The organism is Streptosporangium sp. 'caverna' (assembly GCF_003203775.1).
GTDB classification, from domain to species: domain Bacteria; phylum Actinomycetota; class Actinomycetes; order Streptosporangiales; family Streptosporangiaceae; genus Streptosporangium; species Streptosporangium subroseum.
On sequence record NZ_CP029711.1, the window covers coordinates 972,166 to 1,029,437 of the forward strand.

The window sequence follows — 57,272 nt, forward strand, 5'->3', positions numbered from 1 at the left end:
GGAGCGGCTCCGTCTGCTCGCCGACGGCGGCTACAACCCGATCATCGCCATCGGCTTCGCCTACTCCGGCTCCTTGAAGAAGGTCGCCGCCGAGTTCCCGGACATCAAGTTCGCGATCGTCGACGACGCGGACGCCACGGGTGCCAACATCTCCAACCTGCTCTTCGCCGAGCATGAGGGTTCCTTCCTCGTCGGCGCCGCAGCGGCGCTGAAGAGCAAGAAGGGCCACGTGGGCTTCATCGGCGGCGTTCAGGTGCCGCTGATCAACAAGTTCGAGGCCGGGTTCGCCGCAGGCGCCAAGGCCGTCAAGGCGGACATCAAGATCGATAGCAAGTATCTGAGCCAGCCGCCGGACTTCACCGGCTTCGCTGACCCGGCCAAGGGCAAGACCGCGGCCGAGGGCATGTTCGACGCGGGCGCCGACGTGGTCTACCAGGCCGCGGGCGGCTCCGGCAGCGGCGTGTTCGAGGCCGCCAAGGCCGCGGGCGGCCTGGCCATCGGCGTCGACTCCGACCAGGCCAAGACCGCCGCCGCCGACCTGCAGGGCGTCATCATGACCTCCATGCTGAAGAAGGTCGACGTCGCCGTCTTCGATTTCCTGAAGAGCTTCGCCGACAACACGGTGAAGTCCGGCACCACGTCGTACGACCTCAAGGCCGGCGGCGTCGACTACTCCACCACCGGTGGACAGGTCGACGACATCAAGGCCAAGCTCGACGAGTTCAAGCAGAAGATCATTTCCGGCGAGATCACCGTGCCGGACAAGACCTCCTGAACTGGTACAAATAGGGGGCTCGGCGGACAAATCTCCCCGGGCCCCCTGTCCTGCTCTCACCATCACGTTCCGCAATCAAGGCCATCCGTGCGGAGGAGGCCGTCATCAACACCTCGACTCCGGCCGTCGAACTCGAGGGGATCACAAAACGATTCCCCGGCGTCGTGGCCAATCGCGACGTCTCCCTTTCCGTGTGGCAGGGCCACGTGCACGCCATCGTCGGCGAGAACGGCGCGGGCAAGTCCACGCTCATGAAGATCCTGTACGGCATGCAGCGTCCCGACGAGGGTGAGATCCGCGTCAACGGGACAGCCGTGACCTTCCGTACCCCCGGGGACGCGATCGCGGCGGGCATCGGGATGGTCCACCAGCACTTCATGCTGGCCGACAACCTGACCGTGCTGGAGAACGTGGTCCTGGGCAGCGAGCCTCGCAAGGCCGGGATCGCCCTCGACTTCGGCGCCGCCCGGAAGAAGATCATAAAGATCTCCGACTCCTACGGCCTCGGGCTCGACCCCGATGTCACGGTCGAGGACCTGGGAGTCGGCGCCCGGCAGCGGGTGGAGATCCTGAAGGTCCTCTACCGCGGCGCCCGGATCCTCATCCTGGACGAGCCGACCGCCGTGCTGGTGCCGCACGAGGTGGAGGAGCTCTTCGCCAACCTGCGCGAGCTGGTCCGCGAGGGCCTCACGATCATCTTCATCTCCCACAAGCTGGACGAGGTGCTCTCGGTCGCCGACGCGATCACCGTCATCCGGCGCGGCACGACCGTGGCCAGCGTGGTTCCCAAGGACGTGACGGCCAGACAGCTCGCCGAGCTCATGGTGGGCAGCGAGCTGCCCAGCCCGGAGACCCGCGAGTCCACCGTCACCGACGTGGTGGCGGTGTCGGTGCGCGGCCTGACCGTCCAGTCGCCGGAGGGCCGCCGCATCGTCGACGGCGTCGACTTCGACATCCGCAAGGGTGAGGTGCTCGGCATCGCCGGCGTCGAGGGCAACGGCCAGGCCGAGCTCGTCGAGGCCGTCATGGGCATGCGCGTCGCCGACGGCGAGATCCGGCTCGGTGAGCACGACATCTCCGCCTGGCCGACGTTGCGCCGCCGCGAGGCCGGCATCGGCTACATCCCCGAGGACCGGCACCGGCAGGGACTGCTGCTGGAGGCGCCGCTCTGGGAGAACCGGATCCTCGGTCACCAGACGCGGCGGCCCAACGTCAGGGGTTTCTGGATCGACCGCGCGGGAGCGCGCAAGGACACCCAGCGCATCGTCGATGAGTACGACGTGCGGACGCCGGGCATCGACGTGGACGCCTCGGCCCTGTCCGGCGGCAACCAGCAGAAACTGATCATCGGCCGGGAGATGAGCGGCGATCCGGTGTTCCTGATCGCCTCCCACCCGACGCGCGGCGTGGACGTCGGCGCCCAGGCCGCGATCTGGGACCACCTCCGTGCCGCCCGCGCCGCGGGCCTGGCCGTACTTCTGATCTCGGCCGACCTCGACGAGCTCATCGGCCTGTCGGACACGCTGAAGGTCCTCCTGCGAGGTCGCATCGTGGCGGACGTGGATCCGCGGAACGTGACGCCCGAGCAGCTCGGATCAGCCATGACGGGTGCTGGAGAGGCGGCATGAACATCCACACAGCGCGCGTGGCAGCCGGGGTGCTCGTATGAGCGGCCCCGCGAAGTCGACCTTCGCCGACAGGCTCCTCGGCCGGGTCCGGCTCAGAGGCCCGGTCGTCCTGGTCGCGCCGATCCTGGCCATCGTGTTCGCCGGACTGATCACCTCGATCGTCCTGCTGATCACGGGCGACCCCCCGCTGGACACGCTGCTCATCATGGTCGAGTACGGCACGCGGCCGCGGTCGATCGTGCTGACCCTGAACTCCGCGACGTACTACTACCTGTCCGCGCTGGCGGTGGCGATCGGGTTCAGGATGAACCTGTTCAACATCGGCGTGGACGGCCAGTACCGCCTCGCGGCGCTCGTCGCCGCGGCCGTCGGCGGCGCGGTCACCCTGCCCGCTCCGCTGCACGTCGCCCTCATCATCTTCGTCGCCATGGTGGTCGGCGCCGGATGGGCGTCGATCGCCGGCCTGCTCAAGGTCAGGCGAGGGGTCAGCGAGGTCATCTCGACGATCATGTTGAACGCCATCGCCACCGCGCTCGGCGCCTGGCTGCTCAACAAGGATCGCTTCGCGGTCGAGGTCTCGGGCAGCAACAACATCGGTACCAAACCGATCGGCGCGTCCGGTCAGGTGCCCGGCCTGGAGATCATCCCCGGCACCACGAGCAAGGTGTTCGGCCTCATCATCCTGGCGGTCGCCATGGGCATCCTCTATCACGTGTTGATCAACAAGACCCGCTTCGGCTTCGACCTGCGGGCCACCGGACGCTCCGAGTCGGCCGCGGTGGCCAGCGGGGTCAACGTGAAGAGGATGGTCCTGATCGCGATGATGCTGTCCGGCGCGATGGCGGGCCTGGTCGGCATGCCGCAGTTGCTTGGCGCGTCCTACAGCTACAGCCTGGACTTCCCCACGGGGCTCGGTTTCATCGGGATCGCGATCGCGCTGCTCGGCCGCAACAACCCCGTGGGCATCGCGTTCGGCGCCCTGCTCTGGGCCTTCCTCGACACCTCGTCGAACATTCTGCAGCTGCACGAGATCTCCCCGGACATCGTCCAGATCATGCAGGGCACAATCGTGCTCTCGGTCATCGTCGCGTACGAGCTCGTCCACCGTTACCAGATCTCGGCCGGGCAACGCCGGGTGAGCAGGCAATTGGCGAGCGCGACTCCCACCCAGGCTGAAGGAGCGTCGGCATGAGCGAAGGCGGTCTGGCCGTGGTGGAGGCCCCTCCGGTGGAGGAGCCGAAAAAGGCCAGGAAGTTCAAGTTCACCTGGCAGGTCATGCTCTACGCCCTCGGCGGGCTGATCCTCCTGCTGTCGTTGACCCGGGTCGTCACCGGCGCCGTCGACCTCACCTCGGCGGGGGCGATCAACGCCGCCGTCGCGCTGGCCGTGCCGATCGGCCTGGCCGGTCTCGGCGGCCTGTGGTCCGAGCGGGCCGGTGTGGTCAACATCGGCCTCGAGGGCATGATGATCCTGGGCACCTGGGCGGGGGCCTGGGGTGCGATCCACTTCGGCAACCCCTGGGCGGGCGTCCTGGCCGGCGCGATCGGCGGCGCCCTCGGCGGCCTGCTGCACGCGCTCGCCACCGTGACGTTCGGGGTCGACCACATCATCTCCGGTGTCGCGATCAACATCCTGGGCCTGGGCGTCACCCAGTATCTCTCCAAGGTCACCTTCGCCACCATGCCGGGCGGCGGCGACGCCCAGTCGCCGCCGGTGCCCAAACCGGGCGTTGTGAGCCTGCCGTGGATCGGGGACCAGCTGAAGGGACTGGAGGCCAAGCAGTGGTTCCTTCTGTCCGACCTGTCGGGCATCCTGCGCGGCCTGACCACAAACGTCTCGCTCCTCACCATCCTGGCGATCCTGCTGATCCCGCTGACGTACTACGTGCTCTGGCGCACGGCGTTCGGCCTGCGGCTGCGCTCCTGCGGAGAGAGCCCGACGGCGGCGGAGTCGCTGGGCGTCAACGTCTACTCCTACAAGTACGTCGCGGTGGTCATCTCCGGCGCCCTCGCCGGCCTCGGCGGCGCGTTCCTGTCGCTGGTGGCGGCCAGCGCCTACCGCGAGGGACAGACGGGCGGCCGGGGCTTCATCGGCCTCGCCGCCATGATCTTCGGTAACTGGCGGCCGGGAGGTCTGGCGGGCGGCGCGGTGCTGTTCGGCTACACCGACGGACTCCAGCTCCGCCGGGGCGGCGAGTCGGTGCACGCGCTGCTGCTGGTCGTGGCGATCCTGATCGCCGCCATGGCGGTCTACCAGCTCGTCAGGCAGAACCGCACGAGGGCGGCGCTGATCACCGGGATCGCGGCGATCGCGGTGTTCGTCCTGTTCTCGCTGACCGACACCATCCCGTCGGAGTTCACCTCGGTCACCCCGCACATCACCACGCTGCTGGTGCTGTCACTGGCCGCCCAGCGGCTTCGGATGCCCGCCGCCGACGGCGTGCCGTACCGCAGGGGACAGGCGAAGTGACCGTGCCGGCCGGCATGCCGTACCGCGGGGGGCGGACGAAGTGACCGTAGTGTGCGAGAAGTCCTGCAAGAAGCGGCGTAAGTGGCACGAGTCGTTCGCGACGTGCCCATGAGCGGATCGAGTCCGATGACCATCGACTGGGCAGCACTCAAGGCGGAAGCCGCACGGGTGATGACGCACGCCTACGCCCCCTACTCCAAATTCCCGGTCGGCGCCGCCGCCCTGGTGGACGACGGGCGGATCGTGTCCGGCTGCAACGTCGAGAACGCCTCCTACGGCCTCGGACTGTGCGCGGAGTGCGGGCTGGTGTCCGCGCTCCAGTCCTCCGGCGGCGGGCGGCTGGTCGCGTTCACCTGCGTGGACGGGCACGAGGAGCTGCTCATGCCGTGCGGCAGGTGCCGTCAGCTCCTGTTCGAGTTCGGCGGCCCCGAGCTGCTGGTGGAGACCGTCGACGGCCCCAAGCCGATGGCGGAGATCCTGCCGTACGCCTTCGGACCGGACAACCTGAGCCGGGGAGCCTGACCATGATCATCGCCACCACGCTGAGTCGAAGGACCTGAACGTGATCGACGTCGTCGTCGCCAAACCGAGCCGGGGGGCCTGACCATGGACGTGATCGACGTCATCGTCACCAAGCGGGACGGCCGCGAGCTGTCCACGGAGCAGATCGACTGGGTGCTCGACGCCTACACGAGGGGCGTCGTGGCCGACGAGCAGATGTCCTCGCTCGCGATGGCGATCCTGCTCAACGGCATGACCCGCCGGGAGATCGCCGAGTGGACCCAGGCCATGATCCGGTCCGGGTCCCGGATGGACTGGTCGGCGCTGCCCGGCCCCACCACCGACAAGCACTCCACCGGCGGTGTCGGCGACAAGATCACGCTGCCGCTGGCCCCCCTGGTCGCCGCGTGCGGCGGCTACGTGCCGCAGCTGTCCGGCCGGGGGCTCGGTCACACCGGCGGCACCCTGGACAAGCTGGAGTCCATCCCCGGCTGGCAGGCGTCCCTGTCCAACGACGGGATGCTCGACGTGCTCAGGAAGGCCGGCGCGGTCATCTGCGCGGCCGGAGACGGGCTGGCCCCGGCGGACAAGAAGCTCTACGCGCTGCGCGACGTCACCGGCACCGTCGAGTCGATCCCGCTGATCGCCTCCTCGATCATGTCGAAGAAGATCGCTGAGGGCACCGGGGCACTCGTGCTGGACGTCAAGGTCGGCTCCGGCGCGTTCATGAAGACCGTGGACCGGGCCCGCGAGCTGGCCATGACCATGGTCGAGCTGGGCACCGACGCCGGGGTCAACACGGTCGCCCTGCTCACCGCCATGGACCGGCCACTCGGCCGGGCCGTGGGCAACGCGCTGGAGGTCACCGAGTCCGTCGAGGTGCTCGCCGGCGGCGGGCCCGCCGATGTGGTCGAGCTGACCGTACGGCTGGCGCGCGAGATGCTGGAGGCCGGGGGCCTGACCGGGGGCAAGGACCCGGAGCAGGCGCTGAAGGACGGCTCGGCGATGGACGTCTGGCGCCGGATGATCAGCGCTCAGGGCGGCGACCCCGACGCCCTGCTGCCCAGGGCCGCCGAGACCATGGAGATCACCGCGCCCTCGTCCGGCGTGCTGTCCAGGCTCGACGCGTACGGCGTGGGCCTGGCCGCCTGGCGGCTCGGCGCGGGCCGGGAGCGCAAGGAGGACCCGGTGTCCTTCGGCGCGGGCATCATGCTGCACGCCAGGCCGGGAGACCTGGTCCGTGAGGGGCAGCCGCTGATGACCCTGCACGCGGATGAGACCGTCCGCTTCGAGCGGGCGCTCGCCGCGCTGGAGGGCGCCTACGTCATCGGCGAGACCGCCGACCCGGACCTGCTGCCCCTGGTGATCGACCGCATCACGGCCTGATCGCGTCTCGCAGCGCGCGCCGGCGGATCCGGGTGCGCTGGATGTGCCCGCCTCGGCTCCTGCCCGCCGGGTGAACCTGCCTGGCAGGGTGCCGTGGGCGAGCGGTCCCCGGGTGGCGACCGTTATCCCGAATGCCTCGGCTATCGGCATCGACTCACGTTCGATGTCGCGCCTCAAGGGCTATTTCGTAATTTAGTGCCGCGGTTCGGCAGGTGCCGTGTGACCTTTCGGTGATGGGGCTCGTCCCTGGAAGTATGAGCATCGACCACCGGCGGAGGCTGCCATCAGCGCGAGCATCGAGGAGCTCTATCGCGAGCACTGGCGCTTGGTTTACGGCTACCTGCTTCGTCGCACCCGCGATACCCACCTGGCCGAAGACCTGGCCCAGGCAACGTTCGTCAAGGCCACCCAGGCACTGCTGGGATGGCGTGGAGAGTCGGCCGCGGGCTGGCTGCTCAGCGTCGCGCGCAGTGTGCTCGTCGATCACGCCAGGCGTCGTCGAACGACCCTGCCGCTGCCCGCAGCCGAGGAGTTGGGCGTGGACGACTCCCTGCCCGACAGCGTCGCGGTCCGTGACGTGCTGTCTCGTCTGCCTGAGCCGTACCGGCAGGTGCTCACCTGGGTCTACCTCGACGGGTTCAGCCTTGTGGAGGTGGCCGCGATGACCGGCCGCACATCCGGGTCGATCAAAACAGCCCTGTGGCGCGCACGCGCCGCGTTCGCCGAGACCTATGGAGCTGACGGATGACCGCCGACGAGGATCTGCCTCCGATTCCCGCCTTCGACCCTCGCATGACGCGCCGTGCCGTGCGGCGAGGCCTGCTGCGCACCGCGTCGCGGACGATCGCACTGCTTCTGGCAGGGTTTCTCATACTCAATGGCGTTTCGGCGCTGATCCAGTTTCGCGGTGACAGGGACGACCGCATGCAGCGGGTGCTCGGGACGGCCTTCCTGGTCGCCCACCCCGACTACTCCTCGGGTCTGAGCTCGCTGGACTCGGATCTCACCTCGATGACGCTGACCATCGAGGCCGAGCCGCGCGAACCCCGGCAGTTGCCGTCCGAAGTCACCCGCAGACCCGGTGCGGTCAGCTTCGAGATCACCCAGAACCTGCTGGGCCACGTGACGGAAGGTGTGTATGGGCTCCAGTCGAAGCTGACCGAGGCGCTGGGGCAGACCGGTGAGCATGCCGGCTCCCAGCAGGAGGCGCACGGGCGGGCCGAAGGTGTGTTCGGTCGCCTGCCCAAGTCCCTGCTCGGCACCGCGGTGGTCGAATTCGAGAGGCCGCTGACCGGCGAGGAGTTCGAGAAGTTCTATCAGGAGCACTACGGAGACGAGGGCCCTGGGCCCGACCTCACTTTCCTGCTCTCACCGGCGGGCAGCGGTTCCACCTTTCGCATGCCCCTGGGGTGGAGTTCCTCCTTCTCGGTTTTCTTCCACGAGCCGGCGCCGGACCGGGAAACCGGACTGTCCACCTCCGGCGCGGAGGCGGTCAAGTCCTTCCAGAACTGGGTGGGGCAGCTGCGCGACCACGATGCCGCCAACCTCAAGGAGCTGGGCTTGAGCCTGGATAATCTCCGCAAAGCTTCCTCTGACGGACGTATCTACGGATATGTCACCGCCGGGGAATCCGTCGACGCCTTGCGGAAGACCCTCGACGATCCGAAGGTCCGCACGGTCCGCCTCGGCGACGTCGCCTTCGACCTCACCTAGAGCACCCGAACCGCCCAGGCCCTGCCCCGCGTCCGGATTGACCTCCGCCGCCGGACTCATGCTGCGCCGCCGTCTCACGGCTCGTGGGTTGCCTGCGTGAGCAGGTTCACTGCGTGCCCGGCGCAAGCTGCCATGCGCCGACCGGCGGGCGCACGTAGCGGCCGGGCTCGAACCGCCCCGTCTGCAGGACGATCTCCAGCGTCAGGGTCAGCTCGACGAACAACCGGTCGTAGCGGTGCTCCTCGGCCGGGTCGTGGGCGCCGTCGGTCCGGCCGTCCACGATGGCGGCGATGTCGCCGTACACGTCCAGGCTGCCGAACGGCGCCCAGCGGTCCAGGCCGGGGGCGCCACTCCCCACTCCCTCCGAGCCGTCCCACGTGGTGCGGGCACGGCGCAGCAACGCGAGGTGCTCCGGCAGGACATCGAACGGGAACTCCTCCGCCGGCATCTCCAGCGGGCTGCGGTATGTCATCCCGTCATCCTTCCACCCGGCCGCTCCGCCCTGGTCACGGCCTTGGGAAGGCGGTGCGCAGTCCGGGTCCGTTGATGACGAAAGCGGTCGCGGCGATGGCGAGGGCGCAGGTGGCCTGCATCATGACGAACCACGGAGGGAGGGCTCCGGGAATCAGGTCGATGGCGATGATCGCGATCGGCATGACGATCGAGATGATGCGCACGCGGAGATAGGCCCATCGTGCGCCCCGTGAGGCGAGGACGGTCAGCCAGTAGGTCACCGCGGCGCTCGCGAGCACTCCGGCCGACCGGCCCCACATGAACGAGGTCACCGTCTGTTCGCTGATCGCGAGGATGACGACCGTGATGAGCACCGCGGCGCTGAGCGCGCCGTAGGCCGCGACGAGGATCTTCGCCTTGCCGAAGGCTCGCCGGGTGCGTGGGTGGTTGAGGTGGACGGTCTCGGCCGTGGTGTGGCTGGTGGTTTCCATGTCTCTTCCCTCGTGTTGTCTGGCGTGGTGCCGACGTTAGGGAGCGCATGGGGTCGTGCGGTATGGGCCTGGACGTACGGGTGAGTGGGTCTGGCCCCACTTCAGAGCCGAGCCGGGAGGTGGCAGGCTCTGTGCGGTGCACAGTGGAAACACCAGGTCATACCGGCCGGGTCGGCGCGGTGCGGGAATAGCGGGTGCCACGGCCGGGGTTGCGAAGGAGAAGGAAAGATCATGAGACAGGTGGGGGCGTGGGCGGCAGGTGCCTGCGTGGGGTTCGGGCGAGCGTGCGTTGCGGTGGTCGTCAGCATGATGGTCCCGGCCGTGTGGGCCGCTGCCGTGGCGCTGTGGATCTGGTGGGGTGGAGGCGCGTGGACATGGATAGCGCCCTTCGTGTGGGCATGCATCGGCACGTTCGCCCTGTCGCGCCCGGTCTGCCGGATGTTCCGCTCCCTCGTCGCGAGATGGACGGCCACCGTCATTCCCGCCGGATACCGGCAGGCCGGGCCGGTGACGCGGATGTCCACCGGATACTGGTGGAACGGCTTCAGCTACGAGCGCACCAGGCGCGACGCCCTCATGGATCAGAGAATGCGGCTCTGGTGGAGAGACCCCGCCGTCTGGCGTGACCTGCGCTTCATGGGGATCGCACCGATCACCGTGGGCGTGATCGGTGCCATTCCGCCGGCCGGAGTCGCGGCGGCGGTCCTCGGGTTCTCCCGGCCGGAGCTCTCCGCGCGCCTCATCGGGGTGCTCGGCCTGGTCGTGGCGATCGCCGGCGCCCCGTACGCCTGGCGGGCCGTCGAGCCGGTGGCCGTCCGCTTCCTGCGCCCCTCGCCCGCGATGGCGCTGGTCGATCGGGTGGATGAGCTGACGGCCCAGCGCGCGGACACCACGGTCGCGCAGGCCGCCGAGATCCGCCGGATCGAGCGGGACCTGCACGACGGGGCGCAGGCCCGCCTGGTCGCGCTCGGGCTCTCTCTGGCGACCGCGGAGAAGCTGATGGAAACCGACCCCGACCGGGGTAAGGCGCTGCTGCGGGAAGCGCGGGTCGGAGCCGCCACGTCACTGACCGAGCTCCGCGAACTGGTCCGGGGAATCAGCCCGCCGGTGCTGAACGAGCGAGGGCTCGTCGACGCCGTTCGCGCTTTCGCCCTGGACAGCCCGCTCGAAGTGGCTGTCAGCGCCGACGTTCGGCTACGCCTGGACCCGCCGATCGAGTCCGCCGTGTACTTCGGAATCGCCGAACTGGTGACCAACGCGGTCAAGCACGCCCGGGCGACCCGGGCGCGGATCTCCATCGCCCGGGACGACACCGACCTCGTCGTCGAGGTCGAGGACAACGGCCGGGGCGGAGCCGACGTGCGAGCCGGCGGTGGACTCGCGGGACTGCGCCGTCGCCTCGCGGTCTTCGACGGCGCCTTGGAGATCACCAGTCCGGCAGGCGGTCCGACTCGCGCGAGGATGACGGTGCCATGCGAATCGTTGTAGCCGAAGACCTCTACCTCCTGCGCGACGGGATGGTCCGCCTCGTCGAGGCGTACGGACACCAGGTGGTGGCGACGGCGACCACCGGGCCCGAGACGCTCGACGCGCTGCTGACGTGGCGGCCGGATGTCTCCATCGTCGACGTCCGCATGCCGCCGACCCAGTCGGATGAGGGCCTGCGTGCGGCTCTCGCCGCCCGCGGCGAACTGCCCGGACTGCCGGTCCTGATCCTTTCTCAGCACGTCGAACAGCTGTACGCCCGCGAACTTCTGGCCGACGGCGCCGGTGGCATCGGCTATTTCCTCAAGGAGAGCGTCTTCGACGCCGACCAGTTCATCGATGCTCTGGAGCGCGTCGCCGGCGGCGGGACCGCCATGGACCCGGCCGTCATCGCCAAACTGCTGTCCAGCGGGTCCTCGAACCGGCGACTCGGAGGGCTCACCGAACGCGAACACTCCGTGCTCGGCCTCATGGCCGAGGGACTGTCCAATCAGGCCATCGGACAGCGGCTCTTCCTCAGCGAGAGCGCCATCGGCAAGTACACCACCTCCATGTTCGGCAAGCTCGGCATCACCGACGACGACAACAACAACCGTCGTGTCCTCGCCGTCCTCGCCTACCTGAACAAGCCCTGACGCGCCTTCAGGGCCCCGTGGAGATGCGGGTCCCAACCATGGCCGGGATTTCCCGCACTTCGACGACTCACACCCGGCTCGGCTCCGAGGGGGCGAAGATCTCACCGATCACGGCGCGATGGGTGGGCTGGGCCGCGGCATGGCGCGCATGGCCCTCCGCGGTGATGCAAACGAAGATCCCGCGGCGGTCGACGTCGCAGATGTCGCGGCTCACCAGGCCGGCCTTCTCCAGGCGGGCGATCAGCCGGGAGCATGCGCTCTGGCTCAGGTGGACCGCGTCGGCCAGCTCCTGAACCCGGTATTTCCTCGCGCCGCCCTCGACCATCCGCTCCAGGACCTCGAACTCGCTCATCCCGAGGTGGTGGCGTTCGGCGAGCTCGCGCTCCAGTGCACAGGCGGCCGTGGCGTGCTTGGCCAGCACCTCGCGCCATGCGCGGACCGCGTACTCCTCGCTCATGCTGCGGAGCATACCATGCATGAACATTAAATGCACAGGCATTAAATGCTTTTGCATTAGATGCACTTGCATGTAGTGTCGTCCACCATGACCTCTTCATCCCACGATGGGCGCTGGGACGCGCGCCTCTGGGCCGCGCTCATAGTGCTCTGCGCCGTTGTCTTCCTCGACGCTCTCGACGTTTCGATGGTGGGAGTCGCCCTGCCGTCCATCCAGGACGACCTCGGGTTGTCCACGTCCTCCCTCCAATGGGTGGTCAGCGGCTATGTGCTCGGATACGGTGGCCTGCTCCTCCTCGGCGGCCGGACCGCCGACCTGCTCGGGCGGCGCAGGGTCTTCCTGATCGCCCTCGCGGTCTTCGCCGTGGCCTCACTGCTCGGGGGCGTGGTCAACGACGGGACCCTGCTGATCGCGGCCCGGTTCGTCAAGGGCGTGAGCGCCGCCTTCACCGCGCCCGCCGCGCTGTCCATCATCACCACGACCTTCGCCGAGGGCCCGGCCCGCAACAGGGCTCTCAGCATCTTCACCGCCTCCGGTGCCAGCGGCTTCTCCCTGGGCCTGGTCATCTCCGGATTCCTGACCGAGCTCGGCTGGCGCTGGACGTTCCTCATGCCGGTCCCCGTCGCGATCATCGCTCTGGTCGCGGCCCTGAAGTTCCTGCCCAAGCACCGCGAGGAGAAGGCCGAAGGCGGCCACGACCTCATCGGCGCCGTGACCATCACCGCCTCGATGCTGCTGCTGGTCTACACCGTGGTCGAGGCTCCGCAGTCGGGCTGGGGCTCGGCGCGCACCATCGCCTCGCTGGCCGGCGCCGCGGTCCTGCTGGCCGCGTTCGTGGTGACCGAGCTGAGGGTCAAGCACCCGCTGGTACGGCTCGGCATCCTGCGCTCCGGCCCGATCGTCCGGGCCAACCTCGGCCTGGTGATCCTCTTCGGCTCCTATGTCGGCTTCCAGTTCGTGGCCATGCAGTACTTCCAGAACTTCCTGCACTGGTCCGCCCTGGAGACCGCGCTGGCCTTCCTGCCCGCCGGGCTGCTGGTGGCCGTGAGCTCCACCAGGATGGGCAAGCTGGCCGACCGGTTCGGAACCGCCCGGCTGATCGTGATCGGTGCGGCCGCACTGGCCGTCGGATACGCGTTCTTCCTCCGGCTGGACGGCAACCCCAGCCTGGCCACACTGATCATTCCCGGAATGGTCCTGCTGGGCATCGCCTTCGGACTGTCCTTCCCCTCACTGAACATCCAGGCGACCAACGGTGTCGCGGACGACGAGCAGGGCCTGGCCTCCGGGCTGCTCAACACCTCGGGACAGGTCGGCGGGGCACTCGTACTGGCCGTCGTGACGGCGGTCCTCACCTCCAACCCGGGCGCCGACCCGCTGGAGAGCTTCCACGCCGCGATCGCGGTCTCCGCGATCCTCGGCGTGGTCGGCCTGGCGATCGCCCTCACCGGCCTCCGCCGTTCCCGTACGGCCGTCGTGGCGGGGGAGGAGACCGGAGGGGAGAAGGTGCTGGAGACCGTCTGACGGGCCGGGACGGTTCGAAGACGGAAGACGCTCACCCGCCGCACGGGGACACGGGGACGCGGGGACGCGGGGACACAGCCTCCGTGGAGGCGGGTGAGAACGGGGAGACGGGACGCGGTCTCCCCCTGGGACGCGAAGTCCACCGCCGCCGGAATTCGGGGGCCGGCGGCGGTGGGATTCCGAGTCGGCGACGGCCTCGCCGTCCGCCGACATTCCGGCTCCCACTCCGATGCTTGACTCCTGTCTCGGCTGGCTGTCAAGATCTGGCCACAACAGATGCGGCGGCGAGGTGAACCTCTCCAGGCTACTGAGCATCTAACGGGGCAGGAGGCTCACCATGAACCGCACCCTTGTTCCCCGCACCCTCGTTGCGCTCGCGTTCGTTCCCCTCGCCCTGCTGATCGGCTGCAGTCCCACCTCGCAGCCCGTGACGTCGTCCTCCACCACCCCGGAGACCGCGGTCACGGCGACCTCGCCGATCCCCTCGCCTTCCGGCTCTCCCCCCGTCTCATCCTCCGCCGACCCGCCGATGACCCTGAAACCTCCGACGAGCACCGAGGAGATCAAGGTCCAGCACCCCGCCGCCGTGCCGCCGATCGTCACCGGGGCACGGTTCGCCGAGCACGGCGGATTCGACCGCGTGGTGATCGATCTGAAGGGTGACTTTCCCGAATACACCGTGAAATGGGTGTCCGAGCTCGTCCAGGACGGATCGGGTGACCCGATCGACGCCAAGGGCGGGGCATACCTTCACCTGTCGATGACCCCGGCCGTCGCGCACAGCGAGGCGGGCGAGCCGAGCTGGCCGGGTGGGCCGATCTTCCAGGCCGACCTCGGCAACGTCCAGCACGTGGTCAAGACGGGAGACTTCGAGGGCGTGGTGGGCGTGGGCATCGTCCTCGACCGCAAGGCGGCATTCCGGGTGCTGGAGCAGAAGGCCCCGAACCGTCTGGTCATCGACGTCGCACACTGAGACCCGGGTGGGCGTGGCACACCAAAACCGGTGACAGACTGGCCTGATGGTACGCAAAATTGACAGCGCGACGCGGATTCCGGTTCCGGGCGGCAAGGTGATCGACGAATACGTCGGCCGCGTCAACAGCGGCGACGACCGCGTCTCGATCGCGCACATGACGGCCCCGCCCGGATGGGACGAGCCGGCCCAGACGCCGGAGTTCGCCGAATACACGCTGGTGCTCAGAGGCACGGTCATCGTGGAGCACGATGAGGGCACGACCGAGGTCGGTGCCGGGCAGGCGTTCACGTGCGAGCCGGGGGAGAAGATCCGCTACAGCTGCGGCCCCGAGGGCGCCGAGTACGTCGCGGTCTGCCTGCCCGCTTTCTCCCCTGAGACCGTCAACCGCGCCGAATAGCCGCGAGGCGATCCCGGCGCCTGCTCGCCGGGATTTCGCGACCTGTCCCATCTCCCGACTTCCGCGACACGAATGTCCGAAGGCCGTGGCGTGGCCGCAACCCTCGCAAGATCGCTGATTAGGCCCCGACGGTAAGGTGATGAAATGAGTCAGCCACCCACTCTTGAGGAGATCCGCCGCGCTCCCAAGGTGTTGCTCCACGATCACCTTGACGGCGGTCTGCGGCCGGAGACCATCATCGACCTTGCCCGCGAAACGGGCTATGACGGGCTTCCCACGACCGATGTGGAGGGCCTGCGCGCCTGGTTCTCGGAGGCCTCGAACTCCGGCTCGCTGGAGCTGTACCTGGAGACCTTCGACCACACGGTCGGCGTCATGCAGACGCGCGAGTCGCTGGTCAGGGTCGCCGCCGAATGCGCCCAGGACCTGGCGGACGATGGCGTGGTCTACGCCGAGGTGCGTTACGCGCCCGAGCAGCACACCTCCACCGGCCTGAGCCTCGAAGAGGTCATCGAGGCGGTGCAGGAGGGCTTCAGGATCGGCTCCGAGGGACGCGGCATCCGGGTGGGCACGCTGCTCACCGCGATGCGCCACCAGGCCAGGTCCATGGAGATCGCCGAGCTCGCGGTCCGCTACCGCGACGTCGGCGTGGTCGGATTCGACATCGCCGGAGCCGAGGCGGGCTATCCTCCCACCCGCCACCTCGACGCCTTCGAGTATCTCCAGCGTGAGAACGCCCACTTCACCATCCACGCCGGTGAGGCGTTCGGCCTGCCGTCGATCTGGCAGGCGATCCAGTGGTGCGGCGCGGACCGCCTCGGCCACGGAGTCCGGATCATCGACGACATCACGGTGCAGGGCGACGGCACGGCCAAGCTCGGCCGCCTCGCCGCCTACGTCCGTGACAAGCGCATCCCGCTGGAGATGTGCCCGACCTCCAACCTGCAGACCGGTGCCGCGACCTCCATCGCCGAGCACCCGATCGGTCTGCTGCGCAGCCTGAACTTCCGGGTGACGGTCAACACCGACAACCGGCTCATGAGCGCGACCTCCCTCTCCGGGGAGTTCTCCAAGCTGACGGAGGCGTTCGGCTACGGCTGGGACGACATGCAGTGGTTCACGATCAACGCCATGAAGTCGGCGTTCCTGCCGTTCGACGAGCGCCTGGCGATCATCAACGGTGTCATCAAGCCTGGTTTCGCGCGGCTCAAGTGGCAGGCGTGAACGGGTTCGCACGAGTGGAGTAATTGGATGAATCAGGTGTTCCGGTCGAAGACCGCGCTGGTCGTCGGCTGGATCTGGATGGTGTTCGCCGCGTACAACGCGGTCGATCTGACCGTCCGCTACAGCGGGCCGGCCTCGATGGTCGCCGCCGTGGTGCTGGGAGTGCTGACCGTGCTGGTCTTCATCTCCTGCCTGCGCCCGGCGATCATCATGACCGAGGAGGGCGTGCTGGTCCGCAATCCACTCAGGAACGTCTTCGTGCCCTGGACGGGTGTGGACGAGATCACGGTCTCCCACGTGATCACGATCACCTCGGGGGATGACCGGGTCCGCTGCTGGACGCCGCAGACCACGGCCCGGGAGCGGGCGATGGCCGTGCGGAGGGGGAAGTCCGCGACCACCGGCGGTACCGGTGGCATCGGTGGCCGCTTCAGGACCGAGCCCGTGCGCTCGAAGGGTGAGCAGGCCGCCGCCGAGATGCTGGCCGGCAAGACCCACGCCGACTGGGTGGCCGAACAGCTCGAAGAGCGGGCCGAGGCCGCCAAGCGGTCGGTCGCCGCGACCGCCATGGGGTTGAGCTCCGCGGCCGCCAAGGAGCCGGTCACCGCGACCGCCGGTGAGCCGGCCTCGGAGACCGCCAAGGAGCCGGCGACCAGGACAGGGCTGATGAAGGTCACCTGGTCACCGAGCGCCATGGCCGCCCTGCTGGCCACGGCCATCCTGCTGGTCGCCGCCTTCATCGTCTGATCCCGGCATTCACAATCCGTCAGTGGCCGGCAGGCCGGGCCCCAGGCCGGGTCCGGGCCGCCAGACGGCGATCAGGCCCTCCGGAGTGACCGTCAGATGCAGGAGTTTCCTCGAAACGTCGTTTTCGAGCCCTGACTCCGATCGGGTTACAGGCCGAGGGCGGCAGGCAGGTCGGCCTTCAGGGCGTCGAGATCCCGTACGGCCTGCGTCCGGGCCTCCGAGACCTCGCCGGTCACCGGAATCACGACCTCCAGATAGCACTTGAGCTTGGGCTCGGTGCCCGAGGGGCGGATGACGACGCGGGTGCCGCCCGACAGGTGGTAGCGCAGGCCGTCGGTGGGCGGGAGGCCACCCGAGCCCTCGCTCAGGTCGTCGGCCGACTCGACCTTGTGACCGCCGAGTTGCGCGGGCGGGGTGGCTCGCAGGCGGGCCATCGCGCCGGTGATCAGGGACAGGTCCGCCACCCGGAACGAGAGCTGGGAGGTGGCGTGCAGGCCGTACCTGCGGGCCTGGTCGTCCAGGAGATCGAGCAGGGTACGGCCGTCCAGCGCGGCCTGCGCGGCGAGGCCGGCCACGGTCAGCGCCGCGCCGATGCCGTCCTTGTCGTGAACGGGCAGGCCCTCGTCCGAGCCGACGCTGTAGCCCAGCGCCTCCTCGTATCCGAAGACCAGGTTGCGTACGTCTCCGGCCCGGCCGGGCCCGCCTCCGGCTTTCATGATCCACTTGAAGCCGGTGAGGGTCTCGGCGTAGTGCACGCCGTACGATGCGGCGATCTTGCCGAGCAGGGACGACGAGACGATCGTGGTGGCCACGAGACGGTCCTCGCCGGAGGTCTGGCGGATCACGTGCTCGCCGAGGAGGGCGCCCACCTCGTCGCCGGTCAGCATCCGGTAGTCCCCGCCGGGCAGGGGCACGCCCACCGCGCAGCGGTCCGCGTCGGGGTCGTTGGCCAGTATCAGGTCGGCTCCGACGCGCCGGGCGAGCTCCAGCGCGAAGTCCATCGCGCCCGGCTCCTCCGGGTTGGGGAAGGCGACGGTGGGGAAGTCCGGATCGGGATCCGCCTGGACCTCGACGATCGCGGGGGCTTTGAACCCGGCGGACAGGAAGGCGCCGGTCAGCGTGGCAGCGCCCACGCCGTGCAGCGGGGTGTAGGCCACCCGCAGGTCACGGGCCTCGCCGATCGGGAGCGCGGTCACCGCCTTCAGGTAGTCGGCCACGACGTCCTCGCCCAGCGCGATCCAGGCGGGATCCGCGGGAGAGCCGAGGGGCAGTTCGGAGACCGGCCCCGTGGCGTCGATGGCGGCGGAGATCTCCGCGTCGATCGGCGGCACGATCTGGGAGCCGTCGCCCCAGTAGACCTTGTAGCCGTTGTCGCGGGGCGGGTTGTGGCTGGCGGTGACGGTCACGCCCGCGTCGGCGCCGAGGTGGCGGACGGCGAAGGCCAGCACCGGGGTGGGCAGCGGGAGGGGGAGGACCGAGGCGCGCAGCCCGGCACCGGTGAGCACCGCGGCGGTGTCATGGGCGAAGACGTCGGACTTGTGCCGGGCGTCGTAACCGATCACGACGTGCCTGCCGGGACCGAGGACCCGGGCCAGACCGGCGGCGGCGCGCATGACGGTGACCCGGTTCATCCGGTTGGGACCGGCGCCCAGCTCACCGCGGAGACCGGCGGTGCCGAACTCCAGCCTGGCCCCGAACCGCTCGCGCAGCGCCTCGTCGTCGCCGCTCTCCAGCAGCGCCGTGAGCTCCGCCCGGGTCTCGGGGTCGGGGTCCTGGGCCAGCCAGGAATGCGCGAGCCGTACAAGATCGCTGCTCATCGTCACCTCATGCTCGGGCGGAGAACCGCCGTGTGCTCGGGCGGGGGTCCGCGCCGCCGCTCGCCGCCCGCCGGTTTTCCTACGGACCTACAGTTTGCCGACGACCTTGGACAGCAGGACGCCCATGCGCGCGGCGGTGGCGCGGCCGACCTCCAGCACCTCCGCGTGGTTGAGCGGCTCGCCCACGAGGCCGGCGCCCGGGTTGGTGACCAGGGAGATGCCGAGCACCTCGGCGCCGCCCTCGCGGGCCGCGATGGCCTCCAGCACGGTGGACATGCCCACCATGTCGCCGCCGAGGATCCTGCACATGCGGACCTCGGCCGGGGTCTCGTACGTCGGGCCGCGGAAGGCCACGTAGACGCCCTCGGCCAGCGACGGGTCCACCTCGCGGGCCAGGTCGCGCAGGCGCGGGGTGTAGACGTCGGTGAGGTCGACGAAGGTGGGGCCGGTGATCGGGCTGGCGCCGCTCAGGTTGATGTGGTCGCTGATCAGCACCGCCTCGCCGACCTTCTGGGTCTCGGGGCGGAGTCCTCCGGCGGCGTTGGTCAGCACGATCGTGCCGGCCCCGGCCTTGATCGCGGTCCGCACGCCGTGCACGACCGGGTCCACGCCGCGGCCCTCGTAGAGGTGGGTGCGGCCAAGGAAGATCAGCGCGATGGTGCCCGACTCGGTGCGTACCGCGCGGATCCTGCCCGCGTGGCCGGCCACGGCGGGGGGCAGGAAGCCGGGCAGGTCGGTCACCGGGATCTCGGCGATCGTCTCACCGATCGCGTCGGCGGCCGGGACCCAGCCCGAACCCATCACCAGAGCGACATCGAAGGAGTCGACTCCGACGGCGCTTTTCAGCGCGGTCGCGGCCTCCGTGGCGAGTGCATAAGGGTCATCTGTCACTCAACGAGCGTACTCGTCGTTTTTCCTGGATCAGGCCGAAGATCGGGCGGGGATCGGACCGGTCACGGGAACGGCCGGACCGCCTCGCCCGGCGACGGAGTGAAGCGGGAGAAGGCGCCTGGCTCGGCTTCCGGGAAGCGGCCGGATCGCCTCGCCCGGCGACGACGTGAAGCGGGAGAGTGCCCGGCTCAGCTTCCGAGGGACGTGCAGGGGCGGCTGCGCAGTTCCTTGACATAATCGTCGGGCGCGCCGGCGTTCTCGGCCGCCTCGGCGAGGATGCCGAGATAGCGCGCCGAGGGCAGGCCGCCCTCGTAGCCGTCGAGCACGTAGAACCAGGCCACGACCTCGCCCTCCATGACCTGCACCCGGAGCTTGACCTTGTGGTAGAGGCCGCGCGCCGCGCCCTCCCACTGGTCGAGGGAGTTCTCGTCCCACTCGGGCACGTCGTAGAGGACGACAAAAACGTGGTCGTCGGGGTCCTCGACGATGGAGGCGAGCGCGCCCTCCCAGCCGAGGTCGTTTCCGCCGAAGGTCAGGCGCCAGCCCTGAAGCCAGCCGGACCCCCTGATCGGCGAGTGCGGGGCCCTCTGGGCCATCTGCTTCGGGTCCATGTTGCTGCCGTAGGCGGCGTAGACAGGCACGGTATCCAACACTAATCCAAGATCGGTCAGATGCTTGCTTCGCCTCGTCGTACCGTCGATTTCCTCCGGGTTTGGGGGAGATTTCGCGGTTTCTGAGGGGTGCCGAGCGTTGGCCGGTCCGGCTATGCGGGAGAATGGGGTACGTGACAAGGATCGTGATCATCGGTGGTGGGCCCGGCGGGTACGAGGCGGCCCTGGTGGCCGCGCAACTCGGGGCGCAGGTCACCGTCGTCGAACAGGACGGCCCCGGTGGGGCCTGCGTGCTCACCGACTGCGTGCCGTCCAAGACGATGATCGCGACCTCCGTGCGGAAGCAGGCGCTCCTCGACGCCAGCATGCTCGGTGTCCACTACACCGGCGGTCCCGACGGCGACGTCGGCGGCGTCATCGCCGACATGCCACTGGTCAACAGGCGCGTGAAGGATCTCGCCCAGGCGCAGTCCGCCGACATCGCCGCCCGGCTGTCCGCCGAGGGCGTCGAGGTCATCAAGGCTCCCGGCCGGCTCTTCGACCCGCAGACGGTCATGGCCGGAGACCGGACGCTCCAGGCCGACGTGGTCATCGTGGCGACCGGCGCGACCCCGCGCGTCCTGCCCGGAGCCGAGCCCGACGGCGAGCGCATTCTCAACTGGCGGCAGCTGTACGACCTGGAGGAGCTTCCCGAGCACCTCATCGTGGTCGGCTCCGGCGTCACCGGCGCGGAGTTCGCGGGCGCCTACCGGTCACTGGGCTCCGAGGTCACGCTCGTGTCCTCACGGGACCGGATGATGCCCAACGAGGACGCCGACGCCGCCGAGGTCCTCGAAGAGGTATACCGGCGCCGAGGCATGAACGTCATGGGCCGCTCCCGAGCCGAGTCCGTCAAGCGCACCGCGGGCGGCGTGGTCGTCACGCTGGAGGACGGCCGGACCGCCGAGGGCAGCCACTGCCTGATGACGGTCGGCATGGTCCCCAACACCGGTGGGATCGGCCTGGAGGAGACCGGGGTCACCCTCGACCGGGGCGGTTTCATCCAGGTCGACAAGGTCTCCCGCACCTCCGCGTCCGGCGTCTACGCGGCCGGTGACTGCACCGGCGTGCTGATGCTGGCCTCGGTGGCCGCCATGCAGGGCCGGATCGCGGTCTGGCACGCCCTCGGCGAGGCCGTGCAGCCGCTCCGTCTGGCCACCGTCTCCTCCACCATCTTCACCGACCCCGAGATCGCCGCCGTGGGCATCACCCAGAAGGCGATCGAGGCCGGCGAGATCGAGGCCAACGTGGTCAAGCTGCCGCTGGCCACCAACGCCCGCGCCAAGATGCAGGGTTTCAACGACGGCTTCGTGAAGCTGTTCTGCCGCCCGCACACCGGCATCATCCTCGGGGGCGTCGTGGTCGCCCCCCGCGCGTCCGAGCTGATCCTGGCGGTCTCGGTGGCCGTCCAGCAGAGGCTGACCGTGGACCAGCTCGCCCACACCTTCGCGGTCTACCCGTCGCTGTCCGGCTCCATCACCGAGGCGGCCCGCCGCCTGATGCAGCCGATGACCCCCAGCGGGATCTGACCGCTCATCCCGTCCGTCCGCTCACTTCCCGGCCGGCTCCGAGCGCGACCCGTCAGCGGCACCGGCGGGCGTTGAGCCGGGCGGCCTGGCGCGTCAGGTGGTCGCGCTCGGCGAGGTTGGGCGCCTTGTGGGCCGCCTCGGCGTACAGCCGTGCCGCCGTCGCCAGGTCGCCGTCGCGCTCGTGGAGGTACGCCGCCGCCGCGGTATGGCGGGGCAGCGAGTCGTCCAGCGCCGCGAGCGCCGCCAGGCCGGCGCGCGGTCCGTCGGCCTCGCCGACGGCCACCGCGCGGTTGAGCCGGACGACCGGGCTGTCGGTCAGGCGCGAGAGCTCGTCGTACCACTCGACGATCTGCACCCAGTCGGTCTCCTCGGCGGTGGGCGCGTCGGCGTGGAGTGCCGCGATGGCGGCCTGGGCCTGGAACTCGCCCAGCCGGTCGCGGGCGAGGGCCGCCTGCAGGATCTCGATGCCCTCGGCGATCGACTCGGTGTCCCACCGGCCGCGGTCCTGTTCGGCGAGCGTCACCAGGCTGCCGTCGGGCGCGGTCCGGGCGGCGCGCCGGGCGTGGTGGAGCAGCATGAGGGCGAGCAGCCCCGCCACCTCGGGGTGGTCGATCGCGGCCGCGAGCTGCCGGGTGAGCCGGATTGCCTCGGCGGCGAGGTCGACGTCGCCGGAGTAGCCCTCGTTGAAGACCAAGTAGAGGACGCGCAGCACGGTGGCGACGTCGCCGGGCTGGTCGAACCGCACGCCGGAGACGGTGCGCTTGGCCCTGCTGATGCGCTGCGCCATGGTCGCCTCGGGCACCAGGTAGGCCTGGGCGATCTGGCGGGTGGTCAGCCCGCCGACGGCGCGCAGCGTGAGCGCGACCGAGGACGACGGCGTCAGCGACGGGTGGGCGCACAGGAAGTAGAGCTGGAGCGTGTCGTCCACCGCGGGCGCGGGCCCGGGCGCCGGCTCCTCGTCGACGAGGTCCTCGCGCCGGCGGCGGGCGGTGTCCGCCCGGGTCGCGTCGAGGAACCGGTGCCAGGCCACGGTGACCAGCCAGCCCTTCGGGTCCCGAGGAGGGTCGGCCGGCCAGACGTGGACCGCCTTGACCAGCGCGTCCTGCACGGCGTCCTCGGCCGCCGCGAAGTCGGCTCCGCGGCGGACGAGGATCCCGAGCACGCTCGGCGTGAGGCTCCGGAGCAGGATCTCGTTCACTTCAGAGTGCACTCCGTGACGGTGGGCGAATGGGTCAGGAACGGGCGCAGCTCAAGCCACTCGTGGATCGGCTCCCCGCCGGCCCCGGGGGCGGCCGACAGCTCCCCGGCCAGCTCGATGGCACGCTCGTGGCTGTCGACGTCGATGACCATCCAGCCGGCGATGAGGTCCTTGGTCTCGGCGAACGGGCCGTCGGTGACCGGCGGGCGACCCTCGCCGTCGTACCGGACGAACATTCCCCCGGGGGCGAGCGCCTTACTGTCGACGAACTCGCCGGTCTCCTCGAGCCGGGCCGCGAAGTCGTTCATGTACTGCACGTGGGCCGAGATCTCCTCCGGCGTCCACCGCTCCATGGGTACGTCGTTGACCGCAGCCGGGGCGCCGCGATAGTGCTTGAGCAGCAGATACTTGGCCATCGTGTTTCTCCTCGGTGCTGGTGCGAGACCTGTTCCGGCCGCGTTCACCGCGGGGACGGAGCCGGTGACGGACTCTCGACATCACCGTCCGAATCTTTTCAGATTTCGCAGACGAACCGGGGTGAGCCGTCTCGCGGTGCCCGGGTGGTGCGGAGAACGGGGCTAGAGGGATCTGGTCTTGAGGCGGTCCAGGGCCGCCCTGCCGTCCTGGACGGCCTGAGCCACGAAATGCAGCTCCTCCCTGCGCTGGGCCACGGCCAGCGCGATCTTGGCAGCCTCGTAGGCGTCGATCGCGCGGCGCCAGTCCTGGTCGGCGGTCATGCCGCCACGCCCGCTGATCTGGAACTCGTAGTCGAGGCGGTCGATCTCCTCGCCCAGCCGGGTGATGTCCTCCTCGGCGTTGTGCCGTATGAGGGCGAACTGGGCGTTGCGCCTGTTACGCCGCTGGGTGCTGATCCCCCAGATCACCATGGTGAGCGCCAGGCCCATCGCGCTGAGCACGACCATGATGAGCCCGACCGACGGGCCACGGGGCGGGGGGCGCCTGTCCACCTGCGGCTCGGAGCCGTCATCCGGGAGGAAGCCGGTGTCGGTGGGCAGCCCGGCGACGCCCTTGGGGTTGCCCTCGGAACCGGTCAGGTCCGCGCCGTCGGCCTGGACGAAGGACGCCCCTTCGACCAGCGCGCCGGCGAAGTCGGTGCCGTCCAGCTCGGCCTGGGTGAACGTGGCCTCGCTCACGTCGGCGTCCTTGAACGTCGCGTTGCGCAGGTTCGACTGGCCCATCCTGGCGTCGTGGAGCTTGGCCCGGGTGAAGTCGGCCTTGCGCGCCTTGAGCTGGCCGGGAGTGCTCTCGTTGAGGTCGGCGTCGACCAGCTTGGCGTTGGTGAAGTCGGCCTGGGTCAGCTCGGCCCGGGTCAGCTTCGCCCCGCTCAGATCCGCGTACGGGAACTCCGCCTGCCCCGCCTCGGCGTCGATCATGATCGCGCCGCGCAGGTCGGCGTAGTCGGCGTGCAGCTGGCCGAGGTCGGCCTCGGTGAAGTCGGCGTCCCGCAGGTCGGCGTACTTCAGTGTGGTCTGGGTGAGGTTGGCCTGCTTGAGCGAGGCGCCGCGCAGGATCGCCCCGGTCAGGTCCTTCAGCGTGAGATCCACGCCGTTCAGCCTGGCCTCGGTCAGGTCGGCGCAGCGCAGGTCGGCGGGGAGCTGGGCGCCATGGGTGAAGTCCCTGCCTCGCAGGTCCGCGCCCTCGCCGGGCTTGCACGGCCCGGTCGCGGCCTGGGTGGGAGAGAACACGGTCCCCGACAACGCGAAGATCGCGGCGATGAGTGTCAGGGGGATGGAACGACGCACGGGTGCCTCCTTCAAAGCAGCCCCGATCGTGTCAGTGGATCATTGCATCCTGCTGGACACCCGCTTGCACTTTCCGTCATTCATCTTCAGTACGGCGTAGCCGCCGGGGGGCAGGCGCAGATCGCTCGCCACCTTCCTCTCATCCTCTCCGTGATTGATGGCGAACAGCCACTCGCCACGCCGTACGAGTTCCACGGGGGCCGGTTGCAGGCCCAGCAGGCGGGCGTAGGCGTCGTCGGAGAGCCGGGTGGAGAGGTAGAGGGCCGTGCCCGCGCCGTACCGGTTGCGGGTGATGGCGGGCAGGCCGGAGAGGGCGGCCGCCGAGGCGTGCGGGCCGGTGTAGAGGGCCAGCGCCTCCGCGCCCCGCAGGTGGACATGCTCGCTCCAGAACGTCGCGGTGTCCTCGGCGGGCTTGTCCCCGGACGGCTCGGAGTCCTCATCGAGGGAGATCGGGAGCTCGTTTCCGGATGGATCGAGAACCTTCCCGTGGACGCTCGGGAGTGTCCGGGCATGCTCTGGGTGGGCATGCCTGCCCCCGGGCGGTTCGGGGTCCTTCCCATGGGCGCTCGGGAGCGTCCGGGCGTGCTCTGGGCGGGCGCGTTCGTCCCCGGGCGGTCCGGTGGTCTCCGGGTGGGCGCGCAGGGGACCGCCGCCGGGGACGGACAGGGTCATCGCGACGTCCGGGGGCAGGGGATGGAACTCCTCGACCCCGATGCCGAGCAGGTCGCGCAGGGCCCCGGGGTAGCCGCCCAGCCGGACCCGGGCGTGTTCGTCGGCGACGCCGCTGAGAAAGGAGACCAGGAGCGTGCCGCCGCCTTCGACGTAGCGGCGGAGGTTCGCGGCGTCGGCGTCGGAGACCAGGTAGAGGCTGGGCACGAGCACGAGCCCGTACGCCGACAGGTCCGCCGAAGGATGGGCGAAGTCGGCGGTGACGCCGTGCCGGTAGAGCACCCGGTGCGCCTGCCGTACGGCCGCGAGGTAGCTCAGCTCCGCCGACGGCAGGCCCGGTGACTGCAGTGCCCAGCCCGCCTCGGCGTCCCACAGGATCGCGGCCCCGGCCTCGACCGGCGCGCGGACGGCCTCGTCGAGGGAGGGCAGGAGCTCACCGAGCTCGCAGATCTCGCGGAAGATCCGCGAGTCCGGACCGGCGTGCGGGACCATGCCGGAGTGCCAGAGCTCGGCTCCGCCCCGCGAGGCCCGCCACTGGAAGAACATCGCCCCGCGCGAGCCCCGCGCGATGTGCGACAGGCTCAGCCGGGTGATCTCCCCGGGACGTTTGGCGACCATCCGCGGCCCGGTGTAGGTCACCACCGCCTGCTCCGTCAGCAGCCACGGCCTCCCTCCGGCCCAGAGGCGAGCGAGGTCGGCGGCGAACGCGGTCTCCTGCGGGGGGTCCGCGGCCGGATAGTGGTCGATCGCGACCAGGTCCACCTCCTCGGCCCAGTGCCGCTGGTTCACCGGCACCCAGTCGCCGAAGACGAAGTTCGTGGTGACAGGGACGTCGGGGGTGAGCTCGCGCAGCACCGCCTTCTGCGCGCGGAAGTGGTCGAGCATCGCGTCGGAGACGAACCGCCGGAAGTCGAGAGCCTGGGAGGGGTTGGGCAGGTACTGGGTGGCGCGGGGCGGCATGACCTGCTCCCACGCCGAGTAGTGCTGGCTCCAGAACGAGGTGGTCCAGGCGTCGTTCAGCGCGTCGAGCGTGCCGTGCCTGCCGGCGAGCCAGGTCCTGAAGGCGGCGGCGACGTGGTCGCAGTGGCACGCGGTCCCGTACTCGTTGTGGACGTGCCACATCGCCAGGGCGGGGTGATCCCGGTAGCGCTCGGCGAGCGTGCGGGCGATCCGGACGGAGGCGTCACGGTACGGCGGGGCGCTCACGCAGTAGGTGTCGCGGCTGCCGTGGGTGAGCCGGACACCGTCCGCCGTGACGGTGAGCGCGTCCGAGTGGGCCAGGCCGAACCAGGGGGGCGGGGAGGCGGTGGGGGTGGCCAGGTCGACCCCGATCCCGCCCGCGTGGAGCAGGTCGAGGACGCGGTCCAGCCAGCCGAGATCGTGGACGCCGGGCGAGGGTTCCAGCCGGGCCCAGGAGAACACCCCGACGGTGACCAGGTTGACCCCGGCCCGCCGCATCAGCTCGACGTCCTCCTTCCAGACCTCCTCGGGCCACTGCTCGGGGTTGTAGTCCCCTCCGTAGCACAGCCCGTCGAACCCCTTCGGCCAGTCCACTCCGGGCTCCTCTATTTGGATGGAAACTAAACTAATTATCCATGGATCATCGGTCCGCCTCAAGTGCCGCGACCGCGCGAGGCCACGCCGCGACCCGGGTTCCGGCGGACTCCGCGCGACAAGCGCCGTGACCGCGCGAGGCCACGGTGCTACTCGGGTCCCGGGCGGGTTCCGTACGACTCATTGTTGACCGGTCATTCTTGATTGGGCTATCTTCGGGACGTGGCCAGAACCAAGGAGTTCGATCCGGATGCGGCACTTCGAGCGGCGCTGGAGCTGTTCTGGGAGCGGGGGTACGAGGCGACCTCGATGGCCGATCTCGTCGAGTACATGGGCGTCGCCCGGGCCAGCATCTACGCCACCTTCGGGGGCAAGCACGAGCTGTACCTGAAGGCGCTCGACCGGTACGCCGAGCTGGTCGACCCCCATCTGCTCGCCGGGCTGTCCCAGCCGGGGCCGGTGCTGCCCGCCGTGCGGGCGCTGGTCGAGCGGTTCGCCCGCGAGGCGGCCGGCGACGGCGGGCGCCGCGGCTGTTTTGTGGTCAACACGGCGGTTGAGCTGGCTCCGCACGACCCGCTCATGGCCCGCCGCGTGCAGGCGAGCTGGGATCACCTGGAGACCGCGCTGACCTCGGCTCTGATCCGGGCGCAGGCCCAGGGGGAGCTGGGCGAGGAGCGGGATCCCCGGGCGCTGGGCCGCTTCCTGCTCGTGCTGATGCAGGGGCTGCGGGTCGTGGGCAAGGCGGAGGCCGGACCTCAGCGCCTGCGTGACGCAGCCGCGCAGGCGCTGGCGCTGCTGGACTGACCGGACGCCGCCGGACCGGCCGGCGCGTCCGGCGGGGCCTGCCGGCGCTGCCGGTGTGACCGCTGCGGGCGACGGCGCGGTTGGACCGACGGCGCTCGCGGTAACGGGCGGTCTTCGACGTGGCGAGGTGCCTGCTGCTGCCCAAAAACAAGAACGATCGATCTCGAATTTTCGGACGCTTCGGAAAGGAATCATGGCGATCACGGAACCCGGCTCGCCGCCGGTCGGGCACGGCGCGACGGCGCAGCCGGCGGAGCCTGCGGAGCGGACCGGTTCGGTTCGGGCTTTCGCACTGCTCGGCACCGTTCAGACCACCCTGATCTTCACCATCACCTTGATCGCCGTACCGCTCCCCGAGATCGGCCGGGAGTTCCGGCTCGGCCCCTCCGGCCTCTTCATGGTCAGCACCGCGTACGGGCTCTCCTTCAGCGGGTTGCTGCTGTTCGGCGGCCGGCTCGCCGACCGGCACGGCGGTCGCGTGCTGTTCGCCACGGGGCTCGTCGTCTTCGCGGTGGCCTCGGCCGTCGCGGCGCTCGCCCCGGGCTTCGCGGTCCTGGTCGCGGCCCGTTTCGCCCAGGGCGTCGGGGCGGCACTCACCGCGCCGGCCGCCGTCGCCGTGCTTCGCGCGGTCCTCCCCGACCCAGGCAGGTACGCCCGGGCCATGGCGACCTGGGGTGGGTTGTCCGTTCTGGGCGCGACGGCCGGGACCCTGCTGTCCGGCATGGTCACCACCTGGGTGCCGTGGCGGTGGATGTTCGGCGTCGCGCTGCTGGTGAGCCTGGTCGCGCTGCCGCTGACGCCGCGATGGCTGCCCGCCGCCGCGCCGAGTGGACCGGTCGCACTCGATCTTCCGGGAGCCGCACTCGCCACGGCGGGGGTCACGCTGCTCAGCTACGGCCTGCTGTCGACAAGCGGGCACGCGTGGGCCTCGGCGGCGGTCCTGGTCCCGCTCGTCGCCGGCCTGACGTCGCTGACGGCCTTCGCCGCGGTCGAGCTGCGCGGCCGGGAGCCGCTCCTGCCTCCGGCGTTCCTCGCCGACCGGCGCCGTGCCGTCGCGTTGCCGGCGATCGCCCTCTCCGCCGCGGGAACCGCGATGGTCTTCCTTCTTCTCGCGCTGTACCTCCAGCAGATCCGCGGCTGGTCGCCGCTGCGGACCTCGCTGGCCTTCGTGCCCTACGCGCTCTCGCTCCTCATCGCCGGTCGGCTCGCCGGCCGGCTCATCGTCCGGTTCGGCGCCCGCGCGGTCGTCGGTGCGGGACTCACGGTCGCCGCCGGCGGGCTGTTCCTGCTCTCGGGGCTCGACCCGCGTACGGAGTACGTCACCGGTCTGCTGCCCGGCCTCGTGCTCCTGCCGGCCGGAGTCGCGCCGGTCTTCGCCGGGGCCGCGGTTCTCGCCGTCGCCGGGGTCCCACAGCGGCAGGCCGGCCTCGCGGGAGGCGTCATGAACACCGCCATGGAGTTGGGGCCCACGGTCGGGCTGGCTCTGCTGATGACCGTCGCGGCGGCCCGAACCTCGCACATCACCGTGGGGGGCGCGAGCCCGCAGGCCGCCACGACCGGTGGTTACTCCTGGGCGCTGGGCGCCGCCGGGTTCGCCTTCGCACTCCTGGCGGCGTCGACGGCCATCGGCGTACGGCCCCGGAGCGAGGAGTGACGCGACCTCGCCGGGCAGGGCCGTACGGCTCGCCCGCCGGACCTCGCCCGGAGGCGCGGGCTCCCACGACCCGCGCCGCCTGCTCCCTCGACCACCCATCGCACCGGCAAAAGGCGCGTCACCCGCGAACGGCCGCACCTTCGGCCGGCCATCACCCCGGCCGGGGGTGTGACATCCGTCGGCCCGCACCGCTCGCCTCTTCGGACGACGACGCATCGGCCGGAGGCACGACCTCCACCACCAGCCATGTCCGCGGCAAACCACCAACCTGGGAGTCACCATGACCGCTCGTTTCACCGGCAAGGTCGTCCTCGTCACCGGGGGAGGATCCGGCATCGGCCGGGCGATCGCCCTGGCCTTCGCGCGGGAGGGCGCGGCCGTCGCCGTGGCCGGACGCTCCGCCGAACCGCTGACGCAGACCGTGAAGCTCATCGAGGCCGAGGACGGCCGCGCCACGGCGATCACCGCGGACGTCACCCGGTCCGAGGACGTCGCGGCGCTCGTGACGCGGACCGCGGCCACCTACGGCGGCCTCGACGTCGCGGTGAACAACGCCGGCATCATCACCGCGTTCGGCCCCGTGGGCGACATCGACGAGGACCAGTGGTCCACGCTCGTCGCGGTCAACCTCACCGGCGTCCTGCTGTCGATGAAGCATGAGATCGCCCACATGCGCCGCAACGGCGGCGGCGCCATCGTCAACGTCTCCTCGAATCTCGGCGCTCACAAGCGGCTCGCGGGTCTGGGGGCGTACGTCGCGACGAAGGCCGCGGTCAGCGCGCTGACCCGCAACGCCGCGCTGGACCACATCCGCGACGGAGTCCGGATCAACGCCGTCAGCCCCGGCCCGATGGACACGCCGATGTCCTACCGGCCGGGCGAGACCGCGGCCGACCGCGACGCCCGGATGGGGGAGCAGTTGCCGGCCGGTCGGGTCGGCGGTCTCGACGAGATCTCCGCGGCGGTGCTCTATCTGGCCTCGCCCGAAGCGGGCTTCGTCGTCGGAACCGACCTGCTCATCGACGGAGGAGCCACGGCCTGACCCGCTCTCCTCGCCCGTCGCCGGCCGCCACCGGCATCGGGCCGGGGCCCCGGCGGGGCGTGTGCGCCCCGGACCAGGTGGTTCAAGACGATGAACATGGAAACACCTGGATGTCCGAGGCATTGCTGTCAACGCCGGATCATCGTCCGGCGGCAGGCGAGGAGAGTGTGTTGGAAAAGCCGGACTGGGCCGCGCCGCTGGCCGAGGCGTACGAGAGATCCCTCTCCTATCTGACGACTCTGCCCGATCGGCCGGTGGGCAGCACGACGGACAGGCTCGATCTTCGAGCGGCGCTCGGCGGCCCGCTGCCCGAAGCGCCCCAGGACGCGCGCGAGGTCGTCGCGAGGCTGGCCGCGGCGGCCGAGCCCGGTCTGGTGAGCACGCCGAGCGGTCGCTTCTTCGGGTTCGTGATCGGCGGAGCGAATCCGGCGGCACTGGCAGCGGACTGGCTCACCACCACCTGGGACCAGAACGCCTGCCTGTCCGCCCTCGCACCGGCCGCCTCGGTGGTGGAAGAGGTGGCCGGTGCGTGGCTGGTACAACTGCTCGGACTTCCCGCCCATGCGTCGACGGGGTTCGTCACCGGCGGCCAGATGGCCAACTTCACGGCGCTGGCCGCCGCCCGGCACGAGGTGCTGCGCCGGGAGGGCTGGGACGTCGAGGCCGACGGGTTGGCCGGGGCGCCCCGCCTGCGTGTACTGGCCGGTCGGCACCGGCACAACACCATCGACCGCGCTGTGCGCTTCCTCGGCCTGGGCCGCGCCTCGATCACCTCGGTCGACACGGACGACCAAGGACGGATGCTCCCGGACGCGCTGTCGGACGCGCTCGCCGAGAGCGGTTGCCCGACGATCGTCTGCACCCAGGCCGGTGGCGTCAACACGGGTGCCTTCGACCCCGTGGGAGACATCTGTGCGGTTGCCCACGAGGTCGGGGCCTGGGTGCACGTCGACGGCGCGTTCGGACTGTGGGCCGCGGCCAGTCCTCGGCTGCGGCATCTGACGGCGGGGGTGGAGCGAGCCGACTCATGGGCCACCGACGGGCACAAATGGCTCAACGTGCCCTATGACTCCGGTTTCGTCTTCTGCGCCCATCCGGGGGCGCACCGGGCCGCGATGGGGACACGGGCCGACTACCTCATCCACGGCGCCGAGGGGGAGCGCGACGCGCTCGACTACACCCCCGAGTTCTCACGGCGCGCTCGCGGGTTCCCCGTCTACGCCGCCATCCGGGCACTCGGCCGCGCCGGCGTCGCCGAACTGGTGGAGCGCTGCTGCGCGTTGGCCGGCTCGTTCGCCGAGCAGCTGGCCGCCCACGACGGCGTCGAGATCCTGAACGACGTGGTGCTCAACCAGGTGCTGGTGCGCTTCCTCGCCGCGGACGGCGACCACGACGGTCACACCCGCGCGGTCGTGGAGCGGGTGCAGCGGGACGGCACCTGCTGGATGAGCGGCACGACCTGGAACGGCCGGGCCGCGATGCGGATATCGGTGTCGAACTGGTCGACCGACCAGGACGACGTGGACAGGTCCGTCGCGGCGATCCTCCGCTGCGCCCAGCCGAACGCCGAGGGGTAAGAGACGACCCAGGCCCCGGCTCCTCCGTCTGAGGGCCGGGGCTTTTCGCTGCCCAAGCCGTGCTCCCGTCCTCGGTCCGGCAGGTCGATCCCATTGACGTTTGTTCGTTTGGACGTAAAACTAACTCAGCAACTGGAAGCCTGAAGCGCTGGAGCCCCCATGCCCTACCGTCCCCCCTTGATCGCGCATGAGTACTTCGTCGCCGATCCGCCGGCGCTGCCCGTCCGCTCGCACGGTGAGACGGGCCTGTCGGCGCTGACCGCGGCGGAGCCGGTGGCGTCCGACGCGACCGGGGTGATTTTGAAGGCCGTGACCTCCGCCGAGGAGACGCTTCTGGTCCAGGTGGGCGTGGCGGGCGAGGGCGTGATCCGGGTACGGCTCGGGCAGGACGTGGACGCGCGGACCCGGTCGGCGGCCGCGATCTCGATGGTCACGCCGGGTGAGTTCGCCGGGGCGCGGGTGGAGAGCGGCGACGGGACGATCCTGATCGACGCGGGCTCACTCCGCGCGGAGATCACCTTGGCGCCGTGGAACCTGAGGTTCACCGACGCGAGTGGAGCGCTCCTGCTGGAGCAGGACCGGGGTCACACCGACATCAGCGGGCGCCTGCGCACGCTGCCGTTCGGCCGGTCCAGCTCCGACGGCGCGGTGGTCGGCTACCACGAGAGCTTCGCCGCCGCCGCCGACGAGGCGTTCACCGGTTTCGGCGAGTCGTTCACCCCGCTGGACAAGCGCGGCCAGCGGCCGGTCATGTGGAACTTCGACGCGTTCGGCGCGGAGTCGCAGCGGGCGTACAAGAACGTGCCGTTCTACCTCTCCAGCCGGGGCTACGGGGTGCTGGTCGACAGCGGGGCGCCCGTGGAGTTCGACGTCTGCCAGTCCACGCACAGCTGCGTGCAGATCGTGGTCCCGGACGACCTGATCGACTACTACGTGATCGCCGGTCCCACCCCGCCCGAGGTGCTCGACCGGTTCGACCTGCTGACCTGCCGGCCGATGCTCCCGCCCAAGTGGGCCTTCGGCACCTGGATCTCCTCGGGATTCTTCGTGGACACCCAGGAGCGGGTGATGGCCAGGGCACGCAGGATCCGGGAGCGCGGGATCCCGTGCGACGTACTGCACCTGGACACGTACTGGCAGACGGACGGGCACTGGTCCGACCTGCGGTGGGACGCGACCAACTTCCCCGACCCGGAGACCATGCTGACCGAGCTGGACGGGATGGGCTTCAAGGTCTGCCTCTGGATGAACCCGTACATCTCTCACCTCAGCCCGGTGTTCCCCCAGGCCGCAGAAGACGGATATTTCCTTAAAAAGCCGGACGGTGAGGTCTACGTGGCCGACTGCTGGCACGGCTCCTACCCCGCCTGCGGCATCGTCGACTTCACCAACCCCGCCGCCGTGGAATGGTTCAAGGGACTGCTGCGGCCGCTGCTCCGCCAGGGCGTGCAGGTCTTCAAGACCGACTTCGCCGAGGGCGTGCCGCACGACGCGGTGGCGTTCAACGGCATGAGCGGCACCGACCTGCACAACGTCTACGCGCTGCTGTTCAACGACGCCGTCTCCGAGGCGACCCGGGAGATCGCCGGGCACGGCATGGTCTGGGCGCGCTCGTCGTTCCTGGGCGGCCAGCGGCACGCGGCGCAGTGGAGCGGCGACACCTACACGAGCTACCCGGCGATGGGCAGCACGCTGCGCGGCGGGCTGGCGCACGGACTGTCCGGCATCCCGTTCTGGAGCCACGACGCGGGCGGGTTCACCGGCCGCCCGACCGACGACCTGTACGTCCGCTGGACCCAGTTCGGCGCGTTCTCGCCCCTGCTGCGCCTGCACGGCACCACCAGCAGGGAGCCGTGGGAGTTTCCCGAGGTCGAGGCCCAGGCGGTGGAGGCGCTGAAGCTGCGCTACCGGTTCATGCCGTACATCTACACGGCGGCGGTCGAGGCCGCCAGGACCGGGGCGCCGATGATGCGGGCGCTCTGCGTGGACCACCCCGACGACCCGGTGGCCTGGCAGGCGGACCTGGAGTACCTCCTCGGCCGCGACCTGCTGGTGGCGCCGATGACCTCCCCCGAGGGAGTGAGGAAGGTCTACCTGCCCGCGGGCGAGTGGGTGGACCACTGGACGGGAGAGGTACTGGCGGGTGGCCGGTACGTCACGGTCTCCACGCCGCTGGACCGGATCCCGCTGTTCGTAAGGCACGGCGCGCTCATCCCGACCCTCGCCGACCCCGGCGACGCCATCGGGGACGGGTCGTTCGGAGAGATCGTCCTGGTCGGCTACGGCGTGGGCGAGAGCCGTACCACCGTCTCCGACCTCGAAGGAGACACCACGATCACCGCTGTCCCGGATGCGGACGGGCTGACGGTGACCGTGTCGGGGAGCGCGCGGATCGCGGGCGTCGAGCTGGTGGGGGCCGGCGTCCCGGTCGTCATCACCACCATCTAGGCATCTAGGAGAAACCATGTTCAAGGTGAGAACAGGCGTGGCCGTCGCGGCCATGCTCGTGGCGCTGGCCGCATGCGGCGGCACCGAGCAGGCGGCGGACACACCCGCCGCGACGGGCCCCCGCGTTCTGAAGCTCTGGCACTACGAGGGCGCCGACAGCGCGATGGGCAAGGCCTGGGCCGAGTCGGTCAAGCAGTTCGAGGCCTCGCACCCCGGCGTGACGGTCAAGCTGGAGGAGAAGGCGTTCGAGCAGATCCGCCAGTCCGCGGGCATGATCCTCAACTCCGACGAGGCCCCGGACGTGATGGAGTACAACAAGGGCAACGCCACCGCCGGGCTGCTGTCCAAGCAGGGCCTGCTGACCGACCTCTCACCCGAGGCGACCAAACGCGGCTGGGACAAGCTGCTCAGCCCCTCGCTGCAGACCACCGCGAAGTATGACGAGCGCGGTGTGATGGGCGCCGGCAAGTGGTTCGGCATCCCGAACTACGCCGAGTACGTGATGGTCTACTACAACAAGGACCTGTTCAAGAAGGCGGGCATCGAGGTGCCCACGACCTTCGACGAGTTCACCGCCGCGCTGGAGACGTTCAAGAAGGCCGGGACCACGCCCCTGGCCGTCGGCGGCGCCGAATACCCGGCGCAGCAGATCCTCTACCAGCTCGCGCTGAGCAAGGCGCAGCGGCCGTGGGTGGACGCGCTGCAGCTCTACAAGGGCAAGGTCGACTTCAAGGGACCCGAGTTCAAGTATGCGGCCGACACCTTCGCCGACTGGGTCAAGAAGGGCTACATCGGCAAGGACTCCGCCGCGATCAAGGCCGAGGACATGGGGGTGTCCTTCATCGGCGGCAAGTATCCGATCCTGGTGTCGGGCAGCTGGTGGTACGGCCGGTTCGCCACCGACATCAAGGACTTCGAGTGGGGCTCCTTCCTCTGGCCGGGTAACACGATGAACGCCGGATCCAGCGGAAACATCTGGGTCGTCCCCGAGAACGCCAAGAACAAGGACCTCGCCTACGACTTCATCGACATCACGATGAAGAAGGACATCCAGAACCTGCTCGGCAACTCCGGCGGCATCCCGGTGGCGGCCGACCCGGCCGCGATCACCGACCCGAAGAGCAAGGAGCTGATCGAGAACTTCAACAAGCTCTCGACCTCCGACGGGCTGGCGTTCTACCCGGACTGGCCGGCCCCCGGCTACTACGACGTGCTGGTCTCGGGCGTGCAGAACCTCATCAACGGCACCAAGACGCCCGACCAGGTTCTGGACGAGATCGCCGGGCCGTACAACGAGAACCTCGCCGACATCGGCAACTGACCGGACGTCGACGACCGGCAGGACGTCGGTAACGAACCGGACGTCGGTTATCGGCAGGACGTCGGCAACGAACCGGACGTCGGTTATCGGCAGGACGTCGGCTGCCGGCCGGACGACGGTGACCGCCCTTTTTTCGAGATCCGTGCCGCTCCGCCGCGGCACGGACCCGTACGCACAGAAACATATGGAGAGGTCCTCGTATGAAGAGGTCTCGTAGCAGCGGGTACTGGGTGTTCCTCCTACCGAGCGCGGTGCTCTTCACCGCGGTCATCGTCGTGCCGTTCCTGATGAACGTCGGGATCGGGTTCACCCGGTGGCAGGGGATCGGCGCGCCGAAGTGGATCGGCCTGGACAACTACACGCGGCTCCTCGCCGATGAGCGGTTCTGGGCCTCCTTCCGCAACAACGTCGCGCTGATCGTGGCGATGGCGATCATCCCGACGATCATCGGGCTGGTCCTGGCGGCGACCCTGTTCGACTACGTGGGCAAGAAGTTCGGCCCCCGTACGGCCAGCGTGCTGCGGGCGGCCTACTACCTGCCGCAGGTCCTGCCGGTCGCGGTCGCCGGAATCGTCTGGGGCTGGATCATGCATCCGCAGTTCGGGGCGCTCAACGAGCTGCTCAAGCTCCTGGGGATGGAACCGAGAAACTGGCTCGGCGACCCCGCCTGGGCGCTGCCGAGCGTCATGGCGATCATGGTGTGGTTCCAGATCGGCTACCCGGTCGTGATCTTCATGTCGGGGCTGCAGCGGGTCGACCCCACGCTGTACGAGGCGGCCGAGATGGACGGCGCGTCGTGGTGGCGGCGGTTCTGGCACATCACGCTCACGCAGATCCGGCCGGAGATCTACGTGGTCCTGCTGACCTGCACGATCGCCGCGCTGAAGGTCTTCGGACCGATCTTCGTCCTGACGCGGGGCGGCCCCGGCGGGGCCACGCTCGTGCCGTCCTACTTCAGCTACCAGAACTTCTTCGAGAAGGCCAACGTCGGCTACGGCTCGGCGATCGCCACCGTGCTCACCCTCGTGATCATCATGGTGACGGTCTTCTTCCTGCGGATTCAGGACAGGGAATCATGATCCGGAAATATTCGGTCCTGGTCTCGCTGGTCGTGCTGGCCGTCGTGATGCTGGTGCCGTTTGTCATCGTCACGCTCAACGCGGTGAAGTCTCCGGCGGACTACTCCTCGGGTGGGCCGCTGAGCCTGCCCGGGGAGCTCTACCTCGATGGGATCGTCCGGTTCTGGAACCGGGTGAACTTCGGCGGCAAGCTCTGGAACAGCCTGCTGATCAGCGGTTCGGTGGCCGTGCTCGCGGCGGTCCTGTCGGTGCTCAACGCCTACGCGCTCGGCATCGGCAGGGTGCGTGGCCGGATGTGGATCCTGGTCGTGTTCCTGGTGGCCAACACGCTGCCGCAGGAGGCGCTGGTCTACCCCCTGTACTACCTGTCGAAGCAGGTCGGCCTCTACGACACCAGGCTCGGAGTGATCATCATCTTCACGGTGATCCAGAGCGCCTTCGGGACCTACCTGCTCTCCTCGGTGCTCAGCCGGTTCCCGCGCGAGATCCTGGAGGCGGCGGCCCTGGACGGGGCGGGCAAGTGGCGGGCGCTGTGGCAGGTCGTGGTGCCGATCAGCAGGCCGACGCTGAGCGTCCTGCTCATCTTCTTCTTCATCTGGACCTGGAACGAGTTCTTCCTGCCCCTCGTCTTCCTCATCTCCAACGACAACCAGACCGTCCCCGTCGCCCTGGGAGTCCTGCAGGGGGACAAGATGATGGACGCCACGATGTCGAGCGCCTCGGCGCTGCTCGGCATCCTCCCGGCCATCGCCTTCTTCCTGATCTTCCAGCGGACCCTCACCCGCGGCGTGACCGTAGGAGCGATCAAGTAGTTCCCGCGACCACGCGCGACATCCCGTAAGCAACCGCAGGAAACGATCCGTAGGCAACCCCGCAGGCAATCTCTCGTGACACCACCCGCCGTTCAGGGGCGTATGGCGTCCCGAACCCGAAGCGCTTCGACCCCCTGACCTTGGAGGCGCAATGTCCTTTCGCACGTCACTGGTGGCGGCGGCCGTACTGACCCTGACCCTGGGGTTGACCACGGCTCCCGCCCAGGCGGCCTACGAGTATCCCTTCCGAGATCCCGCGCTGCCCCTGACCCAGCGGATCGACGACCTTCTCGGCCGGTTGACCCTGGCCGAGAAGGTCTCCTGGCTCCACCAGTACCAGCCCGCGGTGGACCGGCTGGGCATCGGCCTGTTCAAGACCGGCACCGAGGCGCTGCACGGCGTCGCGTGGTCCACCGACATCGACAACGGCGGCGCCGTCGTGACCGCGGAGGGAACCGTCTTCCCCCAGGCCGTGGGCCTGGCCAGCACCTGGGACCCGGACCTGATCAAGCGGGTCGGCTCCGCCGTCGGCGACGAGGCCCGGGGCTACCACGCGGAGAACCCCCGGCTCTGGGGCCTGCAGCTCTGGGCGCCGGTGGTCAACCTGCTCCGCGACCCGCGCTGGGGCCGCAACGAGGAGGGCTACTCCGAGGACCCGCTGCTCACCGGGGCGATCTCCACCGCGTACGGCTCGGGCATCCAGGGCGACGACCCCGACCATCTCAGGGCGGCCCCGGTGCTCAAGCACTTCCTGGCCAACAACAACGAGGTCCGGCGGGACACCACCTCCTCCAGCCTGCGCCCGCGCGTTCTCAACGAGTACGACATCCCGGCTTTCAGAGCCGCCGTCGAGGCCGACGCGGCCACCGGCGTCATGACGGCCTACAACCGGATCAACGGGCGGCCCGCCACGGTCACCGACCTCAACTCCTCCGTCGGGACCTGGACCGACAGGCCCCTGTTCAACGTCTCCGACGCCGGAGGCCCGAACAACCTCACCGGCTCGCAGGCCTACTACGCCACCCAGGCCGAGGCCGCCGCCGCGATGATCAAGGCGGGCGTCGAGAGCTTCACGGTGGACGACACCAACGCCGCCCCGACGGTGAGCTCGGTCAACGCGGCACTGTCGCAGGGCCTTCTCACCCCGGCCGACATCGACGGAGCCGTCCGCAAAATCCTGAGCATCCGGTTCCGGCTGGGTGAGTTCGATCCGGACGGCGGGCCGTACGGGAAGATCACCAAGGCCGCGGTCAACACCCCCGCGCACCAGGGGCTCGCCCGGCAGACCGCGGCGGAGGCGGCGGTGCTGCTCAAGAACGCGAACAGGACCCTGCCCCTCAAACCGTCGAAGAAGGTCGCGGTGGTGGGGCCGCTGGCCAAGACCCTCTACACCGACTGGTACTCGGGCAAACTGCCCTACCGGGTCACCCCGCTCGACGGCATCAAGGAGCGGGCCGCCACCGTCGACACCGAGGGCGTCGACCGGATCGCGCTCAAGGCCGACGGCAGATATCTCACTGCGGGCACCGGCGCGGGCGCCGACCTCAAGCTGTCGGCGACCGCGGCGGGCGCGACCGAGCAGTTCGACGTCTTCGACTGGGGGCAGGGCATCGTCACCCTGCGCAGCGTCGCCAACGGCAAGTACGTCAGCCGGGCGAACTGGTCCACCCTGGTCAACAACCAGGACCAGCCCACCGGCTGGTTCGTGCAGGAACAGTTCAAGCTTGAGGCGCAGGCCGACGGGACGACGCTCCTGAGATACGCCGGATACGAGACCGCCGAGTCCTGGTTCGGCCCGGACACCTACGTCAGGGCGGCGGCCGACGGCACGCTCAGCCTGACGACGGCCGCCGGCGCCACCCGTTTCACCAAGGAGACCGTACGCAGCGGGATCGACGAGGCCGTCGCGGCGGCGAAGAGCGCCGACGTGGCGGTGGTCGTGGTCGGCAGCATGCCGTTCATCAACGGCCGCGAGGCCCACGACCGGATGGACACCAACCTCGCCGAAGGCCAGGAGGCGCTGGTCGAGGCGGTCCGCAGGGCCAACCCGAACACCGTCGTGGTGCTGGAGAACAGCTACCCGACGACCATCGACCGGCTCCAGGAGAAGGTGCCGGCGATCCTGTGGACCACCCACGCCGGAGCCGAGACCGGCCACGCCCTGGCCGACGTCCTGTACGGCGACGTCAACCCGGCGGGCCGTCTCACCCAGACCTGGCCCAAGGGCACTGCCGCGCTGCCCGACATCCTCGACTACGACATCATCAAGACCGGCTCGACCTACCTGTACGGCAAGGGCGCCCCGCTCTACGCCTTCGGCCACGGCCTGAGCTACACCACCTTCGGCTACCAGGGGCTGAAGGCCGTCGCGAAGGGCGACGGCTACGAGGTGAGCGTCCGCGTGACCAACACCGGTCCCGTGGCGGGCGACGAGGTCGTCCAGCTCTACACCCACCAGCGGACGTCACGGGTGAAACAGCCCGTCAAGCAGCTCCGCGGCTTCCAGCGGGTGCACCTCGCGCCGGGCGAGTCGAAGGTCGTACGGCTCTCGCTCAGGACCGCGGACCTCGCTCTGTGGGATGTGACCCGGGGCCGCTTCGCGGTCGAGCCGTCCACCCACGACATCCTGGTCGGCTCCTCCTCGGACAGGATTCGCCGACGCGTGACCGTACGGGTGAACGGTGAGAAGATCCCCGACCGCGACCTGACCAGGGTCACCCGGGCGGCCGACTTCGACGACTACTCGGGGGTCGAGCTGGTCGACGAGACCAAGGTCCGCGGTGACGCGGTCGGAGGCTCGGCGGGCGAGTGGATCGCGTTCGAGGACGTGGACCTCGGCAGGGGCGTGACCGGCTTCAGGGCCGGCGTCGCCGCGACCGCCGCCTCCTCCGTCGAGGTCCGCCTCGACTCCCCGACCGGCAGGGTCGTGGCCACGGTCCCGGTGACCGCCACCGGCGGCGTCTACCAGTGGACCACGGCCACCGCCCCGGTCTCCGGGGCCGCCGGCAGGCACGACCTCTACCTGGTCTTCAAGGGCGCCCTGCGCCTCAAGGACCTGGCCTTCACCCGCTGACCCCTTCCGTACGGCTCGCGCCACGTGGGTGGCGGGGCGCGCGCCGTACGGAAGGTTCGCAGGACCTCATCGGCCAGGGGCGGGGACTGCCGCTGACGCAGGTGGTCACCCGGCAGGCCGTTGCGTCGCGCGGTGGGCAGGCCGCTGTGCCGGGTTCGCCTGGTGAAGGTCGGCGCCGGTAAGGGAGGTGGCCTGGACCGGGAGGCCGAACCAGGTGCGCAGGGCCTGCCGCAGCGCGTCCGCCCCGCCGGACGTGCCTGGGGCGGCGGCCCACGCGACGTACCCGTCCGGGCGGATCAGTACGGCGTCCGCGGGACGGTCCTCGCAGGTCGCGGTGACCGCGTCCACGCGATCCGCCCAGTCCGAGGCCGCTTCCACCAGATCGGCCCGGCCGGCCAGGTCCAGCAGGATCGGCCGGGCCGCGTGCATGAGGTCGGCGACCCTGGTCGGCCCGTTTTCGGTGGCCAGGGCGAGATTCGGCATCCAGCCGCCGGTGATCGGATGCGCGGAGCCGTCGGAGCGCATGTCATAGCGGACGTCCGCCCCGGACATGAGGTTCGAGATGCGCCGCACGTTGCCCTGATCGCCCAGCAACTCGGTGAACACCTCGCGCAGCGCGGTGATGTTCGGGCCGGGTGACAGCAGGGCGGTCTGCGCGCGACTGCTCATGATCACCCTTTCCGCGGCCGGGCGCCGCTCGCTCTGGTAGGTGTCCAGCAGGCCCTCCGGCGCCCAGCCGTTGACGTCGGCCGCCAGCTTCCACGCCAGGTTGATCACGTCCTGCATGCCCAGGTTCAGCCCCGGACCGCCCACTCCGGACTGGACGTGCGCGGCGTCGCCGACCAGGAAAACGCGCCCCTGCCGGTATCGGTCGGCCAGCCGTGAGTTGATGCCGTTCGTGTCCCTCACCGGCGGGGGTCCCTGACCGTCAGCCGGGTCGCTCATCGGCACGTCGACGCCGAGGACCCGGTTGACGGCCTCGCGCAGGTCCTCGACCGGCGTGAACGCACGGTCCTTGGCCGCCGGCCGGTCCCACTCGAAGACGGAGACCCGATAGACCCCCGGCTGGAACATCCCGAAGGCGAAGACGCCGTTCTCCGTACGGGTGAAGGTCGCAGGCCAGAGCCGTCCCAGGCCAGGCACCTCCAGCTCGCCGGTCCCCGGGACGGCCACCGGCGGGTGGATCGTGACCTGCCCGCTGCGCCCGACGAAGCTCTTGTCGGTGATGCCGGGAAACCCGATGCCGGCCTGCTTGCGAATGCCGCTGTGCCCGCCGTCGGCGCCGACCAGGAATCCGGCCGTCAGCCGGTAGGAGCCGTCGGGCCCTCGCACGTCGACGGTGACCCCGTCGGCATCCTGGCCCAGCTCCGTCACCTCGTGCCCGCGCCGGATCTCCACCCCCAGCTCGTGCGCGCGCTGTTCGAGCAGCTCCTCCATGCGATATTGCGGGACGGGCAGCGTGTACAGCGAGTTGCCGTCCCATTCGGACATGTCCAGGAACAGGGCCCCGAACTGGAAGTAGGGGGCCGGCGTCGGTGGTTCCGTACTCCGGCTGAACCGTTCGTACAGACCGCGGTAGTCCAGCATCTGCACAACGCGGCCGACCAGGCCGTTGGCCTTGGGTGACGTGTTCCGCTCCGGCAGGCGCTCCAGCACGACGGGACGCACGCCGGCCAGCGCGAGCTCGCACGCCATCAGCAGCCCGTTGGGGCCGCTGCCGACGATGACGACATCGGTGGTCTTCATGGCTCTCCTTGCTCGTTCCACTCGGATGAGGGCATGGCGAACAGGACCAGGTACCGGGGACGGTGCGGGTGAAGGGGCTCCCGCCGGGACGGCGTACCGAATACTTGGACTGCTCGTTCTAACTAATATTTGGTATTGTTAGACTCATGAGTCCAGAAAGTCAAGTGCCCGCCCGCCGCCCCGGTCGCCCGGCGAAGCGGCATTTGATCGTCGACGCCGCCAAGCGGGTGTTCCTGCGGCACGGCTACGTCGACACGAGCATCGAGGTGATCGCCGCCGAGGCCGGCACGTCGAAACAGACGATCTACAACCACTTCGAGGGCAAGGAACAGCTGTTCGCGGCCGTCGTCCAGGCGGTCCAGCAGGATGCGATCGAGGCCGCGGCGACCGCGTTCGCCGAGGAGTTCGAGGGCACGGGCGACATCGACCGGGATCTTCGCGCGGTCTTCCGCCTTATAGTGCGCCTGAACCTGAGCGGGGACGTCGCCGCGTTCCGCCGTCTGGTCTTCATCGAGCAGATGCGCCATCCCGAGCTGATGGAGAAGTGGACGCAGGCGCGACCCGCCTTCGAGCTCTCCCTCAGGGAGGAGATCGAGCAGCAGGTCCGGCTCGGCGTCCTCGACGTGGACAATCTGGATCTGGCGGTCCGTCAGCTCGTCATGCTGGTGTTCAACGAGGCGATCAGCCAGTCCCGGTACGGCCTGCGCGAGCTCTCCGACGAGGAGGTCGCCACGATCATCGACGACGGCGTCGACATGTGGCTGCGCTGCTACCGGACCCGCTGAACGCGACGGCGCCTACCGGGGCCGGTCCGCCGGAACGGACGAACCGAGCTCCGCGCCCGGGATGCGGTCACGTCCTCGCACTTGCCGTGCGAGGAGCCAGGCTCGTGTCTGAAATCGATCGCCGCCGAGATGTGTGGGGTCGTGTGGGCGAAGGTCGCGGTGCCGCAGATGCTGCCCATCGACGCGCAACGTGGCGATTGCGGCTCGGTCGGTTGCCTCCGTAGATGGGCGACTACTACGCGACCGCCTCCGGCATGACGTCGCTGTGAACTCGCCGGAGATACTCCAGCGCGTGCTCCGTGGCTGGATCGTGATTCAGCCGGTCGCGGTAGAAATGGAGGCGGTCCTCACAGTCGTCAACGATCTCGCTCCACGTTCGCGCCCAGATACGGACGCCACCCTCCCACTCGGCGATACAACCGGGTGGCCGATTCGGGGCTGTCGCGTCTCGCCGGACGATGTCATCCATTTCTGTGGAGACGATCCAGAAATCCCAGGTGGCTCGTGCATCCCGGAACTGGGGATCGTCGGCGACGGCCTGGGCATAACTCTTGATCTGACCGACCTCTGTCTGACCGATCTTCACCTTGGGGGCTTTGAGCTCGACGACGAGATGCTCGCGGCCGAAACTTCCTCGACGCGCCTTGCCCAGCATGAGGTCGATGATTCCCTGTCGACCGTCCTCCCTACGCACCGGGTCGAGCCGATCTGTTTCGGACTCTCGTCCCAACGCTTTCAAGTGACGGATGAGCACCGCGTCCAAGCTCTGGTCGCTGACCATCAATGCGTACGCGTCTCCGAACACCCATGTCTCGCGCTCAAGTATTTTGTGAAGCTCGCTCCGCTCCTTGACGGTTCTGCTGATCTCCGGTTCAAAGACGAGTTTCTTGAGCGCGGCGACAAAATCCAGTCTGTCGGCCACCTGTCCGGTCGCCTTGATTACGTCGGAGAGGCTTGTCCGTTGGAGAAGCCTCTTAAGCTCATCCTGCTCCGATTGCGGCAGGCGAAAAAGCTCGTCCAACACCGGATAGAGCCCACTTGGATCATGCGCGATGATTTCTTTGAGAAGCCGGAGGGTGGTCTTCCGGTTCTGCTGGGAACCTGGGAGACGGCGCGCGATGGTGGTCGCCACCTCGTCGAACATCTGTCGTTCGACCGCCTGTGCGGGTTCGGCGGGCTCCCCAGAATAGGGATAGACCTCCTCGCGTTTCCACTCCTGGATCAGCCTGGCTCTGCGCTCCCGGTCGCGCTGTCGGAAGTGCCCACGGAGCTTTTCCCGCGCGGCCTCCAAGAGGCTCCCGATCTCATCCATCTCCGCCATCGGTAGGTCGCCCCGCCGTTCGACGAACCCATCCCACAGGAGGTAGGCCGTGAAGTGGTATCCCGGAGCCTGGATTGCCGGGGAGATCTCATCCAGCACCACGCCGTTGGCGTCGCAGAGGGCCAGGACTCGGCCGACATCCTTGGGCCACTCGATGACGCGAAGCAGCGGCTCGGCATATTCGCCGGGGTCTGGCCATGACACCGGATACTGGGCCGTGTCAGCCCAGACGGTGGCCGGATCCAACGATTTCCCTTGATAGGTGATTGTCACATCAGGGTTGGCGGCGAGGAACGGTGCGAAAGTCGAGGCGAGTTGCTGAGCCGTGTCATCCTGGACCAGGCGTTTGACGAAATCCGCGGGCACCAATGCCTCGATCCGCGTTCCACACGGATCGTCTACATACTCTGGCTCGGAGATATCAAAATCAGCGGGCCGGTCGATTGTCCCGCCGATGACCGTGCGCTCGATTCGGCCGTCGAGCGCTTTCGCGACCGTGACCCAGCGCACCTGCTCTCCCAGCGCGAACGCGCGGAGCCTGCCCTGCCCGCTACGACCGTGCAAGCCGCGCTTCAGCTCGGGTGAGACCTTGGCCTTGGTCTTCCATGAACCGCCCAGGCCGCCGAAATAGCTCCCGCAGGAGGCGCTCGGCATCCCGTGGCCATCATCGGTGATATTGACCGACTCGACGCCGTCCAGCTCGTTAACGTCAAGGTCGACTGCAATGTGACAGGCCTCTGCGTCCAGTGCGTTCCAGATCATTTCCGCGACCGCGCCCACGGGATCCTTCAGGCGGGCGAGTCGGAGGAGATGATCCGGTTTGGCCTCGATGTGAACGGTACTCACACGGTCACTATCCCAGACGGCGTGCGAAATCATGCGCAAGATTGCTAAACGAAGCGGCTGGTCAGAGGAGGGGAACGCCGTCAAATGATCGCGCCTCTCCAACTGCTCGCTCCGTTGACATGAGAGGTGGTGCATTGATCCTTGGGGTGCCGTCGTATAGTGAACTGAACGTTCAGTTTTATTTCTGGAGGGGTCGCGACCATCGCTGGTCGTCCAGCGGAGGCCTCGGGATCGTTCGCCATCGGGAGCGACCTTCGCGGGCCGCCCAGGTCAGGGCCATCTAAGACTTCGGGGGGAGAAGAGCATGAGCGTCTGGTTTGTCACCGGGGCCTCGCGGGGGCTCGGTGCGGAGATCGTCCGGGAGGCGCTGTCGCGCGACCAGCAGGTCGTCGCCGCGGTGCGCGACGCCGAGACGGCCAGGAAGGAGTTCCAGGACGCCGGGGGCGAGCTCCTCGTCGTCACCCTGGACGTCACCGACGAGCGTCAGGCCCACGAGGCCGTGGCACAGGCCGTGGAGCGCTTCGGCAGGATCGACGTGCTGGTCAACAACGCGGGGCGCGGTCTGCTCGGGGCCGTCGAGGAGGCGTCCGACTCCGCGGTCCGCGCGGTCTTCGACGTCAACGTCTTCGGGCTGCTGAACGTGAACCGCGCCGTGCTGCCGGTGCTGCGCGGGCAGCGTTCGGGATACGTCATCAACATCGGCTCCGTCGGCGGGTTCACGCAGGGGCCGGGCCTGGGCATCTACGGCGCCACAAAGTTCGCGATCGAAGGCCTGTCGGAGTCCATGCGGATCGAGCTCGCCCCGCTGGGCGTGTCGGTCACGGTCGTGGAGCCCGGAGCCTTCCGGACCGACTTCCTGGACGATTCCAGCCTGCGGGCCGCGGAGGACGTCATCGACGACTATGCCAAGACCGCGGGCGCGATACGCGACGGCGTGGGCGAGCGCAACCACACGCAGCCGGGTGACCCCGCCAAGGCGGCGGCGGTGATCGTCAACCTGGCCTCGGTCCCCGAACCCCCGTTGCGTATCCAGCTCGGCGTGGACGCCGTCGCCAAGGTCGAGGCGAAAATCCAGTTCGTGCAGTACGAGCTGGACATGTGGCGAGAGGCGTCGGTCTCGACGAACTACGGCAACGGCGCCCCGGATGCGTGATGCCGAGGCGGACCGGCCCGGCCGGCTCGATCAGGTGGGCTGGACGGCCCCGATGAAGGCGGTCCGGTCCACCCGGCCGCGTAGCCTCCGGGCACAGCGGTCCGTGCTGACGGCGGCTCGCGAGCTGCTCGCCGAGGGCGGTCTGCCCGCCGCGACCATCGACGCGATCAGCGCGCGGTCGGGCGTCAGCAAGGCGACCATCTACAAGCACTGGCCCAGCCGCATCGCCGTCGCGGCCGAGGCGTTCGGCGCGGAGATGGGCGACGCCGTCCCGTTGCCGGACACCGGCAACGCCCTGGAGGACCTGTCCGAGCAGGTCCGCAGGGTCAGTGACTTCTATCAGAGCCCGTCCGGGGTGATCTTCGCGCAGCTGCTCGCGGCCTGCGTGACCGATCCCGAGGGATCCCGATACTTCCGGGAGTTCTTCCTGGCCAGCCGGAGGGAGGCCATCGGCCGGCTCTGGCGGCGCGCGATCGAGCGGGGTGAGGTGGACGCCGGGATCGACGTCGAGACGGCGACCGACCTCCTCTTCGGCCCGCTGATCTTCCGCCTGCTCAGCGGCCACGCGCCGCTCGTCAGGTCGGAGGCCGACGCCCTCTCCGCGGCCGCGCTGAACGGACTCCGGGCGAAGAGCCCGCCGCATCGAGATCAACGTGCGGCGGGCTCGACGGGCCTCGTTCCGGGCTCCGAGGTCTAGGACGCCCACTCCGTCGCCTGCGAATCCGCGAAGTCGGTGGAGAACGCGAGGTCCTTTGACGCTTCGAGCTCCTCGATGCGACCGGTCAGCGCGGCGTGCACGGACTGGTAGGAGTCGCTGCCGAGGGTGAGCCGGCGAGGGGCCGGTGAGACGTCGACCGAGGCGAGAATGGCGTCGGCGATCTTGTCCGGGTCGCCGGGCCCGTTGGCGGTGACGCCGGCCGGGGCCTCGACGTACGGGCGCATCTGCCCGACGGGGGTGTCCGCGTAGGCGTCGAGAGCCGGGGCGACATCCAGGGAGTGCCCGAACCCGGTCCGGGCGACCCCGGGCTCGACCAGCGTGATCCCGATGCCGAACGGGGCCACCTCCATGATGACGGACTCGAAGAATCCTTCAATGCCCCACTTCGTCGCATGGTAGAGGTTGCCGCCAGGGAAGGCCGCCTGACCGCCCGCGCTGGACAGCTGCACGATCCGGCCACCGCCCTGCGCGCGCAGGTACGGCAGCACCGCGCGGGTGAGCTGCACCGGCGCGAGAAGGTTGGTGGCGATCTGTGCCTCGATGGCCTCGTCGGTGAACTCCTCGGCCGCGCCGTACGTCCCGTAGCCGGCGTTCGACACGATCACGTCGATCCGGCCGAGGTCGGCGAACGCCTTCTCGACGACGGCTCGCAGGGTCGCGGTGTCGGTGACGTCCAGCGCGGCCGTCCACAGGCGGTCGCCGTACTTCTCGGCGAGATCGGACAGGCGCTCCGGCTTCCGGGCGGTGGCGGCGACGCGGTCACCGCGCTCAAGCAGCCGCTCGGTCATCGCACGACCGAAGCCGGACGAGGCGCCGGTGATGAACCAGGTCCTGGTGCTCATGTCTTCCCCTTGAACATATTTAATCCAACCGGATGGTTTTTTTAGTGTAGCCCTCGGGTCGGCAAATTTAAACCAGACGGTTGGATTGGTGCCCTGGGGCGTGCCCTACGGCTCCGCCGCCACCGGGACACGACCTGCGCAGAGGCGGGCAGGGCTCGTGAGCTCCCCGATCGGCGTCGACGGAGTCACGGAACACGAGCCTGTCGTTCAGGCGGGCAGCCGGAGGGTGAAGACCGAGCCCCTGCCGAGGACACTCGTGGCGGAGGCGGTGCCGCCGTGCGCCTCCACGAGCTTGCGGACGATGGAGAGGCCGAGGCCGCTGCCGCCGGTCTGCCGGTTGCGTGACTTCTCCGCTCGCCAGAACCGCTCGAAGACCAGGGGCAGATCCTCGGCGGTGATGCCGGCACCGGTGTCGGCGACGTCGATCACCACCTGGTCGCCCTCCTCGCGCGCACGCAGGCTGACGGTGCCGCCGGCGGGAGTGTGCCGTATCGCGTTGGACACCAGGTTGCCCACCGCCTGGCGTAGCCGTACCGGATCGGCGAGCAGCTCCGGATCGCCTTCGGAGCTCGTCGACAGCGTGATGCCCGCGGTGTCCGCGCTTCCCCGGTGCGCGGTGGCGACCTGGGCGAGCAGGTCGGCCGTGTTGACACGCTCTCGATGAAGCCTCAGCTCACCCGCCTCGGCCACCGCCAGGTCCTGCAGGTCGTCGATGACGTGCTGGAGAAGCAGGGCCTCCTCCAGAAGCGAGGACATCAGCGCCCGGTCCGGAGCGACGACTCCGTCCTCGGCCGCCTCCAGCCAGCCGCGGATGTTGCTGAGCGGGGTGCGCAGTTCGTGCGCGACGTCGCTGACCATCGCCTTGCGCAGCTTCTCCAGTTGCTCGCGCCGCTCCGACATGGCGTTGAAGGCCGTCGCCAGCTTGCCGATCTCGTCCGCTCCCGTGACCTTGACGCGGGCCGGGACCTCTCCCTCCTCCATTCGCCGTGCCGCACCGGTCAGCGCGCGCAGCGGCCTGACCAGCCGGATGCCGGCCAGGACGGTGACGGTCACCGTGATCAGCAACACCAGGGCCGTGACCCCGGCGATGCGGATCTGGTTGGCCGGCGAGAAGTCGAAGATCGTCGATGCGGAGCCACCACGGCTGCTGACGAAGAGAAGCACGGTCGGCGCGACGTAGGGCGCGAGCTGCTCGTGCCTGCTGTTGGTGATGCAGCTTGGCACGCTCCCCTCGCCATCCTGCGCGGGAGGGGCCGAGCGGCCGGATGTCGTCCGGCCGTTGCCCGGGACCGGGGTGCGCATCCAGCTCCAGGTGAAGTCCGGGCCGAGCTTGACGTTGGGTTCTCCCCGGTGGGCGAGGCAGGTGTTGACAAGCTTGTTGAGCTGGGTGAGCGCCTTCAACTCGGTGGGAGCGAAGCCGTCCAGGAGCGGACTGGGGCACCTGCTGGAGAGAGCCGGGTCGAGGTTGGGGGTTTCGACGTGCGGGCGCCCGCTGGGACTTTCGACGACCTTGGTGACGGCGTTGAAGGTGTCGCGCAGGCAGGCGGCGCGCCGCAGGGCGGCGGTGCGCAGCTCGTCACGCTCGCGGCGGGGGAGTTTGAACGGTCCGACGGCGCGCGGATCGATGCGGTCGGACGGCGAGCCGGTGGTCAGGGCGGCGTCGACGGACAGGGGCTCGATGACCGCCGTCGGCTTCGCGGGCAGCGAGGACGGCCCCGAGTCGGAGTCGAGGACCGTCCTGCGGTCCTCGGTGGTCAGCGTGATCCGGTGACCGGTCTGTTGCGCCAGCCGGCGTACCGTCTGGTCCGCGCCGCTCCAGCCGGAGTGGCCGGCCGCGTAACCGAGGAGCGCGTCGTAGACCCGGGCGTCGTCGGCGAGCGCCTGGCCCTGCTCCTGCTGGATCGCCACCGTGGTGCCCCGTACGGTCAGCCAGACGGTCGCCGCGATGGAGCAGACGGACACCAGCACCGACACCGCCAGCAGCCGCATGAGCAGGCTGCGGCGTAGCGGTACGTCACGGCGCATCGTGCAGGCCCTGCCGGTCGTTCACACCGTTTCCGGTGTCCACCGTGCCCCGCCGGCCATCCATGCCGCTCATGCCGTTTCCGGTGTTCTCGGCGTCCTCCGGATCCTGGGTGCCGCCGGTCAGCTTGTAGCCCACCCCGTAGACGGTGACCAGCCGGACCGGCCTGCGCGGCTCCGGTTCGACCTTCTTGCGCAGGTTCATCACGTGCACGTCGACGGTCCGGGAGGTGATGTAGCGGTCGAAACCGTGAAGATGCCCGAGGATCTGCTCCCGGGTGAACACCCGGCCGGGCTGCGTCGCCAGCAACTCCAGTATCTCGAACTCTCCGGGAGTGCACTCGATGCGCCTGCCTTCCACGCTGACCTCGTGGCGGTTCGGATCCACCGCCAGCGCACCCACCCTCAGCACCGGATCGGGCCCGGCGGCGACCGGACGGGTCCGCCGGAGCAGCGTGCGGACGCGCGCCATCAGCTCGCGCGGGCTGTAGGGCTTGGTCATGTAGTCGTCGGCGCCCAGGTCGAGACCGAGCAGCAGGTCGTCCTCGGTGGTGCGGGCGGTCAGCATCAGCATCGGCAGGTCCGACTCGGCCCGCAGGATCCGGCACACGTCCAGCCCGTCGACCTTGGGCATCATCACGTCGAGCACGAGGAGGTCGGGGAGCCGGCGGCGGACGGCGTCCAGCGCCGAGCGCCCGTCGTGCACGGCGACGACCGTATGGCCCTCCCGCTCCAGATAGCGACGGACCAGCTCGGCCTGCTTCAGGTCGTCCTCCGCCACCAGGACATATGCGCACATATCGCCGAGCTTAGGTTGGCCTGGACACCGCTATCCGCCCAGTGGGCCCTCGGTCGAGGCGAAAAAACGGGACGACCATGAGTTCCTGACAGGTTCCTAACATCTCCGGATAATCCTCGTCGGCATGCCGAAACTCCCGAGCTCTGTCCTCGGCCCACGCATCCGCCTGTCACGTGCCCGCGCAGAAGGGATCAGCGTCGGCGAGGACTGCCGGACGGAGGCCCTCGGTGGCGAATAGCGAAGCCGCGGACGCGCGGGAGAGCGTGCGGAGGGGGCGAAGGTGGAAGCCGGTCGTCGCCGGAGCGGTGGCGCTGGTAGCCGTCGCGGCGGCCGGCGTGGTCGCGGTCACGCTGGCCGATCGCGGCGGGAAGCCGGAGACGGCGGGAACCGTCAAGGCCCAGGTGGCGACCGCCTCCGTGGTCAGGACCAACCTGTCGGACACCCAGGCGCTCGTAGGCACTCTGGGCTTCGGCGTGGAGAAACCCCTGCGGGGCGCGGGGGACGGACTGGTCACCCGGTTGCCGAAGGCGGGCGCCTCGGTGCTCAGGGGCAGGCCGCTGTACTGGGTGGACGACCGGCCCGTGACGGTGTTCTTCGGTGACACCCCGCTCTTTCGCAAGCTGGGCGAGGAAGGCGTCCAGGGCCGTGACGTGACGGTGGTGGCGAACAATCTCAAGGCACTCGGCTACGACATCGGCCTTCTGCCGCCCCGGACGTCCGCCGTCACCGCGGCCAGGTCAGACGGGTATCGGACGGCCCTTCCCGGCAGGGACAAACTCCTCCTGCCGGGAGACGTTTTCACCGCCTCCCTCGGCGCCGCGCTCAAGCTGTGGCAGCTGAACTCCGGGCTGGAGCCGACCGGCACGCTGGACGTCGGCCAGATCGTCGTCCTTCCCGGGCCGGTCCGCGTCGGTTCGGTGAAGGCTCAGCTCGGGGACGTGGCCGCGGAGGAGTTGATGACGGTGACTCCGACGAAGAAGGTGGTGACCGTACCGGTGGACGCCACCGACGTGGGCACGATGCGTCCGGGCACGCGGATGACCATCGTCCTTCCCAGCGCCAAGAAGATCACCGGCAAGGTCACCGCGATCGGCAAGGACACGCGGACCAACGAGACGCCGGGCGGATCCGGTGCGCCGCAGCTGAACGTCACGGTCACACCGGACAGGAGCACGGACGTGAGGGCGCTGGACTCCGCGGCGGTGCAGGTGAATTTCACCTCCAACGTACGGCGGGGCGTGCTCGCCGTTCCGGTCGGCGCGCTGCTGGCCCTGCGTGAGGGGGGCTACGCCCTCCAGCTTCCCGACGGGAAGCTGGTCGCCGCGGAGACCGGGATGTTCGCCAAGGGGATGGTGGAGGTCAGCGGAGCCGGCATCACGCCGGGTCTGAAAGTGGTGACGAGCTCATGAGTCCGGCGCGTACGGGGTCCGCGCCGGACTCACCGGTCTCGCCCGTTGATCCGACGCGTACGGGGTCTGTGCCGGGCTCGCTCGTCTGGCCCGTTGATCCGGCGCGTACGGGGTCCGTATCGGCCACACCCGTCCTGCGCGTCCATCGGGCGAGCAAGGTGTATCCGGGCGGGGTCACCGCGCTGGACGACGTCTCGCTGGTGATCGAGGAAGGCGAACTGCTCGCCATCCTCGGACCGTCCGGGTCGGGCAAGTCCACGCTGCTGAACATCATGGGCACGCTCGACCTGCCCACCAGCGGCACCGTGGAGATCGGCGGGCAGAACGTCTCCACCCTGTCCGACCGCATGCTGTCCGCGCTGCGCGGCCGCCTGCTGGGTTTCGTCTTCCAGCAGTTCCACCTCACCGACGGGCTCAGCGCCGCCGAGAACGTGGCGACAGGACTGCTCTACGCCGGGGTGCCGCACCGCAGGCGTCGCCCGCTGGCGCTGGAGGCACTGGCGCGCGTGGGCCTGTCCCACCGGGTCGGGCACCTGCCGCACCAGCTCTCCGGCGGTGAGCGGCAGCGGGTCGCCATCGCCCGGGCCCTGGTCAACGAGCCCGCGCTGATCCTCGCCGACGAGCCGACCGGCGCCCTCGACACCGCCAACGGCCAGGCCGTGCTCGAACTGCTGAACACGCTGAACGGCGAGGGGTCCACCATCGCGGTCATCACCCATGACCGGGACATCGCGGCGAGGCTGCCTCGACGGGTGGAGATCCGCGACGGCCGCATCCTGACCGACACGCACTCCGGAGCCGGCCGAGTCATGACCGACACGCACCGCGGGGGCGGGACACGCATGACCGACACGCACCGCGGGGGCAGGACATGACGGACGTTCTCCCAGATCTTCCGGCCCAGGGGAGCGGCGCGGACGGCACCTCCGCGACCGTGGCACGGAGCCGGCCGATGCGGCTGGCGCCGACCGACGTGCTGCGACTCGGCCTGCTGGGCATCCGCACCCGGAAGACGCGGGCCGCGCTGTCCGCCCTGGGCATCTCGATCGGCATCGCCACCCTGATCATCGTGACGGGCATCCCGGCCTCCAGCCAGAAGGCCCTGCTCAACGAGCTCTCCGCGCTCGGCACCAACATGTTGCGCGCCGAACCCATGCCCGACCAGGACCCGCCGGTCCTGCTGCCGGAAGAGGCAGACGGCATGGCCGCCCGCATCGCGCCCGTCACGGTGGCGAGCGCGGTCGCCAACACCCACGCCGCCCTGGCCCGCTCGGACCGGGTGGACGCCGGCGACTCCGCCGGCATCAGCGTGCTCGCGAGCCGGACCGACCTGCTCGACGCGATCAACGGGACCGTCCAGGCCGGAAGGTTCCTCAGCGCCGCAACCGACGAGTTTCCCACCGTGGTTCTCGGCTACGTCGCGGCCGGCCGCCTGGGAATCAACGAGCTGACGCCCGGCAGGGAACCCCCGCAGGTGTTCATCGGCAGGCACTGGTTCACCGTCATCGGCATCCTCGACCCGATGCCGCTGGCTCCCGAGATAGAACGCTCCGTCCTGGTCGGCTGGGAGGCGGCCCGCCACCTCCTGCGCTTCGACGGCCACCCCACGGTCATCTACGTGCAGGCCCGGGAGGACGCCCTGGAGGACGTGCGGGCGGTGCTGCCCGCCACCCTCCACCCCGAGCTTCCCGGCCTGGTCCAGGTCAGCCGGCCTTCCGATGCCCTCGCCGCCAAACGCGTGACCGAGAACACCTTCTCCGCGCTGTTCCTCGGGCTGGCCGGAGTCGCCCTGCTGGTCGGCGGCATCGGGGTGGCCAACACCATGGTCGTCTCGGTGCTGGAACGCCGGCGCGAGATCGGCCTGCGGCGGGCGCTCGGCGCGTCCCGCGGCCAGATCCGCGCCCAGTTCCTCACCGAGTCGGTGGCGCTGTCCGGGCTCGGCGGCGTGATCGGCACCGTACTGGGCGTGTCGGCGACCCTCGGCTACGCCGCCTACCAGGGGTGGCCCCCGGTCATCCCCGCGGCAGCGGTGGCCGGAGGGATCGGCGGCGCCGCGGTGGTCGGCGTGCTGGCCGGGGTGTACCCGTCGATCCGTGCGTCACGGCTGACCCCCACCGAGGCTCTGGCGGCCCCCTGACCCGCAGAGCCGGTCTGCCGGTACTCGAACGCCGGTATCGGCAGCGGGCGGGTCATCAAGGGGCGTGGGCCGTACGACGTGCCGGGATCCGGTGAACCTCGGTGGTCACCGCGGCCGGTCCAGGTTCGCTGATGCCTCACCGTGAGCGATTCGTGCTCTGCCGAGAGCACAAGACCGAGAGCACAAGAAAATCTCACCGGTCCCTGACAGGTTCCTCACATCGGTCCTGCACTGTCTGGCGCATGACTTTTCCCACTGGTCGCATCATCGTCGCCCGGACTCCCGTGAAACGGGCCGCCGGGCTTGCCGCCGTGGCACTCGCCGGCTCCTGCCTGCTCACCGCGTGCGGCGGCGCCGACTCGGGCGGCAGCGCGGCAGCCAAGGACGACGGCGTCGCCTCGATAGTCGGCGAATCCCCCGGTGAAGCCGCCGGCAGCGGTTCCGGCACGGCGAACGCCGGCTCGCCGAAGAAACCCGCCGCGGACGCGAAACGCCCCCAGCTGCGTCTGGACAGCTCTCCGGAGGAGATAACGAAGTACCGGCAGGCGTACGCCACCTGCCTGAAGAACCACGGAATGCCGGCCAAGACGAACAGCGCCCCCAGCGCCGCGGCTCTCAAGGCGGCGGAAGCCTCGACGAAGGCGTGCGAGGACAAGGTGCCGCTCCAGCCGCCGGAGATGGATCCCAAGAAGAACCCGCACTACGCCGACGACGTCAGAGCTCAGGTGAAGTGCATGAAGGGTTACGGATTCAAGGTGCGCGTCGTTCCGGCCACCGGCTCGGACCCCAACGCGGTCTCCTGGACGTACGACAGCATCCCGGGGGATGGGGTGGACATCGAGAAGATCCAGGACGAATGCCGGGTGAAGGCCTTCGGGGGCGGGTAGGCGCCCGCACCCGGTCCCGCCGCCGGATGAAGGCCGCCGGATGGTGAAGGGCGGTCCCGGCTCCGGCGAGGACATCGTCGGGGAGGCGGTTCCGGCGAGGGCGTCGGGAAGGCGAGGGGACCGCTCTCACCTTCGGCGAGGGCGTCGTCGGGGAAGAGCGAAGGACCGCTCTAGCCTCTGGCGAGGGTGTCGTCGAGGAAGTCCAGGGACCTCTGCACCAGGGTCAGCATGTCGGTCACTCCCCTGAACACGTGCCCGGCGCCTTCCACGGGCACCAGGTCCGCGCGGACGCCCACGGCGCGGAGGGCGGCGGCGAGGTTCTCGCTCTCCGCGTAGGGGATGGTGGAGTCGGCGGTGCCGTGCATGAGCAGGAACGGCGGCGCCTGGTCGTGCACCTGCCTGACCGGACTGGCCCAGAATGCCGACTCCGGCTTCTGGGACGCCGTCCCGCCCAGCAGCCACACGCCCGGATCGTCGGGGTCCGATCGCGTCTCGTCCGTGCAGTCGGAGGGTCCGTACCAGTCCACGACCGCCTGGACGCGGGCCACGTCCAGCCTGTCGCCCAGCCCCGCGAGAGCCGCCAGCATGCCACCGGCCGACTCGCCCCAGGCCGCGAACCGGTCAGGATCCAGGTGCAGCTCTCCGGCGAAGGTGCGCAGCCACGCGATCGCGGCCCGCACGTCGTGCAGCTGCGCGGGGAAGACGGCCTCCCGGGACAGCCGGTAGTCGATCTCGGCCACGGCGTATCCCCGCGCCAGCAGGTGCTCGTGGAAGCCGACCGGCTCAAGGGTGTCGGGCAGGCTTGTGCGGCTGCCCTCGCGGAAGGCTCCGCCGTGTATCCAGGCGACCAGCGGCCACGGACGATCGGCCGTGGCCGCCGGGGGCACGTACAGGTCCATGTGCAGGGGGCGGTAGCCGGACACCCGTGCCACCGCGATGTTGGCGTAGTGCCGGACGCCGTCGGCCGAGATGGCAGGCAGGGGCGGCCGATCGTAGCGAGTGGAGTCGTCTCCGTAGACGCCGATGCGGGTCCGCGGAACGGGAACGACGATCTGATCCGTGTTCACGAGTGCTTTTCGCTCCTTGACCGAATAAGAAGTGATCTTCCAGGGCCGGGTTCGGCCGTCAGCCGTTCGGCGGCGCCGCCGCGAAGCTCCGGACCGAGCGCTCGGGCCGTTCCCCCCGCCTTGACCGACCACCTGCCGGACCGGCCGCCTCGACCGATCACGTGCCGGACCGGGACGCCGTCGAACAGCGCGAGCGGCGCATGCCCGAGAAAGCCCGCGTCGAGTGCGGTCGGATCCCGGCGATCAGAGACGTCACGTGATTATGCCAGCGGAAATGACGTTGGATCGGCGTATTTGTTATCTGCGCATATCCGCTTGCGCACGGCGAACGGCGTCACGTCCCCGACCTCGAGATCACCGGGCTCGTCGAGAACGCGGTTGTCCTCTCGGCCCGGGCGGTGATCCGGCCGTCGTCGAAGGGCGGCCGGGCGGCGGCCGGTCTTCTCCCGTCGCCACTCGTCCGGGGAAGGTTCAGGTGCGGTGCCGGGCGCGGAAGGCGGCGGCCTTGGCCCGGTTGCCGCACTCGCGCATGTCGCACCAGCGGCGTGAACGGTGCCGGGAGCCGTCCAGGTACAGGCGGGTGCACTGCTCCTCGTCGCACTCCCGGATCTCCCGGGCGAGCGGGCCGCCGAGAAGCACGACGGATTCTCTCGCCACGGTGGCCATCGCAGTCGCCAGGTCGCCCACGCGCCTGACGGAGGCCCCGTCACCGAGACGGACGCCCACCGGCATTCCGGCCGCCACCTGGTTGAGCAGCTCGCGATCCGCCCGGCCGTACCCGGTCCCGTCGCAGCTCGC

49 protein-coding genes (2 of these 49 only partly in view) are annotated in these 57,272 nt (G+C 69.7%); 32 read left to right on the top strand and 17 right to left on the bottom strand.

What is annotated here, in order from left to right:
- The 8 genes from DKM19_RS04530 to DKM19_RS04565 all read left to right on the top strand — a co-directional run.
- Positions 1-775: the 3' portion of a BMP family protein gene (locus tag DKM19_RS04530; protein ID WP_162641296.1), read on the top strand. Its footprint begins 314 nt before the window's first position; 775 of the gene's 1,089 nt are visible here — the last part of the coding sequence; the start codon falls outside the window, past its left edge; it ends in the stop codon at positions 773-775.
- A 104-nt stretch (positions 776-879) separates the two neighbouring features.
- Positions 880-2,403, top strand: coding sequence for an ABC transporter ATP-binding protein (locus DKM19_RS04535; RefSeq protein WP_110694612.1), 1,524 nt, complete (start codon positions 880-882; stop codon positions 2,401-2,403).
- A gap of 37 nt (positions 2,404-2,440) precedes the next feature.
- Positions 2,441-3,595, top strand: coding sequence for an ABC transporter permease (locus DKM19_RS04540; RefSeq protein WP_110694613.1), 1,155 nt, complete (start codon positions 2,441-2,443; stop codon positions 3,593-3,595).
- On the top strand, positions 3,592-4,872 hold the full coding sequence (locus tag DKM19_RS04545; protein WP_110694614.1) for an ABC transporter permease: 1,281 nt from the start codon (positions 3,592-3,594) through the stop codon (positions 4,870-4,872). Before DKM19_RS04540 ends, DKM19_RS04545 begins: the two co-directional genes overlap by 4 nt.
- Positions 4,873-4,998: 126 nt before the next feature.
- The gene (locus DKM19_RS04550; protein WP_369990889.1) at positions 4,999-5,394 is read left to right on the top strand and encodes a cytidine deaminase; all 396 of its coding nucleotides are present in this window, start codon (positions 4,999-5,001) and stop codon (positions 5,392-5,394) included.
- An 84-nt stretch (positions 5,395-5,478) separates the two neighbouring features.
- The gene (locus DKM19_RS04555) at positions 5,479-6,759 is read left to right on the top strand and encodes a thymidine phosphorylase (protein WP_110694616.1); all 1,281 of its coding nucleotides are present in this window, start codon (positions 5,479-5,481) and stop codon (positions 6,757-6,759) included.
- Between the two features lie 295 nt (positions 6,760-7,054).
- Positions 7,055-7,507, top strand: coding sequence for an RNA polymerase sigma factor (locus tag DKM19_RS04560; protein WP_369990893.1), 453 nt, complete (start codon positions 7,055-7,057; stop codon positions 7,505-7,507).
- A complete protein-coding gene (locus DKM19_RS04565; protein ID WP_110694618.1) occupies positions 7,504-8,472 on the top strand; it encodes a hypothetical protein in 969 nt (322 codons plus the stop codon). Before DKM19_RS04560 ends, DKM19_RS04565 begins: the two co-directional genes overlap by 4 nt.
- A 106-nt stretch (positions 8,473-8,578) precedes the next feature.
- On the opposite strand, the gene DKM19_RS04570 is transcribed toward DKM19_RS04565, so the two are convergent.
- Both DKM19_RS04570 and DKM19_RS04575 read right to left on the bottom strand, forming a co-directional pair.
- Positions 8,579-8,944, bottom strand: coding sequence for a hypothetical protein (locus tag DKM19_RS04570; RefSeq protein WP_110694619.1), 366 nt, complete (start codon positions 8,942-8,944; stop codon positions 8,579-8,581).
- Positions 8,945-8,978: 34 nt separating this feature from the next.
- Positions 8,979-9,416, bottom strand: coding sequence for a hypothetical protein (locus tag DKM19_RS04575; protein WP_110694620.1), 438 nt, complete (start codon positions 9,414-9,416; stop codon positions 8,979-8,981).
- Between the two features lie 231 nt (positions 9,417-9,647).
- On the opposite strand from DKM19_RS04575, the gene DKM19_RS04580 reads away from it, so the two are divergent.
- Both DKM19_RS04580 and DKM19_RS04585 read left to right on the top strand, forming a co-directional pair.
- Positions 9,648-10,904: a sensor histidine kinase gene (locus DKM19_RS04580; RefSeq protein ID WP_110694621.1), complete on the top strand. Its 1,257-nt coding sequence runs from the start codon at positions 9,648-9,650 to the stop codon at positions 10,902-10,904.
- The gene (locus DKM19_RS04585) at positions 10,889-11,536 is read left to right on the top strand and encodes a response regulator transcription factor (protein ID WP_110694622.1); all 648 of its coding nucleotides are present in this window, start codon (positions 10,889-10,891) and stop codon (positions 11,534-11,536) included. Before DKM19_RS04580 ends, DKM19_RS04585 begins: the two co-directional genes overlap by 16 nt.
- 67 nt (positions 11,537-11,603) lie before the next feature.
- Here the strand turns inward: DKM19_RS04585 and DKM19_RS04590 are convergent, their stop codons facing one another.
- Positions 11,604-12,005: a MarR family winged helix-turn-helix transcriptional regulator gene (locus DKM19_RS04590; protein ID WP_239514078.1), complete on the bottom strand. Its 402-nt coding sequence runs from the start codon at positions 12,003-12,005 to the stop codon at positions 11,604-11,606.
- 75 nt (positions 12,006-12,080) lie between these two features.
- Here DKM19_RS04590 and DKM19_RS04595 point away from each other — a divergent pair, with 75 nt between their 5' ends.
- The 5 genes from DKM19_RS04595 to DKM19_RS04615 all read left to right on the top strand — a co-directional run bounded on the left by DKM19_RS04595 (position 12,081) and on the right by DKM19_RS04615 (position 16,861).
- Positions 12,081-13,517 (top strand): MFS transporter, encoded by a 1,437-nt coding sequence (locus DKM19_RS04595; RefSeq protein ID WP_239514079.1) that lies wholly within the window; start codon positions 12,081-12,083, stop codon positions 13,515-13,517.
- Positions 13,518-13,854: 337 nt separating this feature from the next.
- Complete coding sequence (locus tag DKM19_RS04600; protein WP_110694624.1) at positions 13,855-14,490, top strand: hypothetical protein; 636 nt, start codon at positions 13,855-13,857, stop codon at positions 14,488-14,490.
- A 46-nt stretch (positions 14,491-14,536) separates the two neighbouring features.
- A complete protein-coding gene (locus DKM19_RS04605; RefSeq protein WP_110694625.1) occupies positions 14,537-14,890 on the top strand; it encodes a cupin domain-containing protein in 354 nt (117 codons plus the stop codon).
- Between the two features lie 144 nt (positions 14,891-15,034).
- Positions 15,035-16,114 carry an adenosine deaminase gene (locus tag DKM19_RS04610; RefSeq protein WP_110694626.1) on the top strand — a complete coding sequence of 360 codons (1,080 nt, stop codon included), beginning with the start codon at positions 15,035-15,037 and terminating at the stop codon, positions 16,112-16,114.
- Positions 16,115-16,141: 27 nt separating this feature from the next.
- On the top strand, positions 16,142-16,861 hold the full coding sequence (locus tag DKM19_RS04615) for a PH domain-containing protein (RefSeq protein WP_110694627.1): 720 nt from the start codon (positions 16,142-16,144) through the stop codon (positions 16,859-16,861).
- Between the two features lie 146 nt (positions 16,862-17,007).
- Here DKM19_RS04615 and DKM19_RS04620 read toward each other — a convergent pair whose 3' ends face one another.
- From DKM19_RS04620 to DKM19_RS04630, 3 genes are all read right to left on the bottom strand, one after another.
- Positions 17,008-18,678, bottom strand: a complete 1,671-nt coding sequence (locus tag DKM19_RS04620; RefSeq protein WP_110694628.1) for a phospho-sugar mutase — start codon at positions 18,676-18,678, stop codon at positions 17,008-17,010.
- An 87-nt stretch (positions 18,679-18,765) separates the two neighbouring features.
- On the bottom strand, positions 18,766-19,569 hold the full coding sequence (locus tag DKM19_RS04625; RefSeq protein ID WP_110694629.1) for a purine-nucleoside phosphorylase: 804 nt from the start codon (positions 19,567-19,569) through the stop codon (positions 18,766-18,768).
- Positions 19,570-19,757: 188 nt separating this feature from the next.
- Complete coding sequence (locus tag DKM19_RS04630; protein ID WP_089211544.1) at positions 19,758-20,210, bottom strand: gamma-glutamylcyclotransferase; 453 nt, start codon at positions 20,208-20,210, stop codon at positions 19,758-19,760.
- Between the two features lie 143 nt (positions 20,211-20,353).
- On the opposite strand from DKM19_RS04630, the gene DKM19_RS04635 reads away from it, so the two are divergent.
- Entirely contained in the window at positions 20,354-21,748 is a 1,395-nt protein-coding gene (locus tag DKM19_RS04635; RefSeq protein WP_110705478.1) for an NAD(P)H-quinone dehydrogenase, read from the top strand.
- Between the two features lie 52 nt (positions 21,749-21,800).
- Here the strand turns inward: DKM19_RS04635 and DKM19_RS04640 are convergent, their stop codons facing one another.
- The 4 genes from DKM19_RS04640 to DKM19_RS04655 form a co-directional block, all read right to left on the bottom strand.
- Positions 21,801-22,946, bottom strand: coding sequence for an RNA polymerase sigma factor (locus DKM19_RS04640; protein ID WP_110694630.1), 1,146 nt, complete (start codon positions 22,944-22,946; stop codon positions 21,801-21,803).
- Positions 22,943-23,362: a YciI family protein gene (locus tag DKM19_RS04645; RefSeq protein ID WP_110694631.1), complete on the bottom strand. Its 420-nt coding sequence runs from the start codon at positions 23,360-23,362 to the stop codon at positions 22,943-22,945. The genes DKM19_RS04640 and DKM19_RS04645 overlap by 4 nt, the downstream gene beginning before the upstream one ends.
- 162 nt (positions 23,363-23,524) lie before the next feature.
- On the bottom strand, positions 23,525-24,709 hold the full coding sequence (locus DKM19_RS04650) for a pentapeptide repeat-containing protein (protein ID WP_162641298.1): 1,185 nt from the start codon (positions 24,707-24,709) through the stop codon (positions 23,525-23,527).
- A 39-nt stretch (positions 24,710-24,748) separates the two neighbouring features.
- Positions 24,749-26,932 carry a beta-galactosidase gene (locus DKM19_RS04655; RefSeq protein WP_110694633.1) on the bottom strand — a complete coding sequence of 728 codons (2,184 nt, stop codon included), beginning with the start codon at positions 26,930-26,932 and terminating at the stop codon, positions 24,749-24,751.
- A gap of 222 nt (positions 26,933-27,154) precedes the next feature.
- Between DKM19_RS04655 and DKM19_RS04660 the strand changes: the two genes are divergently transcribed.
- The 9 genes from DKM19_RS04660 (at position 27,155) to DKM19_RS04700 (ending at position 40,742) form a co-directional block, all read left to right on the top strand.
- Positions 27,155-27,736 (top strand): TetR/AcrR family transcriptional regulator, encoded by a 582-nt coding sequence (locus DKM19_RS04660; protein ID WP_110694634.1) that lies wholly within the window; start codon positions 27,155-27,157, stop codon positions 27,734-27,736.
- Between the two features lie 193 nt (positions 27,737-27,929).
- Positions 27,930-29,390 carry an MFS transporter gene (locus DKM19_RS04665; RefSeq protein ID WP_110694635.1) on the top strand — a complete coding sequence of 487 codons (1,461 nt, stop codon included), beginning with the start codon at positions 27,930-27,932 and terminating at the stop codon, positions 29,388-29,390.
- 280 nt (positions 29,391-29,670) lie between these two features.
- Positions 29,671-30,432, top strand: a complete 762-nt coding sequence (locus DKM19_RS04670; protein ID WP_110694636.1) for an SDR family NAD(P)-dependent oxidoreductase — start codon at positions 29,671-29,673, stop codon at positions 30,430-30,432.
- A gap of 170 nt (positions 30,433-30,602) precedes the next feature.
- On the top strand, positions 30,603-32,009 hold the full coding sequence (locus DKM19_RS04675) for an aminotransferase class V-fold PLP-dependent enzyme (protein WP_204358653.1): 1,407 nt from the start codon (positions 30,603-30,605) through the stop codon (positions 32,007-32,009).
- Positions 32,010-32,168: 159 nt separating this feature from the next.
- Complete coding sequence (locus DKM19_RS04680; RefSeq protein WP_110694638.1) at positions 32,169-34,457, top strand: TIM-barrel domain-containing protein; 2,289 nt, start codon at positions 32,169-32,171, stop codon at positions 34,455-34,457.
- 16 nt (positions 34,458-34,473) lie between these two features.
- Positions 34,474-35,778, top strand: coding sequence for an ABC transporter substrate-binding protein (locus tag DKM19_RS04685; RefSeq protein ID WP_110694639.1), 1,305 nt, complete (start codon positions 34,474-34,476; stop codon positions 35,776-35,778).
- A gap of 200 nt (positions 35,779-35,978) precedes the next feature.
- A complete protein-coding gene (locus DKM19_RS04690) occupies positions 35,979-36,857 on the top strand; it encodes a carbohydrate ABC transporter permease (protein WP_110694640.1) in 879 nt (292 codons plus the stop codon).
- Positions 36,854-37,669: a carbohydrate ABC transporter permease gene (locus DKM19_RS04695; protein ID WP_089211534.1), complete on the top strand. Its 816-nt coding sequence runs from the start codon at positions 36,854-36,856 to the stop codon at positions 37,667-37,669. Before DKM19_RS04690 ends, DKM19_RS04695 begins: the two co-directional genes overlap by 4 nt.
- Positions 37,670-37,820: 151 nt before the next feature.
- The gene (locus tag DKM19_RS04700) at positions 37,821-40,742 is read left to right on the top strand and encodes a glycoside hydrolase family 3 protein (protein ID WP_110694641.1); all 2,922 of its coding nucleotides are present in this window, start codon (positions 37,821-37,823) and stop codon (positions 40,740-40,742) included.
- Between the two features lie 105 nt (positions 40,743-40,847).
- Here the strand turns inward: DKM19_RS04700 and DKM19_RS04705 are convergent, their stop codons facing one another.
- Positions 40,848-42,488, bottom strand: a complete 1,641-nt coding sequence (locus DKM19_RS04705) for an FAD-dependent monooxygenase (protein ID WP_110694642.1) — start codon at positions 42,486-42,488, stop codon at positions 40,848-40,850.
- 146 nt (positions 42,489-42,634) lie between these two features.
- On the opposite strand from DKM19_RS04705, the gene DKM19_RS04710 reads away from it, so the two are divergent.
- Entirely contained in the window at positions 42,635-43,273 is a 639-nt protein-coding gene (locus tag DKM19_RS04710) for a TetR/AcrR family transcriptional regulator (RefSeq protein ID WP_110694643.1), read from the top strand.
- A 235-nt stretch (positions 43,274-43,508) separates the two neighbouring features.
- On the opposite strand, the gene DKM19_RS04715 is transcribed toward DKM19_RS04710, so the two are convergent.
- The gene (locus DKM19_RS04715) at positions 43,509-45,440 is read right to left on the bottom strand and encodes an ATP-binding protein (protein WP_162641299.1); all 1,932 of its coding nucleotides are present in this window, start codon (positions 45,438-45,440) and stop codon (positions 43,509-43,511) included.
- A 304-nt stretch (positions 45,441-45,744) separates the two neighbouring features.
- Between DKM19_RS04715 and DKM19_RS04720 the strand changes: the two genes are divergently transcribed.
- A complete protein-coding gene (locus tag DKM19_RS04720) occupies positions 45,745-46,593 on the top strand; it encodes an oxidoreductase (protein WP_110694645.1) in 849 nt (282 codons plus the stop codon).
- Complete coding sequence (locus DKM19_RS04725; protein WP_204358654.1) at positions 46,586-47,290, top strand: TetR/AcrR family transcriptional regulator; 705 nt, start codon at positions 46,586-46,588, stop codon at positions 47,288-47,290. The genes DKM19_RS04720 and DKM19_RS04725 overlap by 8 nt, the downstream gene beginning before the upstream one ends.
- On the opposite strand, the gene DKM19_RS04730 is transcribed toward DKM19_RS04725, so the two are convergent.
- The 3 genes from DKM19_RS04730 to DKM19_RS04740 form a co-directional block, all read right to left on the bottom strand.
- Positions 47,287-48,153: an SDR family oxidoreductase gene (locus tag DKM19_RS04730; RefSeq protein WP_110694646.1), complete on the bottom strand. Its 867-nt coding sequence runs from the start codon at positions 48,151-48,153 to the stop codon at positions 47,287-47,289. The two genes, DKM19_RS04725 and DKM19_RS04730, sit on opposite strands and share 4 nt — an antisense overlap.
- 207 nt (positions 48,154-48,360) lie before the next feature.
- The gene (locus tag DKM19_RS04735; protein WP_110694647.1) at positions 48,361-50,178 is read right to left on the bottom strand and encodes a cell wall metabolism sensor histidine kinase WalK; all 1,818 of its coding nucleotides are present in this window, start codon (positions 50,176-50,178) and stop codon (positions 48,361-48,363) included.
- Positions 50,168-50,974, bottom strand: a complete 807-nt coding sequence (locus tag DKM19_RS04740) for a response regulator transcription factor (protein WP_110694648.1) — start codon at positions 50,972-50,974, stop codon at positions 50,168-50,170. The genes DKM19_RS04735 and DKM19_RS04740 overlap by 11 nt, the downstream gene beginning before the upstream one ends.
- Positions 50,975-51,201: 227 nt before the next feature.
- On the opposite strand from DKM19_RS04740, the gene DKM19_RS04745 reads away from it, so the two are divergent.
- The 4 genes from DKM19_RS04745 to DKM19_RS04760 all read left to right on the top strand — a co-directional run bounded on the left by DKM19_RS04745 (position 51,202) and on the right by DKM19_RS04760 (position 55,407).
- Positions 51,202-52,383 carry an HlyD family secretion protein gene (locus DKM19_RS04745; RefSeq protein WP_204358655.1) on the top strand — a complete coding sequence of 394 codons (1,182 nt, stop codon included), beginning with the start codon at positions 51,202-51,204 and terminating at the stop codon, positions 52,381-52,383.
- A 134-nt stretch (positions 52,384-52,517) separates the two neighbouring features.
- Positions 52,518-53,258, top strand: coding sequence for an ABC transporter ATP-binding protein (locus tag DKM19_RS04750; RefSeq protein ID WP_239514579.1), 741 nt, complete (start codon positions 52,518-52,520; stop codon positions 53,256-53,258).
- Positions 53,255-54,520, top strand: coding sequence for an ABC transporter permease (locus DKM19_RS04755; RefSeq protein ID WP_110694651.1), 1,266 nt, complete (start codon positions 53,255-53,257; stop codon positions 54,518-54,520). The genes DKM19_RS04750 and DKM19_RS04755 overlap by 4 nt, the downstream gene beginning before the upstream one ends.
- A gap of 242 nt (positions 54,521-54,762) precedes the next feature.
- The gene (locus DKM19_RS04760; RefSeq protein WP_162641300.1) at positions 54,763-55,407 is read left to right on the top strand and encodes a hypothetical protein; all 645 of its coding nucleotides are present in this window, start codon (positions 54,763-54,765) and stop codon (positions 55,405-55,407) included.
- A 170-nt stretch (positions 55,408-55,577) separates the two neighbouring features.
- On the opposite strand, the gene DKM19_RS04765 is transcribed toward DKM19_RS04760, so the two are convergent.
- Together DKM19_RS04765 and DKM19_RS04770 are read right to left on the bottom strand one after the other, a co-directional pair.
- Positions 55,578-56,474 (bottom strand): alpha/beta hydrolase, encoded by an 897-nt coding sequence (locus DKM19_RS04765; protein ID WP_110694653.1) that lies wholly within the window; start codon positions 56,472-56,474, stop codon positions 55,578-55,580.
- Between the two features lie 471 nt (positions 56,475-56,945).
- Positions 56,946-57,272, bottom strand: partial view of an ABATE domain-containing protein gene (locus DKM19_RS04770; RefSeq protein WP_239514080.1) — the 3' portion only. The gene runs 222 nt beyond the window's last position; only the last 327 of its 549 coding nucleotides appear in the window; its start codon lies beyond the right edge, outside the window; the stop codon is at positions 56,946-56,948.

Excerpts from the sequence above, each read along its gene's own strand:
- DKM19_RS04665 (WP_110694635.1), top strand. The coding sequence starts at position 27,930 with ATGGCGATCACGGAACCCGGCTCGCCGCCGGTCGGGCACGGCGCGACG.
- DKM19_RS04680 (WP_110694638.1), top strand. The coding sequence starts at position 32,169 with ATGCCCTACCGTCCCCCCTTGATCGCGCATGAGTACTTCGTCGCCGAT.
- DKM19_RS04700 (WP_110694641.1), top strand. The coding sequence starts at position 37,821 with ATGTCCTTTCGCACGTCACTGGTGGCGGCGGCCGTACTGACCCTGACC.
- DKM19_RS04710 (WP_110694643.1), top strand. The coding sequence starts at position 42,635 with ATGAGTCCAGAAAGTCAAGTGCCCGCCCGCCGCCCCGGTCGCCCGGCG.
- DKM19_RS04545 (WP_110694614.1), top strand. The coding sequence starts at position 3,592 with ATGAGCGAAGGCGGTCTGGCCGTGGTGGAGGCCCCTCCGGTGGAGGAG.
- DKM19_RS04645 (WP_110694631.1), bottom strand. The coding sequence starts at position 23,362 with ATGGCCAAGTATCTGCTGCTCAAGCACTATCGCGGCGCCCCGGCTGCG.
- DKM19_RS04670 (WP_110694636.1), top strand. The coding sequence starts at position 29,671 with ATGACCGCTCGTTTCACCGGCAAGGTCGTCCTCGTCACCGGGGGAGGA.
- DKM19_RS04705 (WP_110694642.1), bottom strand. The coding sequence starts at position 42,488 with ATGAAGACCACCGATGTCGTCATCGTCGGCAGCGGCCCCAACGGGCTG.
- DKM19_RS04760 (WP_162641300.1), top strand. The coding sequence starts at position 54,763 with ATGACTTTTCCCACTGGTCGCATCATCGTCGCCCGGACTCCCGTGAAA.
- DKM19_RS04725 (WP_204358654.1), top strand. The coding sequence starts at position 46,586 with ATGCGTGATGCCGAGGCGGACCGGCCCGGCCGGCTCGATCAGGTGGGC.
- DKM19_RS04570 (WP_110694619.1), bottom strand. The coding sequence starts at position 8,944 with ATGACATACCGCAGCCCGCTGGAGATGCCGGCGGAGGAGTTCCCGTTC.
- DKM19_RS04590 (WP_239514078.1), bottom strand. The coding sequence starts at position 12,005 with ATGCTCCGCAGCATGAGCGAGGAGTACGCGGTCCGCGCATGGCGCGAG.
- DKM19_RS04615 (WP_110694627.1), top strand. The coding sequence starts at position 16,142 with ATGAATCAGGTGTTCCGGTCGAAGACCGCGCTGGTCGTCGGCTGGATC.
- DKM19_RS04720 (WP_110694645.1), top strand. The coding sequence starts at position 45,745 with ATGAGCGTCTGGTTTGTCACCGGGGCCTCGCGGGGGCTCGGTGCGGAG.
- DKM19_RS04585 (WP_110694622.1), top strand. The coding sequence starts at position 10,889 with ATGCGAATCGTTGTAGCCGAAGACCTCTACCTCCTGCGCGACGGGATG.
- DKM19_RS04620 (WP_110694628.1), bottom strand. The coding sequence starts at position 18,678 with ATGAGCAGCGATCTTGTACGGCTCGCGCATTCCTGGCTGGCCCAGGAC.
- DKM19_RS04690 (WP_110694640.1), top strand. The coding sequence starts at position 35,979 with ATGAAGAGGTCTCGTAGCAGCGGGTACTGGGTGTTCCTCCTACCGAGC.
- DKM19_RS04600 (WP_110694624.1), top strand. The coding sequence starts at position 13,855 with ATGAACCGCACCCTTGTTCCCCGCACCCTCGTTGCGCTCGCGTTCGTT.
- DKM19_RS04565 (WP_110694618.1), top strand. The coding sequence starts at position 7,504 with ATGACCGCCGACGAGGATCTGCCTCCGATTCCCGCCTTCGACCCTCGC.
- DKM19_RS04595 (WP_239514079.1), top strand. The coding sequence starts at position 12,081 with ATGACCTCTTCATCCCACGATGGGCGCTGGGACGCGCGCCTCTGGGCC.
- DKM19_RS04550 (WP_369990889.1), top strand. The coding sequence starts at position 4,999 with ATGACCATCGACTGGGCAGCACTCAAGGCGGAAGCCGCACGGGTGATG.
- DKM19_RS04555 (WP_110694616.1), top strand. The coding sequence starts at position 5,479 with ATGGACGTGATCGACGTCATCGTCACCAAGCGGGACGGCCGCGAGCTG.
- DKM19_RS04685 (WP_110694639.1), top strand. The coding sequence starts at position 34,474 with ATGTTCAAGGTGAGAACAGGCGTGGCCGTCGCGGCCATGCTCGTGGCG.
- DKM19_RS04580 (WP_110694621.1), top strand. The coding sequence starts at position 9,648 with ATGAGACAGGTGGGGGCGTGGGCGGCAGGTGCCTGCGTGGGGTTCGGG.
- DKM19_RS04540 (WP_110694613.1), top strand. The coding sequence starts at position 2,441 with ATGAGCGGCCCCGCGAAGTCGACCTTCGCCGACAGGCTCCTCGGCCGG.
- DKM19_RS04610 (WP_110694626.1), top strand. The coding sequence starts at position 15,035 with ATGAGTCAGCCACCCACTCTTGAGGAGATCCGCCGCGCTCCCAAGGTG.
- DKM19_RS04695 (WP_089211534.1), top strand. The coding sequence starts at position 36,854 with ATGATCCGGAAATATTCGGTCCTGGTCTCGCTGGTCGTGCTGGCCGTC.
- DKM19_RS04605 (WP_110694625.1), top strand. The coding sequence starts at position 14,537 with ATGGTACGCAAAATTGACAGCGCGACGCGGATTCCGGTTCCGGGCGGC.
- DKM19_RS04740 (WP_110694648.1), bottom strand. The coding sequence starts at position 50,974 with ATGTGCGCATATGTCCTGGTGGCGGAGGACGACCTGAAGCAGGCCGAG.
- DKM19_RS04730 (WP_110694646.1), bottom strand. The coding sequence starts at position 48,153 with ATGAGCACCAGGACCTGGTTCATCACCGGCGCCTCGTCCGGCTTCGGT.
- DKM19_RS04755 (WP_110694651.1), top strand. The coding sequence starts at position 53,255 with ATGACGGACGTTCTCCCAGATCTTCCGGCCCAGGGGAGCGGCGCGGAC.
- DKM19_RS04575 (WP_110694620.1), bottom strand. The coding sequence starts at position 9,416 with ATGGAAACCACCAGCCACACCACGGCCGAGACCGTCCACCTCAACCAC.
- DKM19_RS04735 (WP_110694647.1), bottom strand. The coding sequence starts at position 50,178 with ATGCGCCGTGACGTACCGCTACGCCGCAGCCTGCTCATGCGGCTGCTG.